This is a genomic window from Rothia sp. HMSC064F07 (assembly GCF_001837265.1).
Classification (GTDB): Bacteria; Actinomycetota; Actinomycetes; order Actinomycetales; family Micrococcaceae; genus Rothia; species Rothia mucilaginosa.
Map to the genome: position 1 here is coordinate 1,221,803 of NZ_KV831926.1, position 57,671 is coordinate 1,279,473.

General features: G+C 60.7%; 44 protein-coding genes (2 of these 44 running past the window's edge). 17 read left to right on the plus strand and 27 right to left on the minus strand.

All coding sequences use genetic code 11. The annotated features are described in order from the left end of the window. Positions 1-430, minus strand: the 5' portion of a protein-coding gene (locus HMPREF2712_RS07325; protein WP_005509097.1) for a beta-ketoacyl-ACP reductase. Its footprint begins 287 nt before the window's first position; only the first 430 of its 717 coding nucleotides appear in the window; the start codon lies at positions 428-430; its stop codon lies beyond the left edge, outside the window. Between the two features lie 285 nt (positions 431-715). On the opposite strand from HMPREF2712_RS07325, the gene HMPREF2712_RS07330 reads away from it, so the two are divergent. Further along, a complete protein-coding gene (locus HMPREF2712_RS07330; protein WP_049341258.1) occupies positions 716-943 on the plus strand; it encodes a hypothetical protein in 228 nt (75 codons plus the stop codon). 128 nt (positions 944-1,071) lie between these two features. Then, positions 1,072-1,800, plus strand: coding sequence for a metal-dependent hydrolase (locus HMPREF2712_RS07335; protein ID WP_070819629.1), 729 nt, complete (start codon positions 1,072-1,074; stop codon positions 1,798-1,800). A 770-nt stretch (positions 1,801-2,570) separates the two neighbouring features. On the opposite strand, the gene HMPREF2712_RS07340 is transcribed toward HMPREF2712_RS07335, so the two are convergent. Beyond that, entirely contained in the window at positions 2,571-4,169 is a 1,599-nt protein-coding gene (locus HMPREF2712_RS07340) for an ABC-F family ATP-binding cassette domain-containing protein (RefSeq protein WP_070643273.1), read from the minus strand. Between the two features lie 293 nt (positions 4,170-4,462). On the opposite strand from HMPREF2712_RS07340, the gene HMPREF2712_RS07345 reads away from it, so the two are divergent. Genes HMPREF2712_RS07345 through HMPREF2712_RS07355 form a run of 3 tightly spaced genes read left to right on the plus strand, consistent with a single transcriptional unit; the run spans position 4,463 to position 6,703 of the window. After that, positions 4,463-5,104: a biotin transporter BioY gene (locus HMPREF2712_RS07345; RefSeq protein ID WP_070819630.1), complete on the plus strand. Its 642-nt coding sequence runs from the start codon at positions 4,463-4,465 to the stop codon at positions 5,102-5,104. Between the two features lie 32 nt (positions 5,105-5,136). Then, positions 5,137-6,039, plus strand: a complete 903-nt coding sequence (locus HMPREF2712_RS07350; RefSeq protein WP_070819631.1) for an energy-coupling factor ABC transporter ATP-binding protein — start codon at positions 5,137-5,139, stop codon at positions 6,037-6,039. Continuing rightward, positions 6,029-6,703 carry an energy-coupling factor transporter transmembrane component T family protein gene (locus HMPREF2712_RS07355; protein WP_070819632.1) on the plus strand — a complete coding sequence of 225 codons (675 nt, stop codon included), beginning with the start codon at positions 6,029-6,031 and terminating at the stop codon, positions 6,701-6,703. The genes HMPREF2712_RS07350 and HMPREF2712_RS07355 overlap by 11 nt, the downstream gene beginning before the upstream one ends. A 117-nt stretch (positions 6,704-6,820) precedes the next feature. Here HMPREF2712_RS07355 and HMPREF2712_RS07360 read toward each other — a convergent pair whose 3' ends face one another. Continuing rightward, positions 6,821-7,675 (minus strand): DUF4253 domain-containing protein, encoded by an 855-nt coding sequence (locus HMPREF2712_RS07360; protein ID WP_070819633.1) that lies wholly within the window; start codon positions 7,673-7,675, stop codon positions 6,821-6,823. A gap of 549 nt (positions 7,676-8,224) precedes the next feature. On the opposite strand from HMPREF2712_RS07360, the gene HMPREF2712_RS07365 reads away from it, so the two are divergent. Further along, positions 8,225-8,725 (plus strand): HD domain-containing protein, encoded by a 501-nt coding sequence (locus HMPREF2712_RS07365; RefSeq protein ID WP_070819634.1) that lies wholly within the window; start codon positions 8,225-8,227, stop codon positions 8,723-8,725. Between the two features lie 81 nt (positions 8,726-8,806). On the opposite strand, the gene HMPREF2712_RS07370 is transcribed toward HMPREF2712_RS07365, so the two are convergent. The 6 genes from HMPREF2712_RS07370 to HMPREF2712_RS07395 form a co-directional block, all read right to left on the minus strand. Continuing rightward, positions 8,807-9,409 (minus strand): Ltp family lipoprotein, encoded by a 603-nt coding sequence (locus tag HMPREF2712_RS07370; RefSeq protein WP_070643262.1) that lies wholly within the window; start codon positions 9,407-9,409, stop codon positions 8,807-8,809. Between the two features lie 235 nt (positions 9,410-9,644). Then, positions 9,645-9,974, minus strand: a complete 330-nt coding sequence (locus HMPREF2712_RS07375; RefSeq protein ID WP_005506103.1) for a metal-sulfur cluster assembly factor — start codon at positions 9,972-9,974, stop codon at positions 9,645-9,647. Between the two features lie 39 nt (positions 9,975-10,013). After that, entirely contained in the window at positions 10,014-10,772 is a 759-nt protein-coding gene (gene sufC, locus HMPREF2712_RS07380; protein ID WP_005509109.1) for a Fe-S cluster assembly ATPase SufC, read from the minus strand. A gap of 19 nt (positions 10,773-10,791) precedes the next feature. After that, the gene (gene sufD / locus HMPREF2712_RS07385) at positions 10,792-12,066 is read right to left on the minus strand and encodes a Fe-S cluster assembly protein SufD (RefSeq protein WP_070643260.1); all 1,275 of its coding nucleotides are present in this window, start codon (positions 12,064-12,066) and stop codon (positions 10,792-10,794) included. Beyond that, the gene (gene sufB / locus HMPREF2712_RS07390; protein WP_060824821.1) at positions 12,066-13,523 is read right to left on the minus strand and encodes a Fe-S cluster assembly protein SufB; all 1,458 of its coding nucleotides are present in this window, start codon (positions 13,521-13,523) and stop codon (positions 12,066-12,068) included. The genes sufD and sufB overlap by 1 nt, the downstream gene beginning before the upstream one ends. Before the next feature lie 221 nt (positions 13,524-13,744). Continuing rightward, on the minus strand, positions 13,745-14,593 hold the full coding sequence (locus HMPREF2712_RS07395; RefSeq protein ID WP_049327159.1) for a helix-turn-helix transcriptional regulator: 849 nt from the start codon (positions 14,591-14,593) through the stop codon (positions 13,745-13,747). A gap of 176 nt (positions 14,594-14,769) precedes the next feature. Here HMPREF2712_RS07395 and HMPREF2712_RS07400 point away from each other — a divergent pair, with 176 nt between their 5' ends. From HMPREF2712_RS07400 to HMPREF2712_RS07440, 9 genes are all read left to right on the plus strand, one after another. Next, entirely contained in the window at positions 14,770-15,903 is a 1,134-nt protein-coding gene (locus tag HMPREF2712_RS07400; protein ID WP_070819635.1) for an ABC transporter ATP-binding protein, read from the plus strand. Further along, on the plus strand, positions 15,900-16,865 hold the full coding sequence (locus tag HMPREF2712_RS07405; RefSeq protein WP_070819636.1) for an ABC transporter permease: 966 nt from the start codon (positions 15,900-15,902) through the stop codon (positions 16,863-16,865). The genes HMPREF2712_RS07400 and HMPREF2712_RS07405 overlap by 4 nt, the downstream gene beginning before the upstream one ends. A gap of 685 nt (positions 16,866-17,550) precedes the next feature. Beyond that, positions 17,551-19,653: a transketolase gene (gene tkt / locus HMPREF2712_RS07410; protein WP_070819637.1), complete on the plus strand. Its 2,103-nt coding sequence runs from the start codon at positions 17,551-17,553 to the stop codon at positions 19,651-19,653. 171 nt (positions 19,654-19,824) lie between these two features. Then, entirely contained in the window at positions 19,825-20,925 is a 1,101-nt protein-coding gene (gene tal / locus HMPREF2712_RS07415; protein WP_070629666.1) for a transaldolase, read from the plus strand. 324 nt (positions 20,926-21,249) lie between these two features. After that, positions 21,250-22,797, plus strand: a complete 1,548-nt coding sequence (gene zwf / locus HMPREF2712_RS07420; RefSeq protein ID WP_005509118.1) for a glucose-6-phosphate dehydrogenase — start codon at positions 21,250-21,252, stop codon at positions 22,795-22,797. Further along, complete coding sequence (locus HMPREF2712_RS07425) at positions 22,794-23,780, plus strand: glucose-6-phosphate dehydrogenase assembly protein OpcA (RefSeq protein WP_005506118.1); 987 nt, start codon at positions 22,794-22,796, stop codon at positions 23,778-23,780. Before zwf ends, HMPREF2712_RS07425 begins: the two co-directional genes overlap by 4 nt. Then, the gene (locus tag HMPREF2712_RS07430) at positions 23,773-24,864 is read left to right on the plus strand and encodes a 6-phosphogluconolactonase (protein WP_070819638.1); all 1,092 of its coding nucleotides are present in this window, start codon (positions 23,773-23,775) and stop codon (positions 24,862-24,864) included. Before HMPREF2712_RS07425 ends, HMPREF2712_RS07430 begins: the two co-directional genes overlap by 8 nt. Positions 24,865-24,984: 120 nt before the next feature. Continuing rightward, a complete protein-coding gene (locus HMPREF2712_RS07435) occupies positions 24,985-25,236 on the plus strand; it encodes a toxin HicA (protein WP_049337750.1) in 252 nt (83 codons plus the stop codon). Continuing rightward, positions 25,229-25,573, plus strand: coding sequence for a type II toxin-antitoxin system HicB family antitoxin (locus HMPREF2712_RS07440; RefSeq protein WP_070629662.1), 345 nt, complete (start codon positions 25,229-25,231; stop codon positions 25,571-25,573). Before HMPREF2712_RS07435 ends, HMPREF2712_RS07440 begins: the two co-directional genes overlap by 8 nt. A 138-nt stretch (positions 25,574-25,711) precedes the next feature. On the opposite strand, the gene HMPREF2712_RS07445 is transcribed toward HMPREF2712_RS07440, so the two are convergent. The 14 genes from HMPREF2712_RS07445 to leuS form a co-directional block, all read right to left on the minus strand. Continuing rightward, complete coding sequence (locus HMPREF2712_RS07445; RefSeq protein WP_070819639.1) at positions 25,712-28,333, minus strand: TerD family protein; 2,622 nt, start codon at positions 28,331-28,333, stop codon at positions 25,712-25,714. A gap of 461 nt (positions 28,334-28,794) precedes the next feature. After that, a complete protein-coding gene (locus tag HMPREF2712_RS07450; protein WP_070819640.1) occupies positions 28,795-31,158 on the minus strand; it encodes a DUF7825 domain-containing protein in 2,364 nt (787 codons plus the stop codon). Then, positions 31,151-34,042, minus strand: a complete 2,892-nt coding sequence (locus tag HMPREF2712_RS07455) for an endonuclease (RefSeq protein ID WP_070819641.1) — start codon at positions 34,040-34,042, stop codon at positions 31,151-31,153. Before HMPREF2712_RS07455 ends, HMPREF2712_RS07450 begins: the two co-directional genes overlap by 8 nt. Positions 34,043-34,120: 78 nt before the next feature. Beyond that, positions 34,121-36,892 (minus strand): DUF6493 family protein, encoded by a 2,772-nt coding sequence (locus HMPREF2712_RS07460; protein WP_070819642.1) that lies wholly within the window; start codon positions 36,890-36,892, stop codon positions 34,121-34,123. Positions 36,893-36,961: 69 nt separating this feature from the next. After that, on the minus strand, positions 36,962-38,371 hold the full coding sequence (locus tag HMPREF2712_RS07465; protein WP_070819643.1) for an SWIM zinc finger family protein: 1,410 nt from the start codon (positions 38,369-38,371) through the stop codon (positions 36,962-36,964). Positions 38,372-38,559: 188 nt separating this feature from the next. After that, positions 38,560-38,817 (minus strand): preprotein translocase subunit SecG, encoded by a 258-nt coding sequence (gene secG, locus HMPREF2712_RS07470; protein WP_005506130.1) that lies wholly within the window; start codon positions 38,815-38,817, stop codon positions 38,560-38,562. A 108-nt stretch (positions 38,818-38,925) separates the two neighbouring features. Further along, positions 38,926-39,390, minus strand: coding sequence for a hypothetical protein (locus tag HMPREF2712_RS07475; RefSeq protein ID WP_044143857.1), 465 nt, complete (start codon positions 39,388-39,390; stop codon positions 38,926-38,928). Between the two features lie 237 nt (positions 39,391-39,627). After that, positions 39,628-40,404, minus strand: a complete 777-nt coding sequence (gene tpiA / locus HMPREF2712_RS07480) for a triose-phosphate isomerase (protein ID WP_070819644.1) — start codon at positions 40,402-40,404, stop codon at positions 39,628-39,630. A gap of 259 nt (positions 40,405-40,663) precedes the next feature. Further along, a complete protein-coding gene (locus HMPREF2712_RS07485) occupies positions 40,664-41,452 on the minus strand; it encodes a DUF6318 family protein (RefSeq protein ID WP_246828692.1) in 789 nt (262 codons plus the stop codon). A gap of 78 nt (positions 41,453-41,530) precedes the next feature. Next, positions 41,531-42,121 carry a DUF6318 family protein gene (locus HMPREF2712_RS07490; protein WP_070819646.1) on the minus strand — a complete coding sequence of 197 codons (591 nt, stop codon included), beginning with the start codon at positions 42,119-42,121 and terminating at the stop codon, positions 41,531-41,533. Between the two features lie 437 nt (positions 42,122-42,558). Then, positions 42,559-43,782, minus strand: coding sequence for a phosphoglycerate kinase (gene pgk, locus HMPREF2712_RS07495; protein ID WP_070819647.1), 1,224 nt, complete (start codon positions 43,780-43,782; stop codon positions 42,559-42,561). A gap of 342 nt (positions 43,783-44,124) precedes the next feature. Further along, positions 44,125-45,129 (minus strand): type I glyceraldehyde-3-phosphate dehydrogenase, encoded by a 1,005-nt coding sequence (gene gap, locus HMPREF2712_RS07500; RefSeq protein ID WP_005506148.1) that lies wholly within the window; start codon positions 45,127-45,129, stop codon positions 44,125-44,127. A gap of 608 nt (positions 45,130-45,737) precedes the next feature. Beyond that, positions 45,738-46,811: a DegV family protein gene (locus HMPREF2712_RS07505; protein WP_070819648.1), complete on the minus strand. Its 1,074-nt coding sequence runs from the start codon at positions 46,809-46,811 to the stop codon at positions 45,738-45,740. A 178-nt stretch (positions 46,812-46,989) separates the two neighbouring features. Continuing rightward, positions 46,990-49,431, minus strand: coding sequence for a leucine--tRNA ligase (leuS, locus tag HMPREF2712_RS07510; protein WP_210401022.1), 2,442 nt, complete (start codon positions 49,429-49,431; stop codon positions 46,990-46,992). Between the two features lie 300 nt (positions 49,432-49,731). On the opposite strand from leuS, the gene HMPREF2712_RS07515 reads away from it, so the two are divergent. Then, entirely contained in the window at positions 49,732-50,772 is a 1,041-nt protein-coding gene (locus HMPREF2712_RS07515; protein ID WP_070819650.1) for an alpha/beta fold hydrolase, read from the plus strand. A 9-nt stretch (positions 50,773-50,781) separates the two neighbouring features. Next, on the plus strand, positions 50,782-51,909 hold the full coding sequence (locus tag HMPREF2712_RS07520; protein ID WP_070819651.1) for a glycosyltransferase family 4 protein: 1,128 nt from the start codon (positions 50,782-50,784) through the stop codon (positions 51,907-51,909). Positions 51,910-52,152: 243 nt separating this feature from the next. On the opposite strand, the gene HMPREF2712_RS07525 is transcribed toward HMPREF2712_RS07520, so the two are convergent. The 4 genes from HMPREF2712_RS07525 to HMPREF2712_RS07540 all read right to left on the minus strand — a co-directional run. Continuing rightward, on the minus strand, positions 52,153-52,404 hold the full coding sequence (locus HMPREF2712_RS07525) for a DNA mismatch repair protein (RefSeq protein ID WP_070819652.1): 252 nt from the start codon (positions 52,402-52,404) through the stop codon (positions 52,153-52,155). 360 nt (positions 52,405-52,764) lie between these two features. Continuing rightward, a complete protein-coding gene (locus HMPREF2712_RS07530) occupies positions 52,765-53,016 on the minus strand; it encodes a DNA mismatch repair protein (protein WP_070819653.1) in 252 nt (83 codons plus the stop codon). A gap of 236 nt (positions 53,017-53,252) precedes the next feature. Beyond that, the gene (locus tag HMPREF2712_RS07535) at positions 53,253-55,844 is read right to left on the minus strand and encodes an aconitase (RefSeq protein ID WP_210401015.1); all 2,592 of its coding nucleotides are present in this window, start codon (positions 55,842-55,844) and stop codon (positions 53,253-53,255) included. 112 nt (positions 55,845-55,956) lie between these two features. Continuing rightward, positions 55,957-57,671, minus strand: partial view of a primosomal protein N' family DNA-binding protein gene (locus HMPREF2712_RS07540; RefSeq protein ID WP_070819654.1) — the 3' portion only. The gene runs 697 nt beyond the window's last position; only the last 1,715 of its 2,412 coding nucleotides appear in the window; its start codon lies off the right edge, out of view; it ends in the stop codon at positions 55,957-55,959.

A 57,671-nucleotide genomic window follows, 5' to 3' on the forward strand; every position in this document is an offset into this window, starting at 1 on the left:
AGTTGACCTGGCCGGGGGAACCGTACAGACCCACCACGGAGGAAACCAGGATGATGCGGCCGCGCTTGAGCTTCAGCATGCCCTTGATGGCGCGCTGAACCACACGGAAAGAACCGGTGAGGTTGGTGTCGACCACGTCGGTGAAGTCGGATTCCTTCATGCGCATCAGCAGCATGTCGCGGGTGATACCTGCGTTGGCGACCAGCACCTCCACGGGGCCGAACTCTGCTTCAATTTCCTTGAATGCTTCGTTAATGCTGTCGGCATCGCGTACATCTGCCTTGACGGCGAAAAATTCTTCGGGGGCTTCACCGCTACGGTAGGTGATGCAGACGTTGTGTCCTGCTGCCTGGAATTCCTTGGCAATTTCGTAGCCGATGCCTCGGTTGCCGCCGGTGACCAGCACGGTCTTGGGAGTGTTCTCGCTCATGAGCTTCCTTGATGAGTCGACCCCTCACGATCAGAGCCGATGCAGCGGCTACGCGGTTGGGGTGTGGACGGATGGACAGACAAACCCTATTTTACCGCGTTTTAGCGCAAAGGTGCCGCAGGCTACACTCCACTCTTGAACACTGAACACCTGCTCCCCTTCTTTTACATGCCTCATCGGACGCGTACACTATCTGAAGCGGAACAGCCCGCACCCTTTTCCTTGGAATCGCGCGGGCACGGAATAATACCGCACGTCGAGGCGCAATAGTAAGGATAAGAAGACATGGATCTGCTCGGTTCACTTTCTCAGGATGCACAGCCCGAGTACGCCAAGTGCTCCCGCAAGGGCTGCCAGCAGGCGGCAGAATTTCAGTTGCTCTGGAACAACCCGAAGGTGCACGCCCCCGAGCGCCGCAAGATCTGGTTGGCGTGCTCCGAGCACGTGGGCTGGCTGGAGAATTACCTGCGCGAGCGTGAGTTCTGGAAGCAGACTCTGCCCTTTAAGGGGTAGTGCCACTTGAGAGGTGATGCCGCTTGAGGTGGCTCCGCTTGAGTAATAACCCAGCCTATCGAAAGTAATTTCGATATATGCTATATTTGTTCTAATTAGTTCGGGTGAACACAAGGAGGCACCTCCCCATGATGGGCTATTCACACACCGTCAGTGCCGCAGCTGGCTGGCTAGTGCTCGTCGAGACGGGAGTGGTGCAGGTTCCCGATACCCCCACCCTCATCGTGACCACCCTGGCGTGCGCCGGTGCGGGCATGCTGCCGGATATTGACCACCACAACGGCAGTATCGCCAACTCCATTCCGCCCATTTCACGCTGGGTAGCGCGCATTGTCGGTGCAGTCAGCGGTGGACACCGCAAGGGAACGCACTCTATTTTGGGGCTGGTGGCCTTCTGGGCAATTGCCTATTTCAGCGCCAACCTGAGCTACAACGGAATCCCCTGGGCCTCACTACTTCTTGCCGCGTTCTCGGGCGGCCTAGCCTTGCGCGTGCTCGGCGCACCGGGTGGATGGATCGGTGCCGTCGCCCTCGGGTACGCCGCCTACACGACCGATTCGCTGGCGTTACTCCCCTGGGCCATTTCAGTCGGTGCCACCATTCACCTGATTGGCGACCTGCTGACAACCCGCGGACTACTACCTCTCTACCCCATTGTTATCAAACCCCTGGTGGCTTCCCCCCTATGGAAAAAGAGCGGCTACATGGCACTGCCTATTCTGGGCGATGCCGGCAGCGTACGCGAGAAGGCACTCGTTCTAACACTGACCGGGTACATCGCCTGGTACGCGGCAGCCATGATGGGCTTTACCGAATACCCTCTGCAAATGTTCGGACTAGGTATTCACGCCGCATAACGTGCCGCATAACTAAATTCTCACCGAGGACAGCAAAGCGCCCCGTCACTTCCCTACGGAAGCGGCGGGGCGCTTTTCTAATCCTTATCCCGACCTATCGGGGTGAGAGATTAAGCGTCCTGGATGGGCCAGAAGACGTCAACCTCAACGTTCTCTTCACCAGAGGTGGGGTACTTCTCGAACTCAGTGTTGTGCATTGGCAGTTCTCCTTCGTGAGCGGGCGGGAATCTCTTCTCCCCCGCGTTAGCTCACCATCGGTAGTGAGCCCTAATGTTTCGCATTTGCGTCCTCGCAATGGCGGGAACAGTTATAAGTCTACGCCCCACGCATGTTGTGTTTCTACCATTTTTCCCACAATGTATGTAGAGACACATGAAAAATTCGAAAAGCCCACACAGACCCCCTGAAATATCGCCTGAGAGCTTTTCTTTCCCTCAGAAAAACCCACAAGGCAACATTATTTCCCGTCAAATACGCCGCAAGTTTCGTGTGTCAGAACCCACAAACCACATGCACGGGAACGCAATTACACCACATATGATCAGAAAACAATACAACCCCACGGGTCAGGTCACATTTTTCCGCACTATTCACGAAAAAAATACCGACAACATCTCCGCAACACATTTTCAGAACATAAAAAATACGCCCTGGACAATACACCCCAGACAATAAAACAACGCGCAATACACACAAGAGGCTCCGGTACCACGCGGCACCGGAGCCTCCCCCGTACTTTTATGTCGGCTTTTATGTCAGCGGATAATGCTTTACGCCAGCGAAATCAGGTCCTGGTATTCCTTCGACCACAAATCCTCCACCGCATCCGGCAGAAGCAGCACACGCTCAGGATCCAGCGCCTCCACGGCACCCTCATCGTGAGAAACCATCACAATAGCGCCCTGGTACGCCTTCAACGCGTTCAGAATCTCCTCACGCGAGGCGGGGTCCAGGTTGTTGGTCGGCTCATCGAGCAGCAGCACATTCGCGCTCGACGCCACCAGGGTCGCCAAGGACAGACGGGTCTTCTCACCACCGGAAAGCACACCGGCAGGCTTATCCACATCATCACCGGAGAACAGGAACGAACCCAGAATCGTGCGCACGCGGGTGTCATCCAGATCCGGGGCAGCAGACTTCATGTTCTCAAAGACAGTGCGGTCACCATCAAGAATTTCGTGTTCCTGCGCAAAATAGCCCAGCTTCGCGCCGTGACCGTACACGACCTCGCCCGTATCAGGCTTGGTGGAACCAGCCAGCATGCGCAGCAGAGTGGTCTTACCGGCACCGTTCAGACCCAGCACCACCACGCGCGAACCGCGGTCAATCGCCAAATCAACGTCCGTGAAAATCTCCAGAGAGCCATAGGACTTCGACAGGCCCTGGGCAGAGAGCGGAGTCTTACCGCACGGCGCCGGATCCGGGAAGCGAATCGCCGCAACCTTATCGCTCTGACGCTCATCCTCCAGGCCGCGCAGAAGCTTCTCAGCACGCTTAATCATCTGCTGAGCAGCAACAGCCTTCGTCGCCTTCGCGCGCATCTTATTCGCCTGCTCCATCAGAGCATTCGCCTTCTTCTGCGCATTCGCACGCTCACGCTTGCGGCGGTGCTCATCCTGCTCACGCTGAGTCAGGTAGTTCTTCCAGCCCATGTTGTACTGGTCAATCACGCAGCGGTTCGCGTCCAGGTAGAAGACGCGGTTGACGACCAGCTCCATCAGCTCAACGTCGTGGCTAATAACCATCAGGCCGCCCGAGAAGTTCTTCAAGAAGTCGCGCAGCCACAGAATCGAGTCGGCATCCAGGTGGTTGGTCGGCTCATCCAGCAGCATGGTGTCTGCATTGGAGAAGAGAATACGCGCCAGCTCCACACGGCGACGCTGACCACCCGACAGAGTAGACAGCGGCTGGGCGAGCACACGCTCCGGCAAGTCCAGGTTGGAGGTGATGACCGCCGCCTCCGACTCAGCCGCGTAGCCGCCACCGGCAATAAACTCAGCCTCAAGACGGTCGTAGCGGCGCATACCCTTAGCGCGCACCGCCGGGTCCTCACTAGCCATATCGTTCTGCGCCTGACGCATCTTGCGCGCCACACCGTCCAGGCCACGCGCCGAGAGGATACGGTCACGCGCCAGCTGGCTCATGTCATCCACCTTCGGGTCCTGCGGAAGGTAGCCGATAGTGCCGCTGCGGGTGACCGTACCGTCAGCGGGCAGGGTCAGACCGGCAAGCACCTTAGTCATAGTGGTCTTACCGGCACCGTTGCGACCGACCAGACCAATCTTATCGCCCTTATCGATGCGGAAGGTGACCTCTTCCATGAGCAGGCGCGCGCCTGCACGCAATTCGAGGTTCTGTACAGCAATCATGGGTGCCTTTCCGGATGGCGGTCTGGTGTGTGGGTTGATAGTGCTCGGTAGGCGGGATTGCCGGGTTAGAAGCGGCGAGCGCGCAGAGCACCTCATCAATTTTAGTGCAGGCGTGCCGAGTGCGCATGTGGGGCACCTTTTGTTTTCATGGTGTGCGGTGTACTATACATACCGGACACTATTTGTAGAACATTGTTCAAAAATTGGGTTGTGACAAACAGTCAACCACCGCTACCCTCTCAACTCTGTAGAAAAATCTGCAGAGCAATACGTACCAAAGGAGTACCACCCCAATGACCGATTCCGTGCGCGAATCAGCCCAGGCAACCCAGGTAACCCAGGCACCGCGCCGTAACGTAGCGGCAAAGACCTCCCTCGCCACCGACCTCTCCCTCATCGCAGTATTCGCGGGCTTCATCGCCGCGCTCGCGATCATGCCCGCCGTCAGCTTGGGCGGCGTTGCGGTTCCCTTCACATTCCAGACCCTCGGCATTTACATCACCGCACAGGTGCTCGGCGGCAAGCGTGCCACCGCCTCCGTGGCGCTGTACCTGCTGGTTGGTTTCGCTGGCCTGCCCATCTTCGCTAAGGGCGGCGCCGGTTTGGGTACGCTCGCCTCCCCGAGTGCCGGCTACCTGCTCGGCTTCCTGCCCTTCGCCGCTATTGCCGGTACCCTCGCCTACCTGTTCACCCGCAACACCCGTTCGATTGGTGCAACCTTCCTCATGGCTCTGGTCGCGAACTTCTGCGGTTTTGTGGTTCTGACCGCCTGCGGTATCGCCGGTATGATGGTGAACGCCCACATGACTTTTGACGCCGCATTCAGCGCGGCAATGGTGTTCGTTCCCTGGGATCTGGTGAAGTCCACGATCGCGGTTCTGGTTGGTTTGTCGGTACGCCGCGCCTTCCCGTCCCTGGCTTCTACCCAGCGTTAAAGGCACACGATGTGCCACACGAGAGGATAGCTATGTTTTTTCGCCGCTCCACGCGCCAGCCTGCACCGCAGCAGGTGCAAGGCGAGCAGGCGGTGAGCGCCTCTACCAGCATGCCCGCCCTTGAGCTTGAATCGGTGAGTGTTTTCACCGAGCTGCCCGAAGGCGGGCATCGCCGTATCCTCAAGGATGTGAGCCTGCGGTTCACGGCGAAGCGCACCGCGGTGCTGGGTCTGAACGGTAGCGGCAAGTCCACCCTACTGGGGCTTTTCAATGGGCTCACCCACCCGGATGAAGGTATTGTGCGCGTGAACGGTGTCGACACCCTGGATGCGCCGAGCCGCGGCTCGACGGGCGCTCGCGGTCATTCCCAGGGCGCTTTTGAGGGTGTGGGCATGCTCTTCGCCCAGCCGGAGGCGCAGCTGATTATGCCCACCGTTGCCGAAGATATTGACCTGAGCCTGCGCCGTGCCGCCGCCGTTGAAGGCAGTGCCCTCAGCGGTGAGCAGCGCCTCGAACGGATTCGTGAACTGCTCCGCGAGCGCGGCCTCGAACACCTTGAAAACCAGAGCGTTTTCACCCTCTCAGGAGGCGAAAAGCAGCTGGTCGCTCTCACCAGCGTGCTGGCGGCGCGCCCGCAGATTCTTCTGCTCGATGAGCCGACCACCCTGCTGGATTTGCGCAATCGCGCGCGGCTACTCAAGCATTTGGAGTCGCTGGATCAGATGCTGGTGCTCAGCACGCACGACCTGGATTTGGCGGCGTCCTGCGATGAAGCCGTGATTATTCATGACGGCCGTCTGCTCGCCCAGGGGGATGCGGGGCAGCTGGTGCAGCAGTACCGCACGTGGTGTGCCGAGGGGTTCCCGAATGAAGGCGCCGATATCGAAGATGCAGGCGACAGCACGGACACTGCAGGAGGCGCGCATGGGCGCTAACACGCCGCGCGTGAATCCTCGCCCCGCCTCCCAGGGCTCGGATTTCAACCCCGGTACTCTGCTGGTGGGTTTCTACCAGCCGTTGAACACGCCGGTGCATCGGGCGCCGCTATGGTTCAAGGGCACACTCTTCTTTGGGCTGTTTCTGCTGTTGGCGGTGACCGGCTGGCAGGTGGCGCTGGTGGCTTTGGTGGCGTCCACGTTCTGCGCATTGTGGGCTGGTGTGCCCGCCTCCCAGCTGTGGCTGGTGGTTCGTACGCTGTCTCTGCTGCTACTGATTATGGTCGGCTATTACGTGTTTACGGACCAGTACGCCTCCGGCGCGGATGCTATCGCGACTATGCTGACGGCTTTTTATGCGTCCCGCGCTCTGCTGGTGAGCACTCCCCTGCCGGTTCTGATTGATGGCTTTGTGAGGCTGTGTTCGCCGTTACGTTTCGTGGGTCTTTCCCCCGAGCGTCTGGGTCTGCTGATTGCGTTGATGGTCCGGTCGATTCCGGCGCTCATGGACCGTTGGGGTGCGTTGCGCAGGGCGGCGGTGGCGCGTAACCTGCCCAAGCGCATGTATTGGCGGCTGCTGATTCCGTGGGTGGTGCAGGCGGTTGATTACGCGACGGCGACCGCTCGTGCTTTGCGGGCACGACACGTGGACGAGCTAAAATAGCACCGAGCGAAGCGAATCTGCTCATTTACACGAAAAGGCGCAGATACGCGAGAGGGGCGGGGTGAACCGTGTAGGTTCATCCCGCCCCTTCGCTTTAACTCGCCTAGCTAGGCTGGTTTAGGGCGTTTCAATGAGGAGCGCCGCCGGGAGCTGCTCCCACCACAGGTACCAGTCGTGCTGACCGTAGAGCGCCTCCACGAGCTTGTCGAAGCCGCGGTAGACACGCACCGGCATCGCCGAGGAAACCATCGTGTGCTCGACCGCCAGGATTTCGGCGTCGCGGCGGGTTGTGACCGGCACAGGCGTGTAGAACTCGATAAAGTCTGAGGCGATAACAGCCGGGTAGGCGTCATCGCGTTCAAACCAGTAGCGGGCAATGGACAGCATCGCCTCGGGGCTGGGACTGGAATCCCACCCGCCAAAGGGCAGGTAGGCGAACACCCCGGATGCGTCCCGCAGCGGCAGGTCCATAATCAGCAGTTCCGCGGCGCTGTCAATGTCGGTGGCCTTAACCTTCTCATTGATGATGCCGGCAGTCAGCTCGAAGGGGTACTCCGCCTTCAGCGGCATACCGATATCATCTTCACCGAGTTCACCGTTCTCCATGAGACGGCGGTAGGTCTGCAGGTAGGTGCTCTCGTTCAGGTGCCGGAACGCCTCGTGCGCGGCGACTTCTACACCGACTTGATCCAGGTAACGATGCTGGTCGGTGATGAGCTCGTGTGCGTACCGCTTGACGGTGTCGGCGGTGATGTCCTGTACTGGGGTTGAGGTACGTAGGGAGACGTTATTCTCAATGGTTCCGAGCAGGGTCGGGTCGAGGGCAACCACGATGGGGGTTGTTCCCCGGTTCTTGCCCTCGTAAAGGTGTTCGAGGTATCGCCGGTTAAGTTCGGCTCGTGGGGCGCCGTGGCGGATTCGCTCGTGTGGGTAGGGATACAAAGCGACGAAGCGCTCGTAGAGCTCTGCCATGGTGTTCTCCGATGTTTGGTTGCCCCCAGTTTATCGCGTATTTTCGCACAAAAATACGGGTTTTTGGATGTTTTATCAGGGCGCAGAGGGCGAGCATTTTTTTCGTTTGATGAGTGTGTATCGGTGTGTGCTAAACACGCTTAAACTGCCTTTGTGTTGGGCGGTTTGCGCGCCTGTTTTCGCCAGAAAAAGTTAGAAATTTTTTGCCACCATATGAGATTTTGAGCGAGTTACACCGGGCGGTGCCAAAGGGTGCGGCAGACACTTTCGCGGAGGTGGCGGGCGCCTCCTGAATGCCTGTTACCAACCGCAGATACACGGCAGAAAGGGCACCAAACCCACAAGTTCAGAAGGAAAAACGCCCTGTGTTCTTCTTCTACGCGTCATATTTGACGTATTAAGGGTGTTTTGGGCGAGTTCCGCCACCGCCGCCCCACAGCTGGCGTAGAGTGTTGGTACCAGCTACCGTTCCGTATCGGCTTAGCGCAACGTACCGGCACGGTCGCGGGTGCCGTCAACTCGCAGGAGTCTAAACCAACGGAGGTTCTCATGTCGAATAACTACTACAAAGAGATGGTTCGCCTGGCAGACAGCATCGCTGACAAGGCGCATGAGGGGCAGACTGATCGTAACGGCTGGCCCTACATCTCCCACCCTCGCCGTGTGGCTCTTGGGGCACGTAAGCTTGCGGGTGAGTTGGCTGCCGCAACTCACCCTGATATCTCTTTGGAGGAGCTGAAGGCTGAAGCGCAGATTGTGGCGCTGCTGCATGACACGGTGGAGGATACCGGCGTTTCTCTCGCTTTCTTGGCGCGTCACTTCTCGGCGCGTATTGTGGATGCGATTGATGCCTTGACCCGCCGCCCGGGTGAGTCGCGTGAGTCGTATCTGAGCCGGGTGCGTGTGAATGATTTGGCTCGTCTGGTGAAGCTTGCCGATATTGCGGATAATACTGACCCGCAGCGTTTGGCGCTTCTGGAGGAACCGACTCGTACCTGCCTCATGATCAAGTATGAGCACTCGCTGAAGCTACTGCACCTGAACGATTAGGTTCAACGCTAACCGAAAATAGAAGCCGCCCGGTATGGAATGTGTTCCATGCCGGGCGGCTTCTATGAATCATCTATTGAATTAGTCCAGGTGAGAGACTGCGTAATCAGCTTCTTCCTCGGTAAATCCTTCAGCAGATGAAGTCAGCTGGGAACGGATTGCCTCGGGAGACATGTTCATCGTCTTCTGGTAGCTCTTTGCCGATTCCAAAGCATTTGCGTTCCAGTCAGCCTTCACGTTATCCACGGCGTACTGAGCCGCCTCGGGGCTAAACTTTTCGGCAGAACTTGTCAGCTGGTTATAGATACCCTGCTTCGACATATGCATAAGGCGGGAGTACGACTGCGCCGAGTTCAACGCTGATTTGTACTCGGTCGGTACTTTATCGCCCTGCTTTGCCTTGGATTCCGCCGCCGTGGTGGCAGGAGCCGCAGAGGTACCGGCATCTGCCGCAGAAGAGGTATCAGTACCTACCGCAGCGGAAGAAGCACTAGTCGCAGACGAATCAACAGCCGCCGAAGATGAGGGGGCACTTACCTTAGTGGAGCTCTTAGAGCCGCCCATCATCGAAGCGCAACCACCAAGAAGAAAAATAATTACGAGAGTGATAAACCACCAACGGAGGTAGAAAGGCTTCTTCTTAACGTAGACAGAACCGTCAGCGGCAATAATCTTTTGTGCCATGATTTCCTTTCGGCTTTCCTCAAGCAACCGTTGCATGAAGAAAACCAATATGAAGTGAGTGGATAATTCACAAGGAAATATACTTGACCCCCCCATTGTCAAAGTGGCAAAAATTGGCGTTGCTCAGAACAAGCATCCACTGCTCACATATCTGATATCGCATAAAAGTACCCGCCCGGTGCCGAAGGCATACACCTTCCGCACCGGTCGGGTACCTTATCTGCAAGTCAGGAGCTTAGATGTTGAAGCCCAGCGCGCGCATCATATCGCGGCCGTCCTCAGTAATACGCTCCGGACCCCACGGCGGCATCCAAACCCAGTTCACACGCCAAGAATCAACCAGGTTATCCAGGTTGCTCTGAACCTGCTCCTCAATAACCTCCTGCAGCGGGCAGGCTGCGGTGGTCAGAGTCAGGTCCAGAATGAGGGTTCCATCCTCATCCCAGCGCAGACCGTAGAGCAGACCGAGGTCAACAATATTGACGCCGAGCTCCGGGTCAATGACCTCCTTGAGGGCTTCCTCAATCTCTTCCTGAGGAACACGACCCTGCACAGTCTCAGTCATAGTCCTATCTTTCTGTCAGAATCCGGTAGGAGAAGAAGCTTACTTCTTACCCACGTAAGAAACGTAGCCCTCTTCTTCCAGGCGGTCAGCCAGCTCGGGGCCGCCCTGGTCAACCATCTTGCCGTCCACGAACACGTGCACGAACTGCGGCTTGATGTAGCGCAGGATGCGGGTGTAGTGGGTAATCAGCATGACGCCCATGTCGTTAGCCTCGTGCGCACGGTTCACGCCCTCAGACACGATCTTCAGTGCGTCAACGTCCAGACCGGAGTCGGTCTCGTCCAGGATGCCGAACTTGGGCTTGAGCAGCTCCAGCTGAAGGATCTCGTGGCGCTTCTTCTCACCGCCGGAGAAGCCCTCGTTCACGTTACGTGCGATGAAGTCGGGGTCAATCTCCAGGTTCTTCATGGCTTCCTTAACGTCCTTGGTCCAGGTACGCAGGGAGGGAGCCTTGCCGTCCACAGCGGTCTTTGCGGAGCGCAGGAAGTTGGACATGGTCACACCGGGGATCTCAACCGGGTACTGCATAGCCAGGAACAGGCCTGCGCGTGCACGCTCGTCCACGCTCATCTCGGTGATGTCCTCACCGTCGAGCAGGATCTGGCCGGAGTCAACCTGGTACTTGGGGTGGCCAGCAATGGTGGAAGCCAGAGTGGACTTACCGGAACCGTTCGGGCCCATGATGGCGTGAATCTCGCCCGAGTTGATGGTCAGGTTAACGCCCTTCAGGATGGGCTTGGTGGTTTCGTCGTCGAGGATAACCGAGACGTGAAGGTCCTTGATTTCAAGGGTAGACATTGATTTCTCCTGGTAAAGCTTAGTTGTTGCTGAGGGCGAGCTCTGCCTCAAGGGCCTCGGTGAGCTGCTCTTCAAGTTCGGGAACACGAATCTGCTGAATGATCTCATTCAGGAAGCCGCGCACGACCAGACGGCGTGCCTCAGCCTCCGGAATACCGCGAGCCTGCAGGTACCACAGGTGCTGCTCATCGAGCTGGCCGGTGGTGGATGCGTGGCCGGCGCCCTCAATCAGGCCGGTCTCAATCTCCAGGTTCGGCACGGAGTCGGCGCGGGGGCCAACTTCCAGCAGCAGGTTACGGTTCAGCTCGTAGGTGTCAGTGCCTTCTGCATCCTTACCAATCAGAACGTCACCAACCCATACGGAGTGCGCACCCTTACCCTGCAGCGCGCCCTTGTAGGTCACGCGGGACTTGCAGTTGGGTACGGAGTGGTCCACGAACAGGCGGGACTCAATGTGCTGACCTGCGTCTACGAAGTACAGGCCGTACATTTCAGTCTCAGCGCCGGGAGCGGTGAACTTGGTGGAGGGGGTCACGCGCACCAGGTCGCCGCCGAGGGACACCACAACGTGCTTGAAGCGTGCGTTGCGGCCCAGCTTAGCGTAGTGTGCGGAAGCGTGGATTGCGTCGTCAGCCCACTGCTGCACGGAAACAACGTTCAGCTCAGCCTCGTCGTTCACCACGAACTCAACGTTCTGTGCCAGGATGGTGGAGCCGGTGTGGCGCAGAACCACGACAGCCTTCGAGAAGGGCTTAGCCTCAATCACGATGTGCTGTGCGGCAGCCTCGTTGCCGGTGCCGGTGATGTCGATTTCCACGTGCTCAGCCAGTTCAGCTTCGGCGGGGATGGTCACCACGGTTGCTTCGGTGAAGCTGGACCACGCGTTCGCTGCCACACGGTCCTCGGGGATACCCGCGGAGCCGATGCGTGCGTCCTCGCGGGAGACGGTCTCAACCTGAACCTGCTCGGGTGCAGTAATCTGCGGTGCCGGTGCGGTGCCGGTCAGCTTCTCCAGGTGCAGGCCGCCCAGACGCTTCAGCGGGGTGAAGCGCCAGTCCTCTTCACGACCGGTCAGGGGCGCGAAGTCCTCCACGTTGTAGGAGGTCTTACGCTCTGCACGGGATGCTTCGAGTACCTTCTGGACGTTGTTCGGGTTGGAGCCCTGGTGGTGTGCCTCGGTGGCGCGCAGCAGGGTGTCATCGTGGGCGAACTCGGTGGCGAGCTTCTCGCCCTCCTGGTCCATGCCGGGGATGATCGGGGAGTGGTAACCCAGGGTTTCTTCGTTGGTCGGCATTAGCCCACAGATCCTTCCATCTGAAGTTCGATCAGGCGGTTCAGTTCGAGTGCGTACTCCATCGGCAGCTCGCGGGCGATAGGCTCAACGAAGCCGCGGACGATCATCGCCATTGCTTCTTCTTCGCTCAGGCCGCGCTGCATCAGGTAGAACAGCTGGTCCTCGGAGACGCGGGAAACGGTCGCCTCGTGACCCATGGTCACATCGTCCTCGCGGACATCCACGTAGGGGTAGGTGTCGGAGCGGGAGATGGTGTCCACCAGCAGTGCGTCACAGACCACGGAGGACTTGGAGTGCTTAGCGCCCTCACGAACCTGAACCAGGCCACGGTATGCGCTACGGCCGCCGTTACGTGCCACGGACTTGGACACAATGGTCGAGGAGGTGTTCGGCGCAATGTGAACCATCTTCGAACCGGTGTCCTGGTGCTGACCCTCACCCGCGAATGCGATGGACAGGGTCTCACCCTTAGCGTGCTCACCGACCATGTAAACAGCCGGGTACTTCTGGGTGACCTTCGAACCGATGTTGCCGTCCACCCATTCCATGGTGGCGCCCTCGTGCGCAACCGCACGCTTGGTCACCAGGTTGTAGACGTTGTTCGACCAGTTCTGGATGGTGGTGTAGCGAACGCGTGCGTTCTTCTTCAGCACAATCTCAACCACTGCGGAGTGCAGAGAGTCGGACTTGTAGATGGGGGCGGTGCAGCCCTCAATGTAGTGAACGTAGGAGCCCTCGTCAGCGATGATCAGGGTGCGCTCGAACTGGCCCATGTTCTCGGTGTTAATGCGGAAGTACGCCTGCAGCGGGATCTCAACGTGAACTCCCGGGGGAACGTACACGAAGGAGCCACCGGACCATACGGCGGTGTTCAGCGCGGAGAACTTGTTGTCACCAATCGGGATGATGGAGCCGAAGTATTCCTTGAACAGTTCGGGGTATTCGCGCAGACCGGTATCGGTGTCGACGAAGATCACGCCCTGCTTCTCCAGGTCCTCACGGATCTGGTGGTACACGACCTCAGACTCGTACTGTGCAGCCACACCCGCGACGAGGGAGTTACGCTCCGCCTCGGGAATGCCCAGACGCTCGTAGGTGGTGCGGATGTCCTCGGGCAGTTCCTCCCAAGAAGCCGCCTGACCCTCGGTCGAGCGCACGAAGTACTTGATGTTGTCGAAGTCGATTTCGGAAAGATCCGCACCCCAGGTGGGCATGGGCTTACGCTCGAAGAACTTCAGCGCCTTCAGACGCATATCCAGCATCCACTGGGGTTCGTTCTTCTTCGCAGAGATGTCGCGCACGACATCCTCGTCCAGGCCGCGCTTTGCTACCTGGCCTGCTTCGTCGGAGTCTGCCCAACCGTACTCGTAGTTGCCAATGCCCTCGAGTTCGGGGTTCATCTCCAGGATCTCTGAAATGACGGTGTCGTTGGCGTTCTGCCCAACTTTCTCAGTCATTACGGCCTTTCTTCGATGGTTATTACATTTCTCGCCGCCACCTGCCGGTTGCAGGCGCGGTAGTTTTAGGGGGCTGAAGCCGCGCTCGACCACGGCGTTTAACGCAGCGTGGGGCGGGCGGGTTTCAGCGTGCGGGTCGCACCCCTAAGGGGTTCATCGGGGTGCGTCGCGGGGTACTGCGGTAAGCGTTACGCGGAAGGTTTCTCTAGGAATAGGTTTCTCTAGGATTCTTCTGCGTTCTTCTCACCCTCGGCGGTGACGCGGTTCAGGGGCACGTGCGTGGTACACACGTGAGCACCCGAAGCCATGGTTGAAAGCCTACGGACATCAACGCCGAGCAGGTCAGAAATAATCCCGGTTTCCTGCTCGCAGAACACTTGGAAGTCTCCAGCGAGGTCACGTACCGGGCAGTGACCCTGACAAAGCTGAATACTTGCCAGAAAATGCTCGGGAACGGTTCGTCCTGCAGGAGGCGCGGTAACCTGAGCGGTCGCCACGAAACCGTCCTTGCTCATTGCCTCTGCGAGCGCCTGCGCTCTGGCTGCCACGTCATCACCGGCGGCTTCTACGACGGGTCGGTAGCGGGCTTCCATTTCTGCGGCACGAGCGGAGGCGAAAGCTTCGAGGGCTTCCTGCCCAACCGTGTCGCGGAGCATTTGCAGGGCGTCGCGGGCGATGATGAGGTAGTCGTTGCCGAGGCGTTCGTGGCCCTGGGGGGCGATCACGTAGCGGCGGGCGGGTCGTCCAGCTCCGGCGCCGTGCTTTTTGATGGGCGCGACCTCAATCATGTTGTTGGATTCGAGGGCGTCGAGGTGGCGGCGTACCGCTGCGGGGGTGAGGCTGAGGAGCTCACCGAGGGTTGCTGCGGATACGGGGCCGTTATTGAGGACTTCTCGCAGGACGCGGTCCCTGGTGCGTTCTTCTGCCTCGGCTTTGCGCTTGGATGTGCGTGCCGCGGAGGACTTTGTACTGGAAGCACCAGTAGAGCCCGAGGCGGCGGTTCGGGTGCCGTTTCGGGTCTGCGCCTCGTTCGTTGAGGCGCGCTGAGGGGTCTTATTCACGGAATACACAAGTAAAGTATGTCCTAATTAGTTTTTCTTTGGCTAGTTAGGTACTCCTACTTGCTAACTTTTCTACCTTAAGGTGAACATTTGAGTCGTTACGGGTGTGCTTTAAACGTGAGTTAGGGCATAAGATGAAGGGGGCACACACGCTCCTTCATCGAAAAAATCGAAAGTGACTGTCTATGGAGACCACCACCGCGGGCCAGCAGGACCACCCTGGGCGTGCATCCGCCGCGCCAACGGCACACGCTGAGCACCACACGGAGCCCAGCGCCTCCCCCACCGCACGACGACGCATCGTCACCGAAGAACCAGCGCTCAGCATTAAAGACCTCATCAAAGAGTTCAAACCCTCACGCGCCTTCCGCGCCAAGTACCCCGAACGGCTCACCGCCAGCGGGCTCTACCGCGCCGTCAACAAGGTCAACCTGCGCGTCTTCCCCGGTGAGGTGGTCGTCCTGCTCGGAGCTAACGGTGCCGGTAAAACCACGACCCTCGCCTGCGCCCAGGGTCTGCTCAAGCCCACCCGCGGTACCGTGCGCCTGCTCGGAGAAAACCCGCTGCAGGCAGACCCGGAGCTGCGCGCCAAGGTCGGCATTATGCTCCAGGACGGCGGCCTGCCCAACGCCATGCACCCCATTCCGCTACTCGAGCACATCTCAACCATGTACACCGACCCATACCCGGTCGAAGAGCTTGCAGAACGCCTCGGCATTGATGCCTTCAACGGCACCACGATTCGCCGCCTCTCGGGTGGTCAGAAGCAGCGCGTCTCCCTCGCCGCCGCCCTCATCGGCCGCCCGGACGTGCTCTTCCTCGACGAGCCCTCTGCGGGCCTGGATCCGCAATCCCGCAACGTCGTCTTCGACATCATTCGTGAACAGCGTGAACTCGGCACTGCGATTGTGCTCACCACGCACCTGATTGACGACGCGCAGAAGCTCGCCGACTACGTCTACATCATTGAAAACGGCGCCACGGTTCAGGAAGGTACCGTCTCCGAGCTCATCGCCAGCGACGGCACAAACCGCCTGCAGTACACACTGAATGCACCCACCCCCACCCGTGAACAGCTGCTACCCGCACATCTGCGGGTAGGTGTGGAGCTCATCGAGAAGGTGCCCTACACCCCGGCTCGTGACGGTGCGCCCTCCGTACCCGGCGAGTATGAGCTGGTCGGCGCACTGCGTCCCGAGCATCTGGTGGCGTTCACCTCGGCGCTCGCCGAACGTTACCTCATGCCGATTTCTCTCACCATGGAACCGAAGACTCTTGAGGATGTCTTCCTCGACATTTCAGGGCGTGATATCCGATGAGCAACACCGCACGCACTAACAACAACCGGGCGGCCAACAACCGGGCAGCAGAAAACCAAGTAAAAGAAAAGCCTGCAGAAGAGAACCGAGCGGAAGGGAACCGAATGGAAGAACGCGCCGTAGACACCCGCCCCGCCGTAGACTCCCGCCCCGTAGACACTCGCCCCAGGGTCTCTTCTATTGACGAAGATGAGGAGTACATTCCCCCGCGCGCGAACTACCCGCTCGTGCGCGTCATTGAGCAGGGCCGCTACGAGACGATGGCGATGCTCCGCAACGGCGAGCAGCTGATGCTCAACATTATTTTTCCCGTCATGGCGCTTATCGCCCTGCGGTTCACCGGCCTGATCGATGAGTATGCGAACTCAGTCGGTGTATCCCGCATGGATGCGGCGGTCCCCGGCGTTCTGGCGCTCTGCGTGATTTCCACGGCGCTGTCCGGTCAGGGCATTGCCACCGGTTTTGACCGCCGCTACGGCGTGCTGCGATTCCTGGCGACCACTCCCCTGGGCCGTAACGGCCTGATCATGGGCAAGTGCATTGCGGTGCTGGTGGTCGTGGCAATTCAGTTCACGCTGGTGGCGGCGCTCGGGTACGGTCTGGGCTGGCGCCCGGACGCTATCGCCGTCTCCCGCTCCATCATCACGATGCTCATGGGTGCCGGCGCGTTTACGGCGCTGGGTCTGCTCATTGCCGGCACGGTGCGCGCGGAGGCGACCCTCGCCATCGTGAATATTGCCTGGGTCATTCTTGCCGGTGCCGGCGGCGTGGTGTTCCCGCTCAAATCCTTCCCCGACTGGTACGCCGGAATCGTGGCGTGGTCGCCCTCGGCGGCTCTGGGTGACGCGTTGCGCGGCAACTTCATTCAGCATCAGTGGCTTGCCGACCCGCACTGGGTAATCATCGTGTGGACCGTGGTCATTGGGTTTATTGCCTCGCGCAAGTTCAAGTGGTCTGACTAGTAGCAACCTGGCAGGTAGCGCTTTTCGCGCATACAGCTAAAGCAACTGCAGGTTAAAAAGGGGGGCGCCGGATATGTTTCCGACCATATCCGGCGCCCATTCATATAACACAAACCTTTAGCCTCAACCACACACAAAGTGCACGGTCAGAGACTAAAAGAAAGCACCCTCCTCCAGAACCTTTTATCTCACCACCACAGTAAGATAATCAATGGTTCTTACGCGGAGGAGGGGCTTCAATCACCGAGATGCAGACCGACCCAACCACTGTTTCGGTCTGCAACCTTCCTGCTCAACCTTAACATGAGCTTCACCACTTTCACAAAAATTGTTACGTTACTGAACAATATTCAGCGCATAGCTCAGAAACACAGCTCAAACGTGCACCGTGAAATCCGCAGAGCCCGCGTTGTAGCGTAGCTTTTTCTCCATCTCGGCCCCGTATCACCCTGTGAATGTCTGCATTCACACACCGGATACTTCCGCCCAGTGAACTATCCTGTTAAAACGAAAGGGTCGAAACAACTCTCCGGACGCCCCGCACACAGCACCCCGTGTGCCCCGCACCTACCCGGGTACCTACCGGCGCGGGAATAAGCACCCCCGAAGGCACGTTACACCCGACGGACAACGCGCTAGCACAAGCCTGCTGGCGCATCCACTCACGTTGTGAAAGGACACCCACGTGGCAGAGAACTTCCAGTGGACAGAAACCGACCAGCGCGCCGTAGATACCGCACGTATCCTCGCCGCAGACGCCGTAGAAAAGGTCGGATCCGGCCACCCCGGCACCGCAATGAGCCTGGCGCCGGTCGCCTACCTGCTCTTCCAGAAGGTCATGAACCAGGATCCCTCCGACGACCGCTGGGAAGGCCGTGACCGCTTCATCCTCTCCCCCGGCCACACCTCCCTCACCCTGTACACTCAGCTGTTCCTCGGCGGCTACGGCCTGGAAATGAGCGACCTGGAAGCCCTGCGCACCTGGGGCGCCCTCACCCCCGGCCACCCCGAATACAAGCACACCAAGGGCGTAGAAATCACTACCGGCCCGCTCGGTCAGGGCCTGGCATCCGCAGTTGGTTTCGCCTACGCACAGCGCCGTATGCGCGGCATGTTCGACCCCGAAGCAGAACCGGGCACCTCCCCCTTCGACCACCACGTCTACGTCATCGCCTCCGAAGGTGACGTACAGGAAGGCGTCACCGCCGAGGCGTGCGCGCTCGCAGGTCACCAGGAGCTCGGCAACCTGATCGTCGTCTGGGACCGCAACCACATCTCCATTGAGGAAGACACCGACGTTGCCTTCACCGAGGACGTAGCAAAGCGCTACGAGTCCTACGGCTGGGATGTTCAGCGCGTGGACTGGACCCGCACCGGCGACTACGTTGAGGACGTCGCAGAACTGTACGCCGCTATTGAGCGTGCAAAGGCTGTCACCGACAAGCCCTCCTTCATTGAGCTGCGCACCATCATCGGCTACCCTGCACCCACCAAGCAGAACACCGGCGCAGTGCACGGCTCCAAGCTCGGCGCTGAAGAGGTCGCCGCAACCAAGGAACTGCTCGGCTTCGACCCCGCCAAGAGCTTCTTCATCGAGGAGAACGTCCTGGCACACACCCGTCAGCTTGTCGAGCGCGGCGCCGCTGCGCACAAAGCATGGGACGAGAAGTTCGAGGCGTGGGCTAAGGCTAACCCCGAGCGCGCCGAACTGTACAAGCGCCTCGTCGCAGGCGAACTGCCCGCAGACTACAAGGCTGCTTTCCCCGTGTTCGAGACTGGCACCTCCGTGGCAACCCGCGCGGCATCCGGCACCGTCATCAACGCTATTGCTGACACCTTCCCCGAACTGTGGGGCGGCTCCGCTGACCTCGCCGGTTCGAACCTGACCACCATCAAGGGTGCAGAGTCCTTCAACCCGGCATCGCGCAGCACCGAAGACTGGACCGGCAACCCCTACGGCCGCGTGCTGCACTTCGGTATTCGTGAGCAGGCTGCCGCAGCCATCGTCAACGGTATTGTGCTCTCCTCCCCCACCCGCGCGTTCTCGGGCACCTTCTTCGTGTTCTCCGACTACCAGCGCCCGGCTGTTCGCCTCTCCGCGCTGATGGGTGTTCCCGCACTGTACGTGTGGACCCACGACTCCATCGGTGTGGGCGAGGACGGCCCCACCCACCAGCCGATCGAACACCTCTCCTCGCTGCGCGCTATCCCCGGCTTCGACGTGGTTCGCCCCGCGGACGCTAACGAAACCGCCGTCGCATGGCGCACCATCCTGGAGAAGTCCGACCGCCCCGCAGGCCTCGTGCTCTCCCGTCAGAACCTGCCCGTCTGGGCTCGTGAAGACGTGCACGCGGACGCTGAGGGTGAGAAGTTCGCTTCCGCTGAGGGCACCGCACGCGGCGGCTACATCATGGCTGACACCGAGGGCACCCCGGACGTCATCCTGATCGCTACCGGTTCCGAGGTTGAGCTGGCCGTTCAGGCTCGCGCAACCCTCGCAGAGCAGGGCATCGCCGCCCGCGTGGTTTCCATGCCTTCGCGTGAGTGGTTCGCCGAGCAGAGCGAAGAGTACCGCGAGTCGGTTCTGCCCTCCTCGGTTGCAGCCCGCGTCTCTGTCGAGGCTGGCCTGGCGATGAGCTGGTACGACCTGCTCGGCACCGCTGGCCGCGCCGTGTCCATCGAGCACTTCGGTGCATCCGCCGATGCGAAGACCCTGTACCGCGAATTCGGTATCACCGCGGAGGCTGTCGTGGCTGCCGCTAAGGATTCCATCGAGGCCGCTAAGTAGGCAATAACAACGCCGCGGTAACTGCCGCGCACACTGCGCTCCCCCTGTACGGGTGGGGTGCGGACGCAACAGGTAGGCTCCGGCTGACCGCTCAGCCGGAGCCTCCCGCCGCCCAGAAGATTTCACTGATATCTCAAATTTCAATTTCGACAAAGAATCGTAGGTTTTCACATGTCTGAGTCCACTCAGAAGCTTTCCGACGCCGGTGTCTCCATCTGGCTTGACGACCTCTCCCGTGAGCGTCTGACCAGCGGCAACCTTGCCGAACTCATCAAGACCCACAACGTCGTCGGTGTGACCACCAACCCCACCATCTTCGCTGGCGCGCTCTCCAAGGGCGCCGCATACGCTGAGCAGATGCGTGAGCTTGCCGCCGCCGGCGCAAGCGTTGAAGAGGCAGTCTTCGCCGCAACCTGCGACGACGTACGCGCAGCCTGCGATGTGTTCGCACCCGTCTACAAGGCGTCCAACGGTTTTGACGGCCGCGTCTCCATCGAGGTTGACCCCCGCCTGGCACGCGATGCCGAAGGCACCGCCAAGATGGCACGTGAACTCTACAAGCGCGTGGGCCGCGAAAACGTCATGATTAAGATCCCCGCAACCCAGGAAGGCCTGCGCCCCATCGCGGAGACCCTGGCTGCTGGCATCAGCGTGAACGTGACCCTGATCTTCTCTCTGACCCGCTACCGCGAGGTCATCAACGCCTACATGCTCGGCCTGGAGCAGGCGCTGGAGAACGGTAAGGACCTGTCCACCATCCACTCGGTCGCATCCTTCTTCGTCTCCCGCGTAGACACCGAAATCGATGCGCGCCTCGAAGCTGCCGGCGGCGACGCTGTGCAGCTCAAGGGCAAGGCAGGCCTGGCAAACGCACGCCTCGCCTACGAGGTGTTCGAGGAAATGTTCTCCTCCGAGCGTTGGGCACGTCTGCAGGCACACGGCGCGAACGTACAGCGCCCGCTGTGGGCATCCACCGGCGTGAAGGACCCGTCCCTGCCGGACACCCTGTACGTCACCGGCCTGGTCGCACCCAACACCGTGAACACCATGCCCGAGGCAACCCTGAACGCTGTTGCCGACCACGGCGAGGTTACCGGCAACACCATCGTTCCGAACTACTCCGAAGCGAATGAGGTTCTGGACGCTATCTCCGCTTACGTCTCCTACGCGGAGGTCGTGGAGAAGCTCGAGGTTGAGGGCCTGTCCAAGTTCGACGTCTCTTGGGAAGAGCTGCTGCAGACCGTCCGCGAAGCACTCGAGCAGGCTAAGTAGAACTAGGCGACACAGCCGAATCTATAGCTGCTGAAATTCGGAAGCCACTGAAGTTCAGCAGCCGCTGAAATATAGCGCATGACCAATGCGTTCCCGGTGTGCACCGCCCGATGCGCACCGCGGCACCGCATCCTAATCCGCCGGGGTTCCCGCCAGAGCTTCACCGTTCGGGGAATCTCGGCGAATTAGGGTGCCACTGAGACAATCCCGTCAAAACCGGTACAATACAGGGTACACACCTTCCAGAATGCGGCATCGCCTCCGCGCGACAAGGTACGAACCGCGCGCCGCACGAACCAACCAAGGCAATCAAAGGAATATATTGTGACTATCGGTCATGAAGCGAACCCTCTCAGGGACACTCGCGACCGCCGCATTACCCGCATTGCGGGGCCGTCCGCGCTCGTCTTCTTTGGCGTAACCGGTGACCTGGCCCGCAAGAAGCTGCTTCCGGCAGTGTATGACCTCATGAACCGCGGTTTGCTCCCGCCGAGCTTCGGCCTCGTCGGCTTCGGCCGCCGCCCCTGGAGCGATGACGACTTCCGCGCCTATGTGCGTGAATCTGTTGAGGCAAACGCCCGCACCCCCTTCCGCGAGGACGTATGGAACCAGTTCCAGCAGGGCATGCGATTCGTTGAAGGTGCCTTCAACGACGACGCAGCCTATGAACAACTCAAGAGCACCCTCGCCGAACTCGACGAGCGTGGCGCTCACGGCAACCACGCCTTCTACCTCTCCATCCCCCCGAAGGCATTCGAGCAGGTCCTCACCAAGCTCGCCGAACACGACCTCGCATCGCGCGATAACGACACCGTCAACCCTGTCGACGGTTGGCGCCGCGTGGTCATTGAGAAGCCCTTCGGCCACAACCTTGAGAGCGCACGCGAACTGAACTCCATCGTGGAGGCAGTCTTCCCGCCCGACGCCGTGTTCCGCATCGACCACTACCTGGGCAAGGAAACCGTTCAGAACATCCTGGCGATGCGTTTCTCCAACCAGATGTTCGAGCCCCTCTGGAACTCCCACTACGTGGATCACGTCCAGATCACCATGGCAGAAGACATCGGCATCGGCTCCCGCGCAGGCTACTATGACGGCGTGGGTGCGGCCCGCGACGTCATCCAGAACCACCTGTTGCAGCTACTCGCCCTCACCGCCATGGAAGAACCCCTCAGCCTCGACGCTAAGCACCTGCGCGCCGAGAAGGCGAAGGTCCTCGAAGCAGTCCGCATCGACGACCTGCCGAACTCCTTCGCGCTCGGCCAGTACGCCGCAGGCTACCAGGGCGGCGAGCACGTCAACGGCTTCTTCGACGAAAACGACATCCCCGCAGACTCCCGCACCGAAACCTTCGCCGCGCTGAAGGTGTCCATCGCAAACCGCCGCTGGGAAGGCACCCCCTTCTACCTGCGCGCCGGCAAGCGCCTGGGCCGCCGAGTCACCGAAATTGCCGTGGTCTTCAAGAAGTCCTCCGACCGTCTCTTCGGCGAACGTGAAAACCCGCAGGTCGGTCAGAACGCCATCGTCATCCGCGTGCAGCCCGACGAAGGCATGACCATCCGATTCTCCGCAAAGGTGCCCGGCACCCAGATGGAAATCCGTGACGTCAACATGGACTTCGGCTACGGCCACTCCTTCACCGAAGAGTCCCCCGAAGCCTACGAGCGTCTCATCCTGGACGTTCTGCTCGGCGAGCCGCCGCTGTTCCCCCGCCACGAAGAAGTTGAGCTCTCCTGGAAGATCCTCGACCCCTTCGAAGAGTACTGGGAAGAAAACCGCATTAAGCCTGAACCCTACGAGTCCGGTTCGTGGGGTCCGCGTTCAGCACACGAGATGCTTGAGCGTGACAACCGCGCTTGGAGGCGCCCGTGATCTCGCACCTGCATAACACCACCGTTTCCGCTATCAACAAGGAACTGAGCCACCTGACTGCCGCCAACGGTAGCCTCAGCAGCGGACGAGTTCTCACCCTCGTTGTTCTCGCGGAAAAGGGCCACTCCCGCGAAGCAATGCGCGCCGCAATTCGTGCCTCCCACGAACACCCGAGCCGCATTATTGTGCACATCTCTCACGACCCGCTCGACCCCGACCAGCTGGATGCAGAAATCCACCTCGGCGGCGACACCGGCGCATCCGAGATGATTGTTCTGCGCGGCTGGGGTAGCGCATCCCGCCCGACCGAAGCACTGATCTCCGGTCTGTTGCTGCCGGACTCCCCGATTGTGGTCTGGTGGCCGCACTCGGTACCCGAGAACCCGGCACAGCACTCCATCGGTCGTATCGCGCAGCGTCGCATTACCGACTCTGCACGCGCCGACGACCCGAAGGAAGCGCTGCGTAAGCTCACCGACGTATTCCGTGCAGGCGACACCGACCTGGCATGGACGCGCCTCACCCTGTGGCGCACCCAGCTGGCAGCGCTCATGGAGCAGATGCCTTCCTCCCCCGTGCGACGCGTGGTTGTGTGGGGTTCGAGCAAGTCCCCGTCCGTGGTGCTACTCGGTACGTGGCTCGGCTGGAAGCTTGAAGCACCCGTGCACCTCGCCACCATTGGCGCGGCAAACCGCGGCCTGTACCGCGTCAGCATTGAGCGTGAAGACGGTTCGGTGACGATGTTCCGCCCCGGCATTTCCGTGGCAACCATCTCCACCCCGTACGCGCCCGATCAGCAGATTGCGCTGCCGGTGCGTACCCTCGCCGAGTGCATCTCTGAGGAGCTGCGCCGCCTCGACCCGGACGACACCTACGGTGACGTGCTGAAGCAGGCGCTGTGCACCGTCACCCTCGTGGACGATACCTGCCAGCCTGAAGACATGCTGGATCTCGAAGAATACCCGGAGGTTTTCGATGCCTAAGATTCAGAACATGGGCGCATCCACCCCCACCCTGGTGGCGCACCCGACCCGCGACGCTCTCGCAGCGGACGCGGTGTCCCGCATCCTCGACATCATTGAGCACGTGCTCTCTGAGCGCACAATCGCCCACATTTCGCTGACCGGCGGCACCATGGGTATCGCCACTTTGAAGGCGTGGGCTGAGAACGAGCGCGTGAAGGATATCGACTGGTCCCGCGTGCACTTCTGGTTCTCCGATGAGCGTTACGTGCCCGAGCGTAGCCCCGAACGTAATGACGGTCAGGCTATTGAGGTGCTGCTCGCTCCCCTGCTGTCGCACGGCCTGGTCGTGGGCAATGTGCACCGCATGGGCCCGTCCGATATTTTCACCGGCCTGGAAGCTGCAGCTGAGCACTACGCCTTTGAGATGCGTGATTACGCCGGTTCTGCACCGGCTGTGAGCGTGCAGATGCCCGAGGGCGCAACCGAACTGCCGCTGGCTGGCGATCACGGTGGCGGCGCGGGTCACGAACACGGCGGCTCCGGCGGCTGTGGTTGTGGTGGCGGCGGTTGCGGCTCTTCCGCACCCGAGCAGTCCATCGAAGAGACCACTCTCGAAGACTTTGACGCTGAGGCTACTGAGCCCGCAGGTGGTTGCGGATGCGGCGGCGGAGGCTGCGGTGGTGGTGGCGGCCAGTGGCCCGCACCGGTCTTTGACATCACCCTGTTGGGCATGGGCCCGGACGGTCATATTGCGTCCCTGTTCCCGGGCCGTAAGCAGGTTCTGTTGGGTACCGGTCTGCCGGAGGACCCGGTTGAGGGCGGTAAGGCTGTGACCGTGATGGTTTCTGATTCGCCGAAGCCGCCGGCTGAGCGCGTGTCGGTGACCCTGCCGATTATCAATAATTCGCGTCACGTGTTCTTCCTCATCACCGGTGAGGATAAGCAGGCTGCGACCAGCCGCCTTCTGGCTGGCGCGAAGCTGGACGCTGAGGACCTGAACGCGGAGTTGCTGTTGGAAACCCCGGCGGTGGGTGCACGCGGTAAGAAGCAGACCCTGATTTTTGCAACCGAGGAGTCGCTGGCTCCTGAGAACCGCCCGTAAGGTTCGGTTCTGAACTGCATCAACAAAAGAGTAGAGCCCCGGATAGTTTCGACTATCCGGGGCTTTTCTCTATGGTTTTTAAACCAGCCCGAAATGGTACTAGAAGCGGTACCATGAAGTATGCCGAGTATTGAAGATTTAGTCGCGAAGATGGCCGCCAGCCCTCAAAACGTTACTTTCACTCAACTTCAAAAGGTATGCACCCATTTCTTTGGAGCGCCGCGTATCCGCGGTTCTCACCACTACTACAGCACGCCCTGGCATGGTGACCCTATTGTCAACATTCAGCAGGGAAACTCTGGTAAAGCAAAGAAATACCAAGTTAAGCAGGTTCTAGCAGCCATTCGAAAATTGGAGAATAACGATGACTAACGCTCTCCCCCGCCAAGAGCTCTACACCTACCGCGTCGAGTGGTCTGAAGATGACCAGGAATTCGTCGGAACCGTCGCCGAATTTCCCAGCCTCTCATACCTGGCACCGACCTCTACCGAGGCATTCGCAGGTATCCGAGAAGTCGTCGCCGACACCCTCGAAATTCTTGAAGAAGACGGCCGCGAGGCACCCGAACCGTTCTCTCTGCGTTCCTTCTCAGGACGATTCAACTTGCGTGTTTCACCGCAATTGCATCGTCGTCTGGTTCAGCAGGCAGCGCTTTCTCACCAGAGCCTGAACCAGTACGTGAGCCAACAGCTCGAAGCAGTCGCCTAAGTAAGCCAGTACATCTTCATCATCCAACGAAGATTCCAAAATGTTATGACATGACAAAAGAGTGGAGCCCCGGATAGTTTCGACTATCCGGGGCTCCACTCTTGCTACGCCCGCCTACTGTTCAGCAGCGGCAGGATTCTACCCATCCTGTTCCTGCGGCTCCTGTTCCTGGGCCTCCTCCGCTTCGCTCTCAAAGCCCACGTACAGTGTCGCCAGCGACGGAACCGTAGCCTCCAGCATCTGCTGCGCCTCCTCAGGGCTCGGGGTGAGCTTCGCGCCGGTCAGCTGCAGGTACTCGCGTACCGTCATGGGCTGCGCCCAGTCAAAGTGCTCACGCACGGCGGTGATGTTCGCGCCAGACTGCAGCACGTTAATGCCGCGGGCAAGACCGATGTCCGTCACCTTCACGATGGCGTCGGTCTCCTCCGGGATGTCGTACGGGTCGCGGTTCTGCAGGTCCACGATGAACGGCAACACGCCGCGGCTCTCAGCGCGCAAGGTGAACTTGGTGTGCACCTGACTCACCTCGTGCACCTCACCCACGCCCACGGCGGGAACCACCATGAAGCCCGCCTGCAGGTCGTTCACCGCGGCCAGGGTGTGTGCCTTCCCGAAACCGGAGTACAGCTGCACCACCGGCACGAGGTAGCACACCTCCGCCTTGAGCGCCTTGCGCGCCTCAATGTCGATGTACTCCCAGGCGCCGCCGGTACCGTCGGTAATGTCGCCGGAGTGGTGCGCGTAAATGGCGCCCTGGCTGTTCTTCACGGTCTGCGACCAGTAGCTAATCTTGTCCATGTAGTTGCCTTCGGCATCGAACATCATCAGCGACAGGTCAATGTCCACACCCTCATCCCAGAAGCAGAAGAGGCGGATCACGCCGGTGGGCGGCAGGTGCACCGTTGAGGTGTTGTAGCGGCCCATACCGTCCAGGGAGGGGCGGGCGCTGCGAGTGTTCAGCGGCATAATCGTATCGCCCACCTGCTCGGGCAGGTAGATGGAAGTCTCGGCAAGACGGCCGGACAGGCCAATCTCAACCAGGCGCTCCAGCAGGTCCAGCACCGCCGGGCTGTACTCGCGCGCCGGAATCATGGTGGCGATACCGGTCTTGGACAGGTTCATGCGCTGCGGGGCGGCAGGCTGAGCCTTCTGAGTGGAGGCCGCGGTACGCTGAGTGTTTCGCGGGCTCTCGGGGACAGAGGTGTGCGGGTTAGACAGGCCGGCGTTACGGTCAAAGAACGAGCCCAGCGGGTTCGGGATACCCGCGTTCTGCATGAGGTTCTGAACTCTCGCGACACCCTCCGGGTTGCGGCGCGCATAGTCAGCCATCTCTCGGTCCTCCTGCACCGCCACCGGGTTGGCGGGGCGCTCCTTCGGCGGGTTCGCGAGCGCGTTACGCTGCAGGGTCACCAGGTTGCGGATCTGCACCAGGATGGGCGCGGAAACGCGCGGCGCCACGGCGGCAAACGCGTCAAAGATGATCTGCTGGCCGGGGCTCGGCGCGGTATCAATGCCGTAGCGGGGCGCTTCGAAAGCATCCAGGGCGCGCACCAGCTGGCGTGCAAACACGCCGGGGCGGGTCGAGAGCAGACGTGCCACGTTCTGCGCATCCCGGGTTGCGTAGGCGCGGTCCACCAGCGATTCGAAGCTGTACACCTCGCCGCGGTACAGGTCGTCAGCCCAGCGGCTCAGCGCGGTCAGTGACGGGTAGTCGCCGGGGTGAACCGCCTTGACGAGGCGCTTGTACATTTCGGCGGCGGGTGCGCTGTCGTAGCGGGCACCAACCGGGTCAGCCTCCAGTACCCGGTTGAGCAGGTGCGCGATGCGGGTGCGTTCGTTACGGCGCAGCTTCAGGCGCGGCGCGATGCTCAGGCTCAGGTCCCCCACCGTGCCGTTGTAACGCAGACGCGAGTAGGCGGCAGCGAGGGCGAGTGCCTCCTTCATGGTGCGCAGGTGCTCAGCATCTTCGGGGTGCAGGCAGGCGGCAATGAACACGCGGTTTTCGCGGCTGCTGTTCTCCGGTCGGGCAGCCGGCAGCGCGTCATGCTGGGCAAGGAAACGGCGCAACGCCACCAGGTCGCGCTGGTCGGTCTGGTTGTACGCCTGCTGCTGACCGAGCAGCTGCTGGTAGAGGGCACCCGCCATAATCAGGGCGTTCTGCACGCCGCTGACCATCTGCAGGGGTCGGCGGTTGCGTTCCATGGCCGCGAAGTTGGAGCGGCTCATCGGCTGCTGCCACTCGTAGGGCACGTAGTTCTCGGGCAGGCCGCCAAGGATGCGCTCGGTGCCGTCCGGGTTGTAGTACGGGTTGGAGAGGTAGTGCATAATCTGCTCGGTGTAGCGCTGCTCGTCGGTGAGCGTCAGGGCGCGCAGATCAAAGTCGCGGCGGAACACGCGGCCGGGACGGTACCCGTATTCGTAGGACCAGATGGTTGCGAACAGGGCGAATTCGTTGGCGCTGGCGTTCAGTGCCTGGGCGAGGGACTCGGGGCTGAGGGTCAGACCGCAATTGCTCAGGACGGATACTCGCCCCAGGTCGGTGTCGAATGCGCCGGAATGGTGCAGTTCGTTAATGCTCGAGTAGTTCGAACGGTAGTGGGGGCCGTCCAGGTCGGTGAAGACGTACACGCCGTAGCGGCGCATCAGGATGAGGCGCACGAGGGGGCTGAGACCCTCGGGCGCTTCGCCGTGAAGGTAGGCGGATTCGTTGAAATAGGGTGATTCCTGCAGGTAGGGGGATGCATCGTAGGGAGTGGTCACGGGTCGTCCTTTCCGTTGGTCTCACCCGGCTGTCACCGTCGGTGGTGTGTTTATGTTCTTATCGTAGCGGTGTGGGTGCGGGTTGTCGCTGGGTTTGGTCATCGGTGACCTGCGGGGGTGTGTATTCGCGGGGGCAACAGGCGGTTACGTAAGCGGAGCCTGGGCGGTGTTTATCCGTCGCCTGCTTATCCGCCGAGTGCTTGTCCATCAGCCGCTTATCTGTCAGCCGCGTGGGAACGGGGTTAAAAGAAAAATGGCGGGAAGCGAAGAATCCGACAAATATAAGAAAAAGATATTTCAGAAAGTAGGACTCTTCATGATCCGCCATTACCTATAGAGTACTCCCGCCCCGCGACGGTGGTCAAGCCGTTTCGTCACCGAAGCATGCTCGGGGTTTTCCACCCGCCGGTGAGGCTCCAGCTAAGGGGCAAGTAGCCTCACCGGCAGGTAGGTTTTTCGGGTTAGGACTCGCCCAATAGCGCGAGCGCGGCCTCGCGGGCGGCAAGCGCCTCCTCGGTCACGCGCGGGGTCACCGCAGCCAGGGCGCGCAGGCTCTTCGCCAGCACCGTGGAGCCCTTCATTTTCGGTTCCAGCTCGGCGGGAATCTCAACCGGCGTACCGTACAACTCGGCAAGCTCCACCGCAAGCTTCACAAGGGACGCACTCTGACCCACCTGCGGAGCCAACGGAAGGATCCGGCGCACCGTCTGGAAGATAGACCACCCCGCCAAGGGGCTCAACGAAGCGGCATCATTCAACGTCTGCATCAGGCGATTCACCCCGAACCAGCCGTGCTCCAGGAGGTACCCGAGCTCACTGGCGAAAAGGTGCGCATCCCAGTTGCCGCGGTCAATGAGGGAGGCAATCGTCTCCGCCGTCAACGCGCGACGCTCCGGGGCGTACACCACAGAAGCCCACGCCAGGAAGTTATACGATGGCACACCCAGAGCACGCTCCGCCGCACCGAGCGTCTGCATAACCTCCTCAAAACCGTGAAGACGAGAGAACTGATACACGCTCAGCAGCGGCTTATACTGCGCCGCCAGAAGGTCCGGGTTGTGGCGCATCGCCCAGGCGTACCAGCCGCATACTAGGGCAACAGACGGCACCTCGGTATGTTCCAGGGAACGCCCCGGATACTCCGCACAGGCACCAGCCACCGCGTATGCCGCCGCCGTGAACGTGCTCCACTCCGTGGCTGGCTCCTCCCCCGGCACCTGCCACAGCTCATAGGTGGAATCATTCACCTCATACTCGCCGTGCAGAACCTTCGGAAGCGCCTCACGGTACGACTTGAGACGAATCACCGTACGCTCAAAAGAACGCTCCACCGCAGGTAGCGGCTCAGCCAGCAGAGGCGCAAAGCCCTGCCCAGCCGCGCCCTCGCTACTATAGGGCTGATCCCCGAACGCAACGCGAAGCTGCTCGTGGAACAGCGCCGTCGGCGACCGGTACGCCCAATATTTGCTACCCTTGCGCGGGTACCCCCTGAAATGAAAATCAGCACCCTGAAAACGGCCCGTGTGCTCGGTGAGTGCTGCCTGCGGGTCAGGGTCTGCGGCGTGTACATGCTGGACCAGCAGCCGGTAGGCGAGGTAGCGCAATTGGTCGCAAACGTCATGCCAGGTACGGCTCAGGTAACGACGCAGATGCTTCTGAAAAGCGGGACTGAATTCAATGATTCGACCCTCCTGATGCGCCCGATGCAGGTATTTCAGCAGCGCCGGGATGCGGCGGACAGACTGCTCCCTCTCGTTGAGATGGTAGAGGGCGAACAGCAGCTCTTCGCAGTCCCGGTCGTTACGAATAGCATCCCGGGTAGCTTCGGAGGCGCGCCCAGCCTGCGGCGCCGCGTTGAGGGCGGCGTTCACCTCCGAGGCTGAGAGCCCAAGGGCAGGGACATCCGGGATCTGCACGCTACGGGGCGGCTGGTCTGAGGCAAACTGGGTGGAGGCGAGCTGAGCCGAACCAGACTGAATCGAACTAGGCTGTGCTGGCACAGTGTCAAGGCACAGCTTCTGGGCGCGATCCTTGAGCTCCAGAGGAAGAACCTCCACAGCATCCTGCGCGTAAACAGACACCTCCCCGGCACGTTCCGGCACCGCCCGAACACTCAACTCAAGCACCTTCAAACCGGCAGTCATCAGCTTCTTCTCACGCCGGAACAGCAACTGCGCGGCGGCAGGTAGAGCCTCCGCCACCAGGGTTTGAAGCTCATCAGCAGTCAGCGGCAGCAAACCGGCAGGAGCAGAACCGCCAGACGGCGCGCAGATCTGCAGAATACTCTGTAGCATCTGCGCACCCACAGCAGCCGTGGTCGCCACCGGCGAAGCCAACAACGCCGGAATCAGCGCACCGTGCCGAGCATAGGATTGCGCCTGACCCACCAAAGCCTGCTTACGTTCAGCACCGCGCAGCCCCTTCGGAACCGCCGTCAGAGCCTCAAAGGTACGCGAGAAAACGCGGGCGTTCTGTGGCGCATAATCACGTAGCAACGCTTGAACGCACTCCTGCTCGATCCGGGCTCGATACTGCGGAAAATGCTCCGCCAAATACACCAGCAAATCATGACCGCAAATAGTCAGCTGCGCATCATAAATAAACCAGAGTGCTAGACCATTCGAGGGCATGGCGCCCTCCACGGTAAACAGCGCCCAGATTTTTTCCCAGTGTTCCGGATGCTCCCTGAAAAACTCGGCAATCACCTCATCATCCATAGAGCGCATGGAACGACCCGGCACAATGCGCCACAGGAACTCCTGCAGGTATTCAGCGCTCCACGCAGGCGCCGCAGGATGCACGCTTTCAGGCACAGTATTAGGCACCGTTCTCCCCCAGTAGCGCGAGCGCTGCCTCGCGGGCGGCAAGCGCCTCCTCAGTCACGCGCGGGGTCACCGCGGCCAGGGCGCGCAGTGCTTTCGCCAGCACGGTAGAGCCCTTCATCTTCGGCTCCAGGACCGCGGGAATCTCAACCGGCGTGCCGTACAGTTCGGCAAGCTCCACCGCCAGGCGCACATAGTCGCCGCCCTTCGTCAACCCGCCAACCATCGGCAACAGCAGGCGCAGAACCTGCAGCACACGCCAACCCGCCAGCGGACTAATAGCCGACACCTCACGCAGGGTCGCCACCAGGCGGTTCGCAAGGACTATCCCGTCCTCCAGAGCCCACTTCAGGGTCTCCGCGAAGGTGGATGCATCCAGCAGGCCCACCTCAAAGAGTGCCGCAATGGCTTCTGCCGCCGCCAGACGGTACTCAGGATTCTTCGCGCTCGCCACATAGCCGAGCAGGGTGCAGGTCGGGGCGCCCACCTGCACGGTGGACTCCCTCAGCGCGCGCATCAGCACGGGGACGGGGGTGACGGTCTTCTCCTCAACGCACTGCGAAGCGGCGAACAGGAAGTATGCCGAGAGCAGGTCCGGGTTGTTCTGAAGCAGCCAGGATGCCCACTCGGTAAGCGCCGTCATGAAGTCGCCCTGCCATCCGTATGATTCAGAAGCATTCGGCAAAAAGGTGAAGGGAATGAACGCGGTGTTCAGCACCTCGTAGGCGATGGCTTCCTCGGGGCTCATGCCGGCGGTTGCGTGGCTCAGCGCCTCGCGCGCCTCATCCACGGTATCCACGATATCGCTCTCGACCTGCCACATCGGTTCATGACGAACAAAGTCGGCGGCAATAAATTTTCCGGTGGCTTTTCCTGCTTGGCTAGCTTTACGGTATTCCTCAACCTTGCTGTCATTAAGGCCGGAATAGTAGACGCTCCAGGGGATATCCAGGGCAGAAACAGTGCGATAAGTCCAGTCGCTGTAGGTAAGCTGACGAGCGGGTAGCGGGGCGCTCAGCAGACGCACCGTGCGTCCTTCCGTGCGGTACTCTCCCCCGGCGGCGACGGCACGCATCTGCTCGCGGAAGATCTTGTAGAGGTCACGGTAGCCTTCTAGGGGCGTGTAACCGGGGTCCCAGAGGTGGTGCTTATTCTGGACGACCAGGCGCACCATCTCTTCCGTAGAAATAAGCTTGCTATGGTCGCTGGAGCGCCGCCATATCAGCTGGCTACGTTCAAAACGCTGCATGATCGAAGCCATTTCGGAAATTTCCTCAGACTTGTATCCCGCGGCCTCGGCGTTAGCTTCCAACACGGCGCAGAGCGCAGGCATGTACGCGACGTTGTTGTAGCTGTAATGGTCAGCAATTTTGCGCAGAGTACGAAGCTGCTGCTGTTCCGCCGGTGCCAGCTTGTCGGTCGCGGCAAAGTGGTAAAGACGTGCTAGGTTCTCTCCCCTAGTGTGGGGAGATTCGTCCCCGGTAATTCGACCGGAGTTTGTGTTCGATTCCTCCGTGATGAGGGTGCAGAACTCGTCCAGATTCGCGATGGATGCGACGGGTTCTCGGTGCTCAACGCCGGGCAACAGCACCGGCGGTACCTCTACGGAGGCGCCCGCCGCCTCCGCATCTTCCGCCTGGGGTAGACGGTCTTCGGGCAGGCAGGCTTCAGCGGCACCGCGCAACTCCAGGGGTAGCACATCGTAGGCTTCGAGGATGCGGTCAGCAACGTAGTTGGCGAGCGCCAGCTGCTCGGCGGTTTGCGCCTTCTTGCGCTTGGCTTTGCTCACGCCGGCGTACTGGGTGGCGATGAGCTTGAGCAGGCGCAGGGCTCCGCGCTGAATCTTCTTTTCGGTGCGGTAGAGGTTCGCGCCGAGTGCGTCGATGAGCTGTTCCAGGTCAAGCTGTTCGAGGGGCTGCAGGTCGGGGGTCTTCTGCAGGGCGGCGGGTGTGCAGGCTTTGAGCACGTTCTGCAGCATGGTCTGGGCGAATCCGACGGAGGCGCTGGGCTCTGCGGTGAGGACAGCTATGAGCTGTGCGAAGCGTGCCCGGTTTTCTGCGTCGGTGGGTTGCAGGTCGGTGTAGACGGAGTGGAACGCAGCCGAGTTGAATGCGCTGAAATCGCTGGTCAGGCCGCGTAGCAGGGCGTCCAGGATTTCGTCGCGGATATCGAAGTATTCGCCCATGAGGCGGCACAGTTCCGCGCTTTCGCCCATGTAGTTGCCGTAGCCCTTGAAGAGCACCCCCTCGGTGCGGAAGACAGCCCAGAATTCCTGGTCGAGCAGGGTCATGTCGCGGGTGAAGAAGGTTTTGAGCTGGGCGTGGTTGCTCGCGCTGTCCTTCTTCACGCAGGGCAGGGCCTCGTGCAGGAAAAGGACCAGGTATTCGGGGGCATCGCAACTCAGGTTTCGGGCGCGAAGCAGCGTGTAGCAGGTTTCCCAAATTTTCTTCGAGCGCGCCCAAGAGTTCGACAGGCCCTCAATGAAACGCAGAATCCACTCGTCGGGGCGTTCGGTGGCGCCGAGCAGGAACGCGTCAATCAGCTGCTGGTCCGGGCTCCCACGCCAGAGCAGGGTGCGCATGGCGCGACCGGCGGAACGGTGGTATTCCCAGGGGTCGCCGTCGGGGGTGCGCACGAGCGCCCCGGCAACGTATGCGGCGAGCGGGGTGCGGTTAATGTGGTCGCTACCGATCACGCTCCTGGGGGTGAGGATTCGGGCGAGGGAGGCGCGTTCCTCCTCGGTGGCGCCGGTGATGACGGCGTGGTATTCCTGCACGTCAGTTGATTCTGCCGCCATGAGGACTTTGAGGGCGGCACGGCGCTCTTCGAGGGTGCGCTCACCTGCGCTGTGCTCGTTAGGGTTATGCGGCTGGGCGGTATCAGTCATCGGTACCTGCTTTCGGAGTTGATGGTGAATGGTTGTGAAGAGTTGAACGGAAGTGTTGAACGGGGACAGGTTGAGCGGTTAGCCCTGGACCTGGTTGAGGATATTCCGGGCATACCGCGCCTTCTGCGAAGAACCGGTCAGCGTACCCAACCAGGCACGCAACGGCTCATCCACCAGCTGCGCACGGGTGGCAGGGTCGAGAGTCGCCAACGCTTGGCTGAAGGCGCCCAGCAGCTTACCGAGCGAGTTCGCCCCGGTATCCAGGTGCGGTATGAGGCGCGCGAAGAAGCGCACCGCCGCCCGCGCATCCAGCTGGGCGAAGTCGGTCAGGGCGAGCGCCCAACGGTTCAGCATTGCCAGCGGCACAAAGTTCACGAAGCCTGCGGTAGCATCCTCAAGGCTGAGCTGGTCGTCCAGCACGCGGTGCATGATTTCCACGGCGAGGAAACGAATCTCGACGCGCTGCTCCGAGAAGCCCGCGGCAAACACGAACGCGCAGGCGGGACCCCACGCGCCGGGGTGCGCCGCCAACGCCAAATACAGGCTCCGGTCAAAGGCGCTGTGATCCAAGCTGTACCAGTTGCTACTAGCGCAGTAGTACGCCAGCGGTTCTGCCCGCGAGGGGTAGAGCAGGGCGTACTGTCCTTCTTCGTCGTGGTGGGCGGTGGCGAGGCCGCGGAAAGCGTTCAGCTCGGGGGTGGAAGCACCGTGCGCCACCCCGTTCAGCTGAAGGCCCCAGCTTTTCTCCCGCTGGGATACCGTGATGGATTCCAGGTAGGGGTTGATGCGCCCGGTGGCGAGGGTGCCATCGAGGGCGGAGCGGAGCACGCGAATCTGGGTAGGAGCAGAGCGCGGAGCGTCCTCCTGAGCGTTCTTCACGTATTGCTCTTCGAGGCTTTCAAGCAGGGTCAGCGCCTCAGCTCGGCGGCGCTGTGCGTCCTGTCGCTGCTCGTCGGTAGCGTACGGAGGCAGCACCTCCGGCACACGCACACGCAGTAGCGCCGCCGTGAAATCCTGGCGCAGGATGGGGGCTCCATCAGCCAGGTTCTTGGCGTACCGGCGCACCAGGGTATCCGGATGCACCCACCCGCCGAACAGTTCAGGGGTGGCGAGCGGCGTGTAGCTCTGCCTACTCTGCAGCACACCGAGGGAATCCTTGAATCCGGTGCTGAAGAACGTGGCGTGGCGGGAGTACATGGTGTGCAGGTTCGGCACCGTACCGGGGTCTTCCTTCGGGGTCATCTCCGACGCCTTCGGGCGCTCACGCAGCTTCCCGGCGGCGGCAAGAACCGTCAAGTGTGCGCGCATGTCGAACCATGTCAAACCCCAGTGGTTCAGCTTTTTCAGGCAGATAGGAACCAGCTGTTCGAGCAGGTTCGGACTCTGCGCGGTGCCGTCGGCGCTGAGCAGGTAGGCGGTGAGCAGTTCCAGCTCCAGCTCGCACCCGGCGTGCGTTTCGGGTTGGTCTGCTTCGCTGAGAGTGTCGGGGGTAGCGCAGGGCGCGACCTGATGATGCAGGAGCGCACGGGCGCGTTCTTGCACGTCAGATGCGGTCACGGGGCGCACGGGAGTGTCCCAGTACCGGTGGATTACGGCACGGGAGGCGGCAAGCGCCTCCGCGGCGGCGGCCTCAATATCAGCAGCTTCAGTCAGGGCGGTGCTTTCGGTACCGCTCCCCTGGCTATTCTCCGGGCTGTACCCATCTTCGAGGAGCGGCGAGCCCTCTTCCTGAATCTGCGCCACAACCAGCGGATCGAGCTGGGGTCGGTAGTCGCGGTAGAGTTCGCGGGCACGCTCGGCGAACACGATAGCGTCGGCGCCCGCGTTGTCTGCGGCGCCCGCCTGCACCCATTCTTTGAGGTGGTTGAGGGCGGCTGCCTGCACCTGCGCGTGGGTGTGTCTGAGCGCCATGGCTACCGCGTCTTCGCAGGCGGCAGAGTCAAGGGTGCCCGCCCGGTACAGCGCCTGGAGCATGGTCAGGATTTTGAGTGCGTTTGCTTTGGTTCCGGCGCATACGGCGGGTGCCGCGTAGGCGAAGGCGATAGCATCCAGCGCCTGCGGGTTTTTGCTCCAGAGGCGGTGAATATGCTGCACGCCGAGGGTCACACTCGGGCCGATGGGCGAGGAGAAAAGCGTCAGAAATTCGCTCTGACGTGCCGCAATTTCTTCGGCGGTGAGTTTGAGTCCGGTGACCAGGCGTGAGAACCAGCCGACCCGATACGCCGGGAAGTCGCTCATGAGGGAGCTCAGGAGCGCATCAATGAGGCGGTCACGGCTAATCAGCCCGGTTTCGGTGGCTTCGATGAGGGCGCAGGACCAGCCGGGGTTGTTGTCCTTCTGCCCGGGCTTGTAAGAGTCACGCTGGGTGAGGGATACGTCCCGGTTACCTTCGACGGCGAGCATACCCCAGATGAGTTCTTCGCGGAGCTGTTCGTCCTCGCGCAGCAGCGGGAGGATCAGCTCGCGGTCGCAATTGATGAGGGCGGTGTAGTAGTCCTCGTCGTGTTCGAGGCGCGCCCCGCCGTAGAGCTCAGCTAGGCGCATGGCAACGCCTCCGGTGAACCAGCCGAACTCTGCGTAGGCTTTGACGCGGTCCTGTGTGACGGTTCCGGGCGTGTTTTTACCGAGCTGGGAGCCGTATGGGGTGGTGGTGATGTCGAAGTACTGCCAGCGGCGGTAAATCTGTTCGAGGGTACCGCCGACCGCCAGGATGTTGGCGAGGTTGCGGTTGAAGTGCATGATGTCGCTCCAGGTTTTCTGCTGCCTGGTGAGCGGGTAAATGACTTCGCCGGGGAGCGGCTCGGTGATGACACCTTCGGGGAAGGTGTGCGTTTCGGGGCGTTTACTCATGGTGGTCTTTCGGAAGGAAGCTGAGGCGAGCTTTTGAGGCGTCGTCTTTTAGTGCGGTGCGTGGTGTGTCTAACCGGCGGCATGTTCGCGGTAGAGAATGCTGACCGCCAGCGCATGCTTGCAGGGGCCTCGCGTACCGCGGTACTTCAACCACCAGGGGCAGGAGCAGAGGTACCCCTCCACGGCGTACGGGTCGGCGGGCAGCACCACGGTGTACGTGTTCTCACCGCTGCGTACACTGTACTCACCGGTGCCGTGCTCCCCCGCCCCGACCCGCTCAATAGCGCCGGAGTCGGCAAGCTTTTTCGCGCCGACCAGGCGCGGGTGCATGGCGGTCAGCGCCTCCGGATGCACGGGCAGCGGGCGGTGGAAATACTCGCCAGCGTGCGCGTCAAAACCAACCTGGCCGGAGGAAGCCAGCAGGGCGAGGGCGTCGCGGGTTGCCGCCTCATCCAGGCCGGCGCGGGCAGACATGACGGGCACGTCAATGCGCGGCTCGAAGGAAAGCAGCACGCTGAGCATGTCAGCGTTCTGGGCGGTGTTCGGGTTAGACAGCGCCTGCAGCACGGATCCCTCGCCGGAGAACCCGCGTGACTTTTCGGGGCTCAAACCAATGCTCAGGCGTGCGCCGGGCAGGTGCGCCACCCACACGCTGGGCACGGGCGCGTTACCGGCGCTCACGGGCTCACTGTATGCGTCCAGGCGCTGAATGTGGCGGATGAGCGGCTCAAGCACGCGCAGACGCTCGGGGCCCGCCACGCATACGGATCCGGCGGTGGCGCGGGTGGCGAGCCGCAGGGAACGCACGGCACGGGTCGCCCACAGGACCGCCTTGGTGCTGGAGTTACGCGGCAGGGAGTGGATGAAAGTTCGGGCGGCGGCAGCGTCCAGGCTGTGCACCGGGCTCATGCGGGATGAGAGCATCTGCGTTTCTGCAAAGCCCTTGAGCCAGCGGATGGGCAGCGGCACTTTTTCTTCCATGACGGAGCCGTCAAGGGTGGTGGTGAGCAGCCCGTCGTCGCCGACGTTCAGGTGGATGGGCTCCCCTGCCCTGAGGGAGGCGAGCGCGGCACGCAGGGGCGGGTTGACGTCTACGTTGGTGACGCCTACGGCGCTGTGGCTGGCGTCGAGTGCGCTGGAGTCAACGTCGAGGCGCGCGTACACTCCGCAGCAGGCGCTGAAGGATTCGAAGCGTAGGCCTTCGGCGGTGCTGGTGACGACGGGGTCTGCGGCGCGTAGGGCTCCGGCGAGGGAGCTGGGCGGCACGTAGAAGCGGGTGCGGGCGACCCTGGCGACGACCAGTAGTGCGGTGGCGTAGACGTCTGCTCGTTCGAGGAACCCGGAGAAGAAGTACGGGTGGGAGGCGGCACCTTCGGGGGTGCTGCCGCCGCTGGTGGCGAGGCTGAGCGCGCGGGAGTCGGCGCCGTCGATGAGGGCTGACGGGGCGGTGTACGTGTAATCGAGGGTGTAGGCGCTCATGGCTTCTTTGCCTTTCGTATGTGGTGTATACGTCCTATCATGCCGTAAAGATTCGCGTCCCGCTACCGCTTTCGTCATTGCCGTTTGGTGCATAAAAAATCCCCGGCATTCTCGGTTGAGAACTGCCGGGGAGAAGCTCTATTTGGCTCACCCTCGGTGGGGTGGGCGTGGGCTCTGGTAGAGGCTGGCTAGACGACGATCTGGCCGTTGAAGCGCATTGCCAGGCCGTACAGGACCACTGCGATAACCCAGATAACAATCACGGTGACGGTCAGGCGGATCAGGTTCTTAGACGCCATACCGGAGGAGTTCAGGGAGTTGGTCATACCGCCGCCGAACATATCGGAGAGGCCGCCGCCCTGACCGCGGTTGAGCAGCACAAGCATTACTGCGATCACGCTGGTGATGGCGATGATGACCATGAGTACGTTCATGATGACGTCCATGGGGACCTTCCTTCGTTGTCTTCTGGTGGGGTGCCTGGACTGCGGGGCGCAGACAGACGGGTTTAACTATACGCTACAGCCGCCATTCGGTCACGTTGAGGCGGCTTTTTATGCGGCGCGGTTGCTGCGGCGCTGGTATTCGCTGGGGGTCAGTTGCAGGGCTGCGGGGCGGTCGGTGAGCACACGCTGGGCGGTGAGTTCGTCGCCTTCGGTGTCGTAGGCGCGCACATATCCGCCGTCGATGAGGTAGTAGGTGAACTGCTGCGCGGCTGCCCAGTAGGCGCCTCCTTCAGCGTAGAAGCCCTGGTCTACCCAGTCACGCAGGGTGAGGGTCACGGGGATTTCCGGTGAGGAGGTGCGGCTGTAGAGCTGGTCGAGGAATGCTTCTCGGCGGCTCTCGAAGTACTGGTATTCGGGCGAGGGTTCCTGGTATTCTGCGCCGCCCGCGTAGCCGATGTTGCCGCCGTCATTGCCGGGTAGGCGCGGGGCACTCACTTTGCGGTTGCGCAGGTAGCTGTAGAGAATCATGCCGACGAGGGCTGCGATGACCAGGGAAAAACCAAAGCTGAACATGCCGTTAAGTGTACGGGGCGAACCGCGGGGTCGGCGTATTCTGGGTGGGTTTTGCGGTTAGGGGCGAACGCGCCCGGCTCTTACCCTCGCCTCTTATGCCTGATTCCTACTCCCGGCTCATGCACCCGCCTCTTACGCCCGCCGCTAGCTCGGTGGCGGTTAAATGGTTCAGCGCCCGGTCGGGTGGGTACCCGCCGGGCGCTGTAACGCTATGAGACGCTGTGGTGCGTCGGGGTTTTATGCGTCGAAGCGTGCGATTGCTGCGAATTCGTCAGCCTGCAGGGATGCGCCGCCGACGAGCACGCCGTCCACGTCTTCCTTGCCCATGATGGAGGGTGCGGAGGAGGACTTGACGGAGCCGCCGTAGAGAACGCGGACCTTCTCTGCAACGTCTGCGGAGTAGAGCTTAGCGATTTCTGCGCGGATTGCTGCGGACATTTCCTGTGCGTCGTCTGCGGTTGCGACCTTGCCGGTGCCGATTGCCCAGACGGGCTCGTATGCGATGACGAGGGTTTCTGCCTGCTCTGCGGTCAGACCTGCGATGGAGCCGCGCAGCTGCTCGAGGGTGTACTCGACGTGGGTGCCTGCTTCGCGGATTTCGAGGGGCTCACCGACGCAGAGGACGGGGGTCAGGCCGTGCTTGTATGCTACCTGGACCTTTGCCGCGCACAGCTCGTCGCTTTCGTGGTGGTAGGTGCGGCGCTCGGAGTGGCCGACGAGCACGAAGGTTGCGCCGAGCTTGGAGAGGAATGCGCCGGAGATTTCGCCGGTGTATGCGCCGGAGTCGTGGACGGAGAGGTCCTGGCCGCCGTAGAGGATGTCCAGCTTGTCGCCCTCGACGAGGGTCTGCACGGAGCGGATGTCGGTGAAGGGCGGGAAGACGGCTACTTCGGTTGCGGAGAAGTTGAAGTTTGCGTCGTCGAGGGTCCATGCGAGCTTCTGGACGAGGGTGACTGCCTCTGCGTGGTTGAGGTTCATCTTCCAGTTGCCTGCGATGAGGGGCTTACGCGACATAGTTCGCTCCTTAGCTTTCCCGCGCGGTATGCCGGGCGGGGTTGTTGTTCGGAATTTTCCTTTTCTATTTTAGAGGGTTGGCGGCATATTTTCACTGGTTCGGCGCAGTTTTATGCTGTGCCTTGACTATTCTCACCCCGCGTTCATCGGTTTCTTTCGACCCTTGCCGTTTTGCGGGTTCTGTAGCCATTTAAACGGGTGCAGGGGAAGCCTCATGGTGGCTTCCCCTGCGGATGCACTTCCTCGGTTTCTAGAGAATCTACAGCTGCCCGAACCCTTGCGGGTAAATCGGCTCGTAGGTGTTGCGGTTACTGTAGCCGTCGCGGTCAACCACAATCACCCACTGCCCACGCAGATGCTCCACAGCCAGCGAGAAACGCCCCAGATACTTCAAATATTTGCGGATATCCTGCTTCTCCCCCGTCTCCTTAACGTAAAACGCAAGGTCCTTAGCCTTAGTCGTGTACAGGGTGCTCACCAGGATATTTCGGCTCGTATTTTTAGGTTTCTCACCCGCAATAAAATCATCAACAACGTTGGCGCTCAGCACGTTCTTGTCAGCCGAAATAACCCATCCGCGCTTCTCCCTGTACAGGCGAAGAATTTCGGGGTGCAGCACCTTTTCCGGGTCCGTGACCTTAGAAAGAGGCTCCGTATCGCCCGTGTGGTAGAAGTAATTCATCGACGCGAAGTAGTACGCCAAGAACGCGTACAGGCCAGCGCGGTCGTAGTTATCCATTCCGGGCTGTTGAATAGGGTACGGCACGTTCTGCGCAGCCTGCGCCTCGGTGGCAGGAATGAAGCGCCCCTTACGTTCGAATGCCGTATAAACCAGCGGCCCGGAGGAAGGCCCCAAGCTGTGGAGCTCATCGTACTTCTCCGTGGGTTCCAGGCGCACAAATTCCTGGTCACGCTTCTTATCGGCCTGGGACTCCGAGCCCATCTCATTGAACAGTTTAGTGCCCCAGCCAAACGCTATCGCGACGAGGGCGGCACCGGCGAACACGCCAGCTCGTATAAACTTGGCGCGAGAAATCATAGACCTCATGAGTGCTCGTTGCTCGTTGTATCCAGGTCCGCCGTATCCGGGTCCACCAAAGTTATTCGTCATGTTGCTCTCCCTCCCCTAGCTCAAACTATTTTCTGGGATGAATTGGACGGGCCTCCACTCATTCGTGAATTGTGTGCGTAGAGTCCCGTGTATTGCGCCGTCACGGATCAGGCCGCGCGTATCAAAATCGGTGATGGGGTACACCTGGTTTGTGTCTTTGCGGTACACCTGAACTTCGGGAAGAATATCGAACCGCACGTTCCATTCCACAATTTTTAGCGTCTCGTCGATGAGGCGCGGCTGCCCCTCCAGAAGGTTCATGGTCAGAACCTTAGAGGCAGGCGTGATGACCCAGCCTTTACCCTCTTCGTAGAGGTCCTGAATGGCGGGGAAGAACATTTCTTCGCTGATATTGTCGATCCGCAGAACTGCCGGTTCGGAGGCGAGAATCATGTAGTTTTGGCAGGCGTAGTAGTAGCCCAGGTAGGGCCGCAGGTTTGACACCTTGTAAGCATTCGGCGTGTACCTCACGCCCGGGGCAGGTGCCGAGTAGGCGGGGTGGTCCCGGTTTGCGGGTGTGTAGGGCCCAATCACGCCATCGGCTACATACGGGTATGTCCCGGTGTAGTCTTTTTCGTCAAAGAGCATTTGAGTGTTGACGGTCATTCTTTGCCTCCTTGGATTCGATGTTCACTAGTTGCCGTTTTCATAAGCTGCCGAGGTGGTTCTGGGCTGCTCGGGGCGGTTGGGCTCAGCACCTGGGCGTCTTCGCCCGCATGTATTCGCTTGTCTGTATTTGTTTGCCTGTGGAGGTGCGTGCGCTCCCTGTTTCACTCCCCCGCAGTAACCGTATGGGTACCGCCCGGTGAGCACCGGGAACCTGTACATTTCCAGTCTAGTAAAGCTGCCTCTATCCCTCCCAGGTACAGGCCGCACATCTAGGGAATCCACAGCATATAGCCAGGAAACAGCCCCGTCCCTGCCCGCGCAGGATTATCCGGGCATGAGTGGGCATGCAGAAACCCCCGCCGGAACGGTACCGAAATACCGCCCCGACGGGGGTTCCTTACACTAAAACCGTGTACTAAATCTGTGCACCCAGATTAGGCGCCCAGTGCCTCCAGGCCGGGCAGGGTCTTACCCTCAATGTACTCGAGGGAAGCGCCACCACCGGTGGAGATGTGGCCGAACTGCTCGTCCTTGAAGCCCAGGTTACGAACTGCCGAAGCGGAGTCGCCACCACCAATGATGGAGAATGCGTCAGAGTCGACGATAGCCTGTGCAACCGCGCGGGTACCCTCAGCGAAGGGAGCAATCTCGAACACGCCAACGGGGCCGTTCCAGAAGATGGTCTTTGCAGCCTTAATCTTCTCAGCGAAGATTTCGCGGGTCTTGGGGCCAATGTCCAGGCCCTCAGCCTCTGCACCAAGCTTACCGCCGGTCAGATCCTCAATGGGGCGGATCTCGGTGTTAGCGTCAGCGGAGAATGCGTCAGACCAAACAACGTCAACTGCGGTGATGATCTCGGTGCCCTTCTCGGGAGCTTCCTTCAGGTAGCGCAGAACGTTCTCGACCTGGTCCTTCTCCAGCAGCGACTGGCCAACCTCGTAGCCCTGTGCGTAGGCGAAGGTGTAACCCATACCGCCACCGATCAGGATGGTGTCAGCCTTACCGATCAGGTTGTCAATCACGGCGAGCTTATCGGAAACCTTAGCGCCACCCATGACCACAACGAAGGGACGCTCGGGATCGTTCAGGGTCTTAGCCAGAACGTCAACTTCCTTCTTCACCAGGTCACCCAGGTATGCGGGCAGACGCTTAGCAACGTCGTAGACGGAAGCGTGCTTGCGGTGAACCGCGCCGAATGCGTCGTTCACGTATGCGCCGTTCTCGCCGGTCAGTGCAACCAGCTCGTTAGCGAACTCGCCGCGCTCTGCGTCATCCTTGGAGGTCTCGCGTGCGTCGTAGCGGACGTTCTCAACGACCAGAACTTCGCCGTCAGCCAGGGCTGCTGCCTTAGCCTTTGCGTCCTCGCCTACCAGGTCGGTTGCAACCTTCACGGGCACGGATGCCAGCTCAGCCAGGCGTGCAGCTGCCGGTGCGATGGAGTACTGGGGATCTACCTTGCCCTTGGGGCGGCCCAGGTGTGCGGTCACGATAACGCGTGCGCCAGCCTTGGCAAGCTTCTCAATGACGGGCAGGGATGCGCGGACGCGGCCGTCGTCGGTGACAACGCCGTCCTTCAGGGGTACGTTCAGGTCGGAACGGACGAGAACGTGGCGGCCTGCGACGCCTTCTTCGAGCAGTTCGGACAGTGCCTTAGCCATAGGAATTCCTCCTGGATAGGTGGGTTTATATACCGTTTCCATCATACCGAACATTAGGGTGATTGACAGCCTAGTAAATAGCTTTTATATGGTGTTTTTCCGCAGAATATCGCGGATATTCGCACTCTCTATCAGCTATTTTCTTACGGTATTTTTGACCCAAAAAGGGCGACGGAAAATAGTATGTTTATACATTTTGGGGTTTTATTAAGACCCTTTAGACAGAGCCTTGGTACAGCAAACCCCGACTCCCCCGCTTGATGCGGTGGTGCCGGGGTTCACTATGCGTTAGTTACGCGGGGTGACGCTTACACTTGGTGAGCGTCGTAAGCCTATTGGGGCTTAGAGGGATGCCACAACCTTGTTGGTGAACATCACGAGGCGTGCAACGTAGCCGTACTCGTTGTCGTACCAAGCGATAACCTTCACCTGGTCGCCGATGACCTTGGTCAGCGGTGCGTCGAAGACGGTGGAGATGGGCTCACCCTCGATGTCCTTGGACACGATGGGATCCTCGTTGTACTTGATGATGCCCTTCATGGGGCCCTCAGCTGCTGCCTTGACTGCTGCGTTGACTTCCTCAACGGTGACCTCGCGCTCAGCGGTGAAGGTCAGGTCGGTGATGGAGCCGGTGATGGTGGGAACGCGGACTGCGAAGCCGTCCAGCTTACCCTTCAGCTCGGGCAGAACCAGGCCAACAGCTGCTGCTGCACCGGTGGAGGTGGGGACCATGTTCACAGCTGCTGCGCGTGCACGGCGCAGGTCGCGGTGGGGAGCATCCTGCAGACGCTGGTCAGCGGTGTATGCGTGGATGGTGGTCATCAGACCCTGCTTGATGCCGAATGCGTCGTTCAGGACCTTAGCCATCGGAGCAAGGCAGTTGGTGGTGCAGGATGCGTTGGAGACGATGTGGTGGTTAGCTGCATCGTACTGGTCGTCGTTCACACCCATGACAAAGGTGCCGTCAATGTTCTTACCGGGAGCGGAGAGGATAACCTTCTTAGCGCCAGCCTCGATGTGTGCCTTTGCCTTGCTGCCTTCGGTGAAGAAACCGGTGGACTCGAGGACTACGTCAACGCCCAGGTCCTTCCAGGGGAGGTTCTGGGGGTCACGCTCAGCGAGGATCTTGATTTCCTTGCCGTCAACAACCAGCGCGCCTTCCTTGACCTCAACCTCTGCGTTGAAGCGACCCATGATGGAGTCGTACTTGAGCAGGTGTGCCAGGGTCTCAACATCGGTGAGGTCGTTGATTGCGACGATCTCGAAGCCGACGCCCTCGGTCTGAGCTGCGCGGAAGAAGGTGCGGCCGATGCGGCCGAAGCCGTTGATTGCTACGCGTACAGTCACTGGAGTATCTCCTTGTCAGTGCGTTGGTGGCGGGGTACAAATCCGATGCCTTGTGGGCTCTGGTTTAGTCGGATTTGTCCGTGCTCTATGTTGCCCGGTGCGTTCCGCCGTTGTTGGTAATAATCCTACCCTAGTTTGTGTGTGTTTTGGTGTGTTATATCGAGAAATTTTTGTGAGTTGCGCCATAAAAACCGGCAAAAACCCGTTGTTTTCTGTTGGTTTGCGTTGTGTTCATGCTTAGAAAATGTTGCGATACGGTCACGGCAACATAAACACACATGAAACGCACATTTACTAAAAACCGCGCCATATCAAGGCAAAATCTGAGGGTAAAAAATACCCTTTCACCTGCGAATGGGTTTCAATGACGCCCCATGCGCTCGCACGCAGTGCAATTTCTCACGCGAAAACAGACGAGCCCAACGTAAGACACACCACAGCCTTAAACCGGGTTAAATACGCTCCCGGCACACAGTTTTCGTGTCGCGTTTCGTGTCGCCCGCGGCGCATCATACGGGACACCGCATGAGCACCCCCGCGGACACACAGCACAAGCACACAGCACAGGGTCAGCACGGGCACGCCGGGTAGGCGGCGAGTACACGATCCTAATAAACGACCAGCGCCACAGCACCCAGCCCCGAATGAGCCGACAGCACCGGCGGCAACGCACTCACCAAAAACTCCGGCGCCGAAGAAACGGCGGCATCATGAACGAGGGAGCTCTCCCCCAGCATCTGCTGAACCTGCTCATACAGCTGCAGCGCCTGCGCCGCATTGCCCACATGATGCACCGCAACCACCTCACCGCGCGGGGATGCGGCAAGCGAAGAACTAGCGGGGTCGGCGGCAGTAGAGCCCACTGAAGCAGAGCTGAGCGCCGCCGCATGCTGATGCTCGCGGCAGGTCTGTACCGTCACCTCCACCAAGCGTTCCAGGGCGCGCGCCGCAGTGCGGGGGCGCTCCACATACGCCAGCTTGCCCTCGGTGATCGTGCCAATCGGCTTAATCTGGAACATCTGCCCCACCATCGCCAACGCCGGGGAAACACGGCCACCGCGGCGCAACGCATCAAGGGTTGGGATATAGAAGTAGAGCGTGGACTGCTCGCAGACAGACTGAATGTAGTCCACCAGCTGCGCGGGGCTCAATTGTTCCGAGCTCAGATAGTCAGGGCTCGGGTAGTCAGGGCTCCGAACAAAATCAGAGGAAGCAGAGTTCAGCACCTCCAGGGCACGCACCACCGCATGACCGTAGGCACCCGCGACCGTGCGGCTATCCACCACGCTCACACCCTTAGAACCCAGGCGGCTGAGGCGGGCACCGGTGCGTGCCGCCTCCACCGTACCCGAGAGCTCACCGGACAGATGCACCGACACCACATGCGTAAAACCTCGCGACGCCAACTCGTCATACACATCAGCAAACACGCCCGGCGCGGGCCCGGAAGTGCTCACCGTCTGACCCATCACGTGCGCAAGCATAATCGCCTCATCCACCTCAGCGGCGGTCAAATCCTGCAGCTGACAATCCGGCTCACCAGGCGTGCGAATAGTCACCGGCATCGGAACGAGCACAAAATTACCGCGAGCGCTCAGGCGCTGCACGAGCTCCGGGTCGAGGGCGGCGGCGCTATCGGTCACCACGGCAATGCGGTTCTCTGCTTTGTTCTCTCGCTCCATATTCCGGCCCTTCTTCCGGTTCGTCAGTGCGTGATTCGATGACGAACCCTCTCCTAGCGTTCCCTGAACATTATGGCACTCATCACTACCGCAGTACAGCAAAGCCCCGCCGCGCCTCCGGGTTCGTTCCGTTGAACGAACCGAAGCCACAGCGGGGCTTGTACTTTATCTAAAAAGCTTAGATCACGATGTTCACGAGCTTAGGCGCACGCACAATCACCTTGCGGATCTCAGCGTCACCAATCGAACGCTGAACAGCGGCATCCGCCAGAGCCAGCTCCTGAAGCTCCTGCTCGGAAATATCCTTCGCAACCTCCAGACGAGCCTTGACCTTGCCCTTAATCTGCACGATAGCGGTGACGGTGTCATCCACCAGCAGAGCCGGGTCAACCTCGGGGAAGCCCGCGGTCAGAACCGGGGTGTCGTGGCCGAGAGCGTGCCACATGTCCTCAGCGGTGTACGGTGCGTACAGCGACAACAAAATAGCGATAGTCTCAGCAGCCTTACGGACAGCCGGGTCAGCCGCACCAGCACCGGAGTCAATAGCCTTACGGGTAGCGTTCACAAGCTCCATGGTCTTAGCAACAACCACGTTGAACTTGCCGTTATCCAGCAGGCCCTGAACCTCGTGCACGGTACGAGCAATCAGCTTCTGCAACTCCAAGTCACCGGTGGTTGCGTCAACGCCGGGTTCGCTGGTGACGTCCTGAGCCACACGCCATGCGCGAGCCAGGAACTTCTGCGAACCGGACGGGGAAACATCCGCCCAGTCCACGTCATCCTCGGGCGGGGACGCGAAAATCATGGTGGTGCGGATAGCGTCCACACCGAACTTGTCGAGCTGCTCACCCAGGTTCACGCCGTTACCCAGCGACTTGGACATCGCCTTACCGCCGTTGAGCACCTGACCCTGGTTCATGAGCGCCTTGAACGGCTCATCGTGCTTGATCAGGCCCAGGTCGCGAACAACCTTGGTGAAGAAGCGTGCGTACAGCAGGTGCAGAATAGCGTGCTCCACACCGCCAACGTACATATCGACGGCACCCCACTCGCTCATAGCCTGCGGGTTGAAAGGAGCCTTGTCGTAGTTCGGGGAAACGTAACGCAGGAAGTACCAGGAGGAATCCACGAAGGTGTCCATGGTGTCCGAGTCACGGCGAGCCTGCTTGCCACACTCAGGGCAAGGCACAATCGCCCAGTCATCAGCGGCGGCCAGGGGCGACTGGCCCTTAGGAGCCAGCTGCTCACCGCGCAGGTTATCGGGCAGCAGCACCGGCAGCTGATCCTCAGGAACCAGAACCTCGCCACAATCCTCACAGTGAATCACGGGGATGGGGGTACCCCAGAAACGCTGGCGGGACAGCAGCCAGTCACGCAGACGGTAAATGACCTTACCCTCACCGGTGCCGGCAGCCTCAACCAGCTCAATAGCCTTAGCGAGCGCCTCAGCCTTCGGCAGGCCGGTCAGCTCACCGGAGTTGATGAGCACGCCGTCACCAGCTGCGGCAATACCGCTGGTAGCCGGGTCCTCAGCGCTCTCAACGTCCAGGACCTTCACGATGGGCAGGTCGAACTTCAGGGCGAACTCAAGGTCACGCTGGTCGTGCGCGGGCACAGCCATAATCGCGCCGGTACCGTAGTCAGCGAGCACGTAGTCAGAAGCCCAGACGGGCAGCTTCGCGCCGGTCAGCGGGTTAATCGCGTAGCGGCCGGTGAACACGCCGGTCTTCTCGCGGTCGGAGGACTGGCGGTCAATATCGCTCAGTGCCTTAATGTCTTCGCGGTACTGCTCCAGGGCGGCCTTGTGCTCGGGTGCCACGATCTGCTCGGCGAACGCCGCATCCGCAGCAACCACGATGAAGGTTGCGCCGTACAGGGTGTCCGGGCGGGTGGTGAACACGGTGAAGGACTCAGCAGGCTGATCCTCGGTCGCCTCAATCTCGAAGCGCACCTCAGCACCCTCGGAGCGACCGATCCAGTTGCGCTGCATGAGCAGAACACGGTCGGGCCACTTGCCCTCCAGCTGCTCCATGTCATCCAGCAGCTGCTGCGCGTAATCAGTGATCTTGAAGTACCACTGGTTCAGCGACTTCTTAGTCACGGTAGTACCGCAACGCTCACACGCACCGTTGACAACCTGCTCGTTCGCGAGCACGGTCTGGTCCTTGGGGCACCAGTTGACCATGGAGTCCTTGCGGTACGCCAGGCCCTTCTTGTAGAACTGCTCGAACAGCCACTGAGTCCACTTGTAGTACTCGGGGTCCGAGGTGTGCAGGCGGCGGCTCCAGTCAGCGGCAATAGCGTAACGCTTGAAGGACTCAGCCTGAGTCTCAATGTTCTTGTACGTCCACTCCTTGGGGTGAGTGTCGTTCTTAATGGCTGCGTTCTCAGCGGGCAGGCCGAAGGAGTCCCAGCCAATCGGGTGCAGAACATCGTAGCCGCACTGCTTAAAGTAGCGGGCGTTCATGTCACCAATAGCGAATGCCTCCGCGTGACCCATGTGAAGGTCACCGGAGGGGTACGGGAACATATCCAGCACATACTTGCGGCCCTTGGGGGCGTCACCGGTGGGCTGGAAAACCTTCGTTTCGTCCCAGTAGGGGCGCCACTTGGCTTCCATAGCGCGGAAGTCGTACGCATTTTCGTTGCGTTCGGTCTCTACCTGAGCAGACACAGCGATTCCTTAAATAAAGACAGGTTGATAAAAACTTAACCCTCCAAGTGTAACGCGAAACCCGCACCGCGCCAGAGTTGAGACTGTCTCGACTACCAAATGGACGGCACCACCCACCCGACCACCTGCGCAATCACCCGCCCAACCACCGATGCGGCAGTCGGGTTTCAGAGCCCTTTCAGGCTTCTCCCCTAGAATTAAGAACGGGACTTAGCCGTCCCAGTACCCAACCCGCGAAAGGTACCCATGACCTCCACCGTTACCCCGGACTCCCCCAACACCTCAGTTCTTGAGGGCGTGCCCGGCCCGCTCATTCCCGGCACCCGCCACGACGCCCTCATTGGTGACGGCGCGCAGGCGGTCATGACCCGCTACTGGCAGTACGGCAAAGGCATGAACGACGGAACCTTCCCCGAAGGCTCCTACCCCGTGCTGCTCGTGCACGGCTTCCGCGGCGACCACCACGGCCTCGAAATCATCGCGAACTACCTGCTGAAGCTCATCCCGAACGTCAGCATCATCAGCCCCGACCTGCCCGGCTTTGGCCGCTCCGCAGACCTGCCCGAAAACACCCAGGGTGAGGACAGCATCGACGCGTACGTGGCGTGGCTGAACGACTTTGTGGAACACATCAACCCCGCCCGTGAGGATGCACAGCGCCTGCCGCTGCACGTGGTCGGCCACTCCTTCGGTTCCATCGTCACCAGCGCCTTCGCCGCCGCACACCCGAACTCGCTCACGCTGCTCTCGCTCATCAACCCCATCAGCGAACCCGCCCTCGAAGGCAGTCAGCGCGTCGCCTCCCGCCTTGCCTCCCTCTACTACCGCACCGGCGCGGCACTACCCGAAAAAATCGGCTACCCGCTACTGCGTTCACAGCTGATTACCCGCGCCTCCAGCGAAGTCATGATGCGCACCAAAGACAAAGCAATGCGCCGCTTCATCAACGGCCAGCACGCCGCCTACTTCGGCTCCTTCGGCTCCCGCCGCGGAGTGCTCAGCGCCTACGAAGCGTCCATTACGCACACCGCCGCCGAATACGCCGCCGCCATCCGAGTACCCGTGCAGATGCTCGTTGCTGAAGACGACGACCTGGGCACCCCCGAAACAGCTCGCGCCATGTACGCGACGCTGACCTCCCGCGACCTACCCGCTACTTCGACCGGTGCCCGCGAGCGCCTGGACATGATCCCCGAAGTCGGGCACCTCATCCACTACGAAACCCCTCGCCGCGCCGCGGAACTCATCGCCGATTTCGCCGCCGACCACTCAGGGAACGAGAAGTAAGGAACCAACATGAAACTCATGGTTGACGCCCGATACACCCGTATCGGCTTCCACGACGGCATCAGCCGCTACACTGCGTCCCTGCTGGGCGCGCTCAAAACCCTCATCGACACCGGCGACGAAGCCGCCACCGACCTCGACCTGACCATGATTATTAGCGACGAACGTCAGCTGGACATGCTGCCCGATTTGCCGCACGTGAAAATCTGCTCGCCCACCGGCCCACTCGAACCGACCGCCTCGCTGCAGCTGAATAAGTACGCGCCGGACGTGGTGTTCTCCCCCATGCAGACCATCGGCTCCACCGGACGCAAATTCAAGCTGATCCTCACCCTGCACGACCTGATTTACTACTCGCACCCGACCCCGCCCGGGTTCCTGCCCGCACCGGTGCGCGTGGGCTGGCGACTCTTCCACAAGACCTACGCCCCGCAGCGCTTCCTGCTCAACCACGGCGACGCGGTCGTGACGGTTTCTGAGTCGACCGCCTCACTGATTCGTGAGCACGAGCTGACCACCAAGCCGCTGTTCGTGGTGCCCAACGCCCCGCAGCCCGGCAGCATCGTCTCCCGCCAGACCGCGCTGGAACGCGCCACCACCCGCGAAGAGCAGCCCGTCAAGCACCTGGTGTACATGGGTTCGTTCATGCCGTACAAGAACGTAGAAACCCTGTTGCTGGCGATGCGTTCCCTGCCGGATTACCGCCTGCACCTGCTGTCGAAGATGCCGCCGCAGCGTCTGGTGCAGCTCACCGACGAGCGCCTCATCGGTGAGAACGTGGAGGTGCACAACGGCGTGAGCGATGAGGAGTACCAGCAGCTGCTCCGCCAGGCGCACGCGCTGGTGACTGCCTCCCGCGAGGAGGGTTACGGTCTGCCCGTGGTTGAGGCCCAGGCTGCCGGTTGCCCCGCGGTGATTAGTGACATCCCGATTTTCCGTGAGATCGCCCCGCACGCCGCGTTCGCGCCGGTTGACGGTGCCCCGGAGGCGCACGCCGCCGACTGGGTCAAGGCAATTCGTTCCCTGGAGGACACCGCCGTTCGCGAGCGCGTGATTATTGACGGCTTGTCGGATGTGCGCCGCTACTCCTGGCGCGACTCGGCGCTCAAGCTGCTGGAGGTCGTGCGCGGGCTCTAAAGCTTGCGTTGGGCAAAGAAATGCCGCCGCACTCCCCCGAAACTCGGGAGGGTGCGGCGGCATTCTCATATTCAATTCATGGGCGCCGGGTAGCGTATGCGGCTTGCCGCAACCATATACAGCGGCGGTTCGCTACGCACTTCCTCCGCGCCGACGCAGGGAACCCGCCCTCGCAGAGCTCGGGCACCCTGAGGGCGCATCCGGAAGGTGCAGCCTCACCGCATCACACCGGGGCAGAAATCCTTAGACCGTAGCAAAGCTACCGGTACGAGCCGCTTCCTTCGCAGCCAGCTCATCCGCATGACCGTACGCGTAGAAAATCTTCGCGTCATCCAGCTCAGCAAATCGAGCCAGGTAGCGGCACACCGCGCCACGCTGAGCCTTCGTCATCGAGGACAGCAGCACAGGATCCGGGTGAGTAATGCCGTTGTCGCGGCTCGGTGCCGAATTGCCGAACTGGGGCTCGTAATCGGAGGTGATATTGGTGAAGCTCATCGGTGAGCACCTTTCCTTAGGGCGTTTCTTAGGGTAGCGCCGCAACAATGCAGACGCTACATATAACACCGCGAAAAGAACCTACGGAGATCATCGGAAGTCTCTTCGCAGTAGTGGTTGTGATACCTCTAAACTACCCAAGAGCTAATCAATGTTCAAGAACCACCAGGGAACGCCCCCATAGTGGACACGTCCCTGGTTGTCAGGAAGAAATCAGGGGCATCATAGCGGCATACGACCGCCGAGTTCCCCACCGAACTAAAACCCACCCGAAAGCCAGCGTGAAAGCCAGCCCGAAAAGCAGAAATGCTGCCGCACTCACACAGAGTGCAGCAGCATTTCCAAAGCTAATTATGCATGCTACGCCATAGTTGCGTAGAGACCGCGTTCAGCGTCCTTACGAGCCAGCTCGTAAGCGTGACCGTACGCGTAGAAAATCTGGGCGTCATCCAGGTCGGGGAAACGCGCCAGGTAACGGAACACTGCATTACGCTGAGCCACGGTCATGTCCGCGAGTAGTTCAACATTGGGGTGGCTAATGCGGTTAGCGCGTGCAACAGCAGAACCTCCGCCTGCTTTTTCGTAGGCGGGGGTGATGAGAGTCTGAGTCATCAGTATTTATCTTTCTTAGGTGCGTGCGGTTGTGAAGCGCACGCGGAGTTGAGTGATAGATACCGCCAATACCACCTCGACAAGCGTCGAAATAGTATCCGCAGTGCTGAATATATTACCGTGGATACGAAGACTACGCCAATTAGAATCACCCAAACCCCAGCAAATCTTAGGTGCACACGAATGCATAAAAATTCTGGGGTGTCCTTCCAACAGCACCGCATAAGCACCCTAAACTACAGCGCTCTGCCCTGCTTTACTCTCCTGCTTTTCTCCCCTGCGAGATTATGTTCCTCTGCATCCTCCGCGTCTTCATCCTCACCGTCAAGACCCAGAAGAGCAGTCACCATCGGCAAAGGATTGAACTCGCTCAGCTGACCCGTGCGGTCTACCTTGCGCATCATGAACGCACGCTGCAAACGCCGCTGAGTCCACGGCGAAAGCACCATCATCAGCAGCGCCTCCACCACAAAAATGCCGACCAGAATCCATAGCAGCAGATCCGAAGAACCCGCCTGCTCACGCAGCTGCTGAGCATCCGCCACCAGACGGTCAAAGCCCTCCGAATGCAGGCGCGACGTATCAAGCCCCGTCAACGCGGACAGGCTCACCGGCGACGCCACATTCAGCAGCACCGACAGCATCAGCAGAAGCACCGCATACAGCCCGTAATGCGTGGTGCGCATCAGCTTCTTCACGCGCGCAAAACCGTGGTTCAGTTCCGTACCAATATCGGTGAAATCCGCCGCCTTCTGCGACTGCTCACCCGCCGGCATCATGTGCGGCACCAGGCGGTGCGCAAGCATCAACGGCACCGGCGAACACGCATCAAAATACTGCATGTGACTATTCACCGACGGGCCTGGCAGGGTCACAAAGCTGACGTCTACATCGGCGGGCTGAGTAATATTCGACCTGCCAATGCTGTCACCACGAGCGGAAATCTCGCACCGGTCAGCCACATCAAGATCCTGCAACATCGGCGCGTAGGCGCGCACATACAGGTGGCAGGCGCTACGCACCGACATCATGAGCACCAGAATCAGCGCGCCCCAAAACGCCACGGAAGCGGGCGTTAGCTCAGGGACCGCGCCCTCAACACACAACTGAGCCAGTAGCAGCATGAACACCGCATACAGCATGAAAACACCGTGCACGAAAAGCAGCGGAATCAGCCACTTCACGTAGGCGCGCGTGCCGTACGGGTTGACCAGGCGCACATCTTCCGGGGTGTTTACCGAGGTAGTTGCGGAGGCGCTTTCCCGTGCACTCTTGCGGCCAATACGCGCCCTGCCTTTGAAGGCACCCGGCACGCTCACAACCAGCGGCACCACGCTCAACGCCAGGGGCACCAGCATCGTATAGTGCAGCAGCGAACGGTACGGACCAAACAGCAGGGACGCTTCCACCAGCCAGGAGAACGCCGCGACCGCGCTCACCCACAGAAGCATGGCGCGGTTACGGTAACCGCCCGCAGCATCCAGGTGCCCCGGAATGTCGTTGCGGTCACTAGCGATAATGCTAATTGGGACCACACCACTACCCAGGCCGTAGAAGAAACGAATCGGCTTCTTACCCGCCGCCGCACGACGACGCAGAAGCTCATAGCTCAAATAGCCGCCCTGCGAATGGGCAATAATGCCCACTGCATCGCTACGGGAACTCAAATCGTCCAGCTGACGATCCAGACGCGCATAAATACGCTCCAAATCGCGCGACTCCGGGCTGGTCACCGTCTGAATCAGCTGCGTCGGAATAGCCTTCACCAGCGCCCACAGCTCACGGGCACGACGAGCCAAAACCCAGCCCACAATACCCAGGCCGAGCACCGCCGCCAGACCCGTAAATGCACCCTGCGGAGTACCCAGAGACGCCACAAAAGCATCACGGAACGTCATGAGTGCCATAGCCGCCAGCACCAGCCACAGCGCCACGTTCACAAACCGCGCCATAGAACGCAACAGGTGCCCGGCACGCTCATGCCAGGTCACGCCGGGGCGCTCATAGTAGAAGCAGAACATCAAAAACAGCGGCAAAACCGACACCAACCAGGGCAAATGCTCCTTCAACGGGCGGTAATGCCTGGGCCGCCAGAAGCCCTCCTGAAAAAGGAGGCTACGGCGAGTGACCGTGCGAACCGGGCGCGGCTTCGGCTGAGGCAGGCGTGGAAACTCAAGATTAGGCAGCTCGATATTCGAGAAATCGATGTTCGGGAGCTCTACCTTGGGAAGCTCAATTTTCGGCAGCTCAATCTTAGGGAGCTCCACCTTGGGTAACTCCACTTTGGGCAGCTCCACCTTCGGAAGTTCAACTTTCGGCAGACTGATTCTTGTAGATTCTTTGGGCTCGGAAGCTTCGGCGGGTTCTTCCTGCGCGGAGTTCTCTTCAACCTGCGGGCTTTCCTCAACCGAGTCAGCGGGGTCGGCAGGGTACTCCGTGCGCTCAATCGTCAACGAATACGTCAACTCGCTGTGGTGGCTCAGCGGGTTCACCTCGGCGGCAGGCGGGAAGGTATCACCGTCAGGAATCACCTCAACACGAACCCGCGCAGAAGCCTCTGCAGCAGGGTTCTCTTCGGAGGCGGCGACATAATCCGTGTTCAGCGCCAGCAGAGTCTGCACACTGTGCGCCACCGGCTTGCCAAAATACGCGAGCGTCTCCCCATGATTCTGGTAGCCGATACCGTGAACCAGCAGCACCGCCGCATCGTGATGCTTACCCTTACGATGCAGGGCACTCTTCGGATGCACAGAAGCATACTCAGCCAGCCGCCGCTGCTCACCATCAGGCAGCGCACTACCCTTCAGCAGATGAGGCACTTTCGACATGCCTCTCACCTCCTCGCCTCTGCGCACAGCGCACCCGCAAACCCGCGTAGCTCAACGCCCAACCCGGGGCAAAAACCGCCCCTCACTAGAACACTACAGCACGACTAGAAAATCACAGCACGTCCAAGCCGTCACAGCGAATCTGAACCGGGCGCTCCCCCACGTTCTTCTTCAACGCCGCAATCGTTGCACGCGTAGCACGCAACTCACGGGTCACCTGCTGGGCAATGCCGTACGAGAAGAACATCAGGGTACGCCAATCGCCCTGAACCGGCGCCTCCTCAGAATCCTCCTCAAGGGACTCCGACCAGGCAAAATACCCCTGATCCAGAGGAACCGGGCCCACAATACGCAACTGCTCACGCACCCGCTCCGGCAACGCAGAAGAGCCCAAGAACTCCTCCATGAAGGCGCGAACATCCGCCTCCGCACCGGTCACCGCAGCCGTACGAACCGCCGGAGGCAGACCCGTCTGAGCGCGCTCCTCCAGCTCCTGACGAGCAAACCACGCCGGATCCCAACGCACCAGCGCCTGCTCCACCGGCGACGGCGAAGCAGTCGTCACCACCGTACCCTCAAGAGCCGCAGGACGAACCAACGCCGCAGCATTCAACCAGCGACGCAACGCCGCCTCCGGGGCACGCAACGAATCAAAACGAAGCATCTTATCGGCATCCAGAAGAAGCGCCGCCGCATAGCCGCCAAAAGCCACCGGCTCAGCACCCGGAGTCGCCACCACTAGCGCAGGCTCAGGACCAACCGACGCCCGCACATGGTCACCCGCCGAAGAAATCACCGGAACATTCGGGAACGCACGGCCCAGCTCCTCAGCAGTACGAGTCGCACCCGCCGCCGAATAACGCCAATGCGTAAAACCGCATTCAGAACAACGCCACTGCTGCGCCAAATGACCGCACCACGAACACGACGGAACCGACGAACCCGAAGCCACCGACAAAGGCCCACTACACTCGCCACAACGCGCCGGCATGCGGCAACGCTCACACGAAAACGACGGAATATAACCGCTACGCGCCACCTGCACCAACACAGGACCACGCGCCAACGCCCGACGAGCATGCTCAAACGCCAAGTGCGGAATACGCGCCATCGCCGCCAACGGGTCACGCGCCAACTCAAACTCCGAACCCGTCGAAAAAATACGCGGCGAATAATCACGCACCAACGCACGCGGCGCACGCACATGAGACGCCCAGCGGGTACGCACCAGACGCGCCGCCTCACTACTCATGCTGAACCCGGCAAACAGCGCCGCAGTACCCTCAGCAGAAGCACGCAGAAGCAACACATCACGGGCATGACAATACGGGGCGCGCTGCTCCACCAGCGATGAATCACCGTCATCCCAGCACACCACCAGACCCAGGTTCGCCACCGGCGCGTAGGCCGCCGCGCGGGTACCAATCACCACCGGAACCTGCCCCAAGCGAGCCTTCACAAAACCGTGATAGCGAGTATGCGGAGTGGAATCAGAACTCAAACGCACAAACGAATCAGCCGGCAGACGCTCGGCGAGCGCCGCCTCCAGAAGATCCAGGTTCTTAGCGGTCGGAACCACCGCAATAGCGCCGCGACCACTGGCAGCAGCAGCCGCGAGTGTGGTCGCCAAAACATCCGCCCACGTGTGCTCCAGGTGGCCGGGAAGAACCGTCATCACGGCGCGGGTCGCGGCACCGGCGGCAACATCTTCAATGAACTCCGCGCCGTTCTCGTAATCGGAGAAGACGGAGGCGGCATCCGGCGCGTCCGGGTTCAGCGCCGGCGGGTCCAGCACGAAGGGTGCGGGCGCGCCGGGGGTGGCAAGCC

Bases quoted from the DNA above. Each gene is read 5' to 3' on its own strand.
- HMPREF2712_RS07525 (WP_070819652.1), bottom strand. From the start codon at position 52,404: ATGAGCTTCACCAATATCACCTCCGATTACGAGCCCCAGTTCGGCAAT.
- HMPREF2712_RS07375 (WP_005506103.1), bottom strand. From the start codon at position 9,974: ATGACTGAGACTGTGCAGGGTCGTGTTCCTCAGGAAGAGATTGAGGAA.
- HMPREF2712_RS07460 (WP_070819642.1), bottom strand. From the start codon at position 36,892: ATGAGTAAACGCCCCGAAACGCACACCTTCCCCGAAGGTGTCATCACC.
- tal (WP_070629666.1), top strand. From the start codon at position 19,825: ATGTCTGAGTCCACTCAGAAGCTTTCCGACGCCGGTGTCTCCATCTGG.
- pgk (WP_070819647.1), bottom strand. From the start codon at position 43,782: ATGGCTAAGGCACTGTCCGAACTGCTCGAAGAAGGCGTCGCAGGCCGC.
- HMPREF2712_RS07455 (WP_070819641.1), bottom strand. From the start codon at position 34,042: ATGACTGATACCGCCCAGCCGCATAACCCTAACGAGCACAGCGCAGGT.
- HMPREF2712_RS07440 (WP_070629662.1), top strand. From the start codon at position 25,229: ATGACTAACGCTCTCCCCCGCCAAGAGCTCTACACCTACCGCGTCGAG.
- leuS (WP_210401022.1), bottom strand. From the start codon at position 49,431: ATGGAAGCCAAGTGGCGCCCCTACTGGGACGAAACGAAGGTTTTCCAG.
- HMPREF2712_RS07400 (WP_070819635.1), top strand. From the start codon at position 14,770: ATGGAGACCACCACCGCGGGCCAGCAGGACCACCCTGGGCGTGCATCC.
- HMPREF2712_RS07365 (WP_070819634.1), top strand. From the start codon at position 8,225: ATGTCGAATAACTACTACAAAGAGATGGTTCGCCTGGCAGACAGCATC.
- sufB (WP_060824821.1), bottom strand. From the start codon at position 13,523: ATGACTGAGAAAGTTGGGCAGAACGCCAACGACACCGTCATTTCAGAG.
- HMPREF2712_RS07520 (WP_070819651.1), top strand. From the start codon at position 50,782: ATGAAACTCATGGTTGACGCCCGATACACCCGTATCGGCTTCCACGAC.
- sufD (WP_070643260.1), bottom strand. From the start codon at position 12,066: ATGCCGACCAACGAAGAAACCCTGGGTTACCACTCCCCGATCATCCCC.
- HMPREF2712_RS07360 (WP_070819633.1), bottom strand. From the start codon at position 7,675: ATGGCAGAGCTCTACGAGCGCTTCGTCGCTTTGTATCCCTACCCACAC.
- HMPREF2712_RS07505 (WP_070819648.1), bottom strand. From the start codon at position 46,811: ATGGAGCGAGAGAACAAAGCAGAGAACCGCATTGCCGTGGTGACCGAT.
- HMPREF2712_RS07535 (WP_210401015.1), bottom strand. From the start codon at position 55,844: ATGTCGAAAGTGCCTCATCTGCTGAAGGGTAGTGCGCTGCCTGATGGT.
- HMPREF2712_RS07530 (WP_070819653.1), bottom strand. From the start codon at position 53,016: ATGACTCAGACTCTCATCACCCCCGCCTACGAAAAAGCAGGCGGAGGT.
- HMPREF2712_RS07355 (WP_070819632.1), top strand. From the start codon at position 6,029: ATGGGCGCTAACACGCCGCGCGTGAATCCTCGCCCCGCCTCCCAGGGC.
- HMPREF2712_RS07485 (WP_246828692.1), bottom strand. From the start codon at position 41,452: ATGAGGTCTATGATTTCTCGCGCCAAGTTTATACGAGCTGGCGTGTTC.
- HMPREF2712_RS07475 (WP_044143857.1), bottom strand. From the start codon at position 39,390: ATGTTCAGCTTTGGTTTTTCCCTGGTCATCGCAGCCCTCGTCGGCATG.
- HMPREF2712_RS07490 (WP_070819646.1), bottom strand. From the start codon at position 42,121: ATGACCGTCAACACTCAAATGCTCTTTGACGAAAAAGACTACACCGGG.
- HMPREF2712_RS07430 (WP_070819638.1), top strand. From the start codon at position 23,773: ATGCCTAAGATTCAGAACATGGGCGCATCCACCCCCACCCTGGTGGCG.
- HMPREF2712_RS07345 (WP_070819630.1), top strand. From the start codon at position 4,463: ATGACCGATTCCGTGCGCGAATCAGCCCAGGCAACCCAGGTAACCCAG.
- HMPREF2712_RS07330 (WP_049341258.1), top strand. From the start codon at position 716: ATGGATCTGCTCGGTTCACTTTCTCAGGATGCACAGCCCGAGTACGCC.
- HMPREF2712_RS07370 (WP_070643262.1), bottom strand. From the start codon at position 9,409: ATGGCACAAAAGATTATTGCCGCTGACGGTTCTGTCTACGTTAAGAAG.
- tpiA (WP_070819644.1), bottom strand. From the start codon at position 40,404: ATGTCGCGTAAGCCCCTCATCGCAGGCAACTGGAAGATGAACCTCAAC.
- HMPREF2712_RS07435 (WP_049337750.1), top strand. From the start codon at position 24,985: ATGCCGAGTATTGAAGATTTAGTCGCGAAGATGGCCGCCAGCCCTCAA.
- HMPREF2712_RS07340 (WP_070643273.1), bottom strand. From the start codon at position 4,169: ATGATTGCTGTACAGAACCTCGAATTGCGTGCAGGCGCGCGCCTGCTC.
- HMPREF2712_RS07335 (WP_070819629.1), top strand. From the start codon at position 1,072: ATGATGGGCTATTCACACACCGTCAGTGCCGCAGCTGGCTGGCTAGTG.
- secG (WP_005506130.1), bottom strand. From the start codon at position 38,817: ATGGACGTCATCATGAACGTACTCATGGTCATCATCGCCATCACCAGC.
- HMPREF2712_RS07515 (WP_070819650.1), top strand. From the start codon at position 49,732: ATGACCTCCACCGTTACCCCGGACTCCCCCAACACCTCAGTTCTTGAG.
- sufC (WP_005509109.1), bottom strand. From the start codon at position 10,772: ATGTCTACCCTTGAAATCAAGGACCTTCACGTCTCGGTTATCCTCGAC.
- HMPREF2712_RS07465 (WP_070819643.1), bottom strand. From the start codon at position 38,371: ATGAGCGCCTACACCCTCGATTACACGTACACCGCCCCGTCAGCCCTC.
- HMPREF2712_RS07350 (WP_070819631.1), top strand. From the start codon at position 5,137: ATGTTTTTTCGCCGCTCCACGCGCCAGCCTGCACCGCAGCAGGTGCAA.
- HMPREF2712_RS07405 (WP_070819636.1), top strand. From the start codon at position 15,900: ATGAGCAACACCGCACGCACTAACAACAACCGGGCGGCCAACAACCGG.